Here is a 56,699-nt window from a genome sequence, read left to right as displayed (position 1 = left end):
ACAAGGGGGCAGAATCGCTTGGTTTTAGGGGGCAGCTTACACTGGATTTTCCAAACGGCTCTCTTTAAAGGAAATCCAATTTAAGAATCTGGTTCAGACAGAAGAAGAGTGCATCGAATGGCACGCCATTTACGAAGATGAGGACAGGAACACGTGGAAGTTTGACATGATTCATATTCGTAAAGGCTCAAAATATGATGGTGTGGTTGAAAAAGTAACTGCTGCCATTACGAACCGACTTACTCCTGAAATCAAGCAAACTATCCTTCAAATTAAATTCGATGTGCTGGACGGAGTACAGATTCCCGGCATAGAAATCTATCATGCTGTTTTCGTGGGTGGAGTTCGCAATTATGAAGAACTGGAACAATGGAGAAAAACAAATCCGCTGACAAATAGCTTAGATTGGCTGCCGTAATCAATAGAGAATACCGAAACTTTCTGCCCGATTAATGGCTTCGATCACATTATCAACATTCAATTTTGCCAATATATTCTTGCGGTGATTGTTCACTGTATAAATACTAAGGTTCAGTTTAGATGCAATCTCCTTGCTTAAAAAGCCTTGCCGGATTAGTAAGAGTATTTCCTTTTCCCGCTTGGTTAATTGTTGGTCTGCTGGAACAACTGCCGATGCAAGTATCTCACCTGTCTTCCGATTAATAACTGTTCGCTTGATTCGTTCCATAGGTGCTTGATCGGGTGAAAGATCCATCACTCCCATAATCATCCATGCTTTTCCGTTTTTGTCTTTCTGAATTACTTGGTGGCGACTGATTACATTCACATATTCTTGCCGGGCATTCAGCATACGAATCTGGAATATCTGCTGATAATCATTCCTTTGTTCTTGCGGAAGTGAATAGATGAACTGCCCGTGTTCAATCTGGTGTTCGATGAGTTGCGCCCGGTCGTCCGGGTGAATCCGTTCCTCCAATAAATCCCCCTGCTTGTGAATCGTCTTTATCCATGTAGGGTTATATCCGAAGATAGTAGCAAAATTATCGGATGCAAAATCGTACCGTTCTTTGAAAACATCTACCGTAAAGATGCAACTTTGGCTCATTTGTGAGAATGTCTGTATAGATGCTTTGCGTTCATTCCACAAATCATAGTCCACATCCAGCGGGCTGATCTGCTGTCTTGCCCATAATTCTTCGGGAGTTATCTTATTGGTAGTCATGCGGCAAAGATAAGCGATAAATCTTTTCGTATCTCTATTTCCATTTGACTTTCTAAGTAAATGCGTTCAAAAAACGAATATCTCATTAGTCTATTCCAATTGAATTAAGCCAGAGGTAGACAGGATATACCACTTCCAGACAGTTTTGAAAACGGCTCTTGATTCTTCTTTCATTTGCCGATGAAAATAGAATCAACACGTTTTATAAACCATTAAAAATTAAAAGCATGGAAGTAGTAACCATTGAAAAGAGAACCTTTTCGTATGTCTGCGAGCGGTTCACCGAGTTTGCCAAACGAATAGAAAGTTTGTGCAGCATTCATACGCAGAAAGTAGAAAACTGGCTGGATAGTCAGGAAGTGTGCCTGTTGTTAGGCTTTAGTAAACGAACGCTACAATATTACCGAAGTAGCGGACGGCTGGCTTATTCTCAAATCGGCAGCAAGATTTATTATAAGTCTTCCGATATTGAAAGAATTATTGCGGACAGTGAAACACAAAATCAATCAGCCAAACAAATTATGCCTTATGAGAAGAACTAAAGAAGATTACCCGTCCTTCAACCTGTTTTCTATTGTCGGCACATGGGAAAGCGTTAATCTGAATCCTACGGTTATCATCTACCGGAACGACAAAGAGTATCTTCTTTCTATTATATATGTATCGGAAACCACTAAACAGGCTTCGCCCGCTACTTATGAGATACAGCAAGATGGTAGCCAGTATTTTATTGCCATTGCATCCAAACGGCTCTATGTAGATTATGATTCGGCAAAAGATGTACTTAGCATTTCATCGCTGGGTGACTATTTGCGCAACTGACCAGCTATCTAGCCATCTTGAAATCAATATTTCAATAAAACAATCTTTCAATCATGGAACTAATAAATAAAGATACCCCACAAGTCAAAGAATTTATTTCTTCGCTCGATTCAATGCTGAACGGCATTGAATCTATTGTCAAGCACTACAAGCCCCACCTGAACGGGGAACGCTTTCTTTCTAACAATGAAGTTTCCAAGAAACTGAATGTCAGTTTGCGAACCTTACAAGAGTGGAGAGATACAGGGCTAATCCCCTTTATCCAGATAAAAGGTAAAATCATCTATCGCCAGAGCGATATTGATAAGCTGCTCCAAAAGCACTACTTTGAAAGCTGGAAAGAATAACTATCTAAAAGAGTATGATTTCCACTATCTTAAAAGGAAGCCTCTTTTATTAAGGTGGAAATTATACCTTTGCATTCCAAACAGTTGCAATTATGAAGTTTGTAATAGAATCCGGCACACCTGCCGATATTGACGAATTAGAAAAGTTGTATGATGATCTGAATGATTATCTATCAGCTACCACCAACTATCCCGGATGGATAAAAGGCATTTATCCTATTCGTGAAGATGCGGTTGTTGGCATAGAAAATAATACTCTTTTTGTTGTCAGGTATGACGGAAAGATAGCTGGCTCTATTATATTAGACCATCATCCCGATGAAGCCTATAATAGTGTAAGGTGGAAAATAGAAACTAACTACAGCCATATTTTTGTGATACGCACTTTTGTGGTGCATCCCTCATTCTTGAAAATGGGTATCGGTCGTGCTTTGATGGACTATTCGTTTAAACTGGCTCAACAATCAGGCATAAAATCTATTCGTTTGGATGTGTATGAGAATAATCTTCCGGCAATTTCTCTCTATGAGAAATGCGGTTTTGAATACATTGATACTGTAGATTTAGGTTTTGGCAACTACGGACTGAATTGGTTCAAACTGTACGAGAAACTTGTTTAAACTCTAATCAAGTGGAAGACGTTTTCATTATGTCAGCCCCGAAGACATTGTTTTTCGGAATTTAATTTGAATCATTGACTTTTCCAGTGAAGTATTTAGTCTGTGCAAGTCTTTAGATGAAAATACTCTCGAGCATAGTGAGAGGAAGATTTTCATCTAAACCGAAGGCTTGGACTTGAACAGGCTAAATACGGAACTTACCTTTGTCAATGTTTCATATTAGATTTAGAGATAAATTATATTTTGAATCAATATTGTTTAAAATCATTGAATGTTCTTTGCAGAAAAGGATTATATTTGTACATTAAACAAATTGGATTATGAAAAGGTATATATGGTTTCTAATAATTATAGGCATTCTGTTTGCTTTATCTGCTCCCATTTTATTTACTCAAAAGTGGAGTAATATTGATTTTATGGAAACTGGTCAAATTGGTGATACTATTGGAGGAACTACAGCTCCAATAATAGGACTCCTTAGCGTTTTATTACTTTTTTACACACTATGGGAACAAATAGAGTTTAATAAAAAGCAGAAAGAAATATCAATAGATGAACAGTTTAAGTCTACATTTTTTAATTTGCTACAAACTCAAAGAGATATACTTGAAAGAGTGTCTGGTAAATTTACGAAATTAGGACTCTTTGTGTATGAAGAATATCCTCAGCATAATAATGACATTAAGATTATGAAAGGGAACAAAGGATGGGCTACAGTAAAGAATAAGCCTATTGATGTTGAAAGTAGAGGGCTGGAATTTTTTAAATTAGCAAAAGAACAATTGCAGCTTATTTTCTACTCGTTAGATTCTAAAGAATATTATAAAGGTTATAATATCGAAGAAGCATATGAAGCTGAAATGGATTTGGAGGGGAAAATAATAAGAGGATGTAATATTCCTAGTGAAATAGAAAAAGAACAAGATATACTCATTAGAAACACAAGAAAACCTTTTAGAATATCTTATATAAATGATAAATACAAAATCTCTCAAAAACTGCATAGTGAGTATCAAAGCATGTCTATCGAGAAAAAAATAGCTTTAGGTTATGCTTTTTTCTTTAATAATTATGAGAATATTGGGTATTATTTCAGACACTTATATCGAATTTTAAAATTTATCAAAATGAGTGAAGATGAAAAACTTGAAATTTGGAAAGGTAAAGCTTCGGAAGCAGAAAAAGAGAACATCCATAATCAATTTAAGCAGTATGCACAGTTTATTCAAGCACAAATGTCTATAGACGAATTATTATTGCTTTTTTATAATAGCTTTTTATTTGACAAAGCTAAAGAACTGATAATATATTATGATCTATTAGAAAATTTGACTATTCAAAATCTAATTAAAAACGATCATAATTGTATTGATGATTTGAAACTTAAAGATAAAAAAAATCTCTTTTTAAATTTGTTGAAAAATACTCAATGATATATACTAGTGTAATAAAGAAGACATTAAAACACTAGTATATACTTCGCAATTTTTATATAGTTAATTCCGACAGACAACTATTTACTTTTTGCATATCCTTAAAAATATTTTGATCCAGTACCCGTGCATAGTGTTTGGTTACGCTTGTATCTGCATGACCTAACATCTTAGCAACATTCTCCATACTCACGCCATTCGCAAGGCAAATGCTTGTGGCATAGCTGTGTCTTGCTGAATGTGTGCACAGATTTTTCTGCAACCTGCATACATCGGCAATCTCTTTCAAATAACTGTTCATGCGCTGATTGCTCAATACAGGCAATAGTTTTCCGGTACATTCTGCCACATTTTTATACTTTTCAAGTATTGAAGCTGCCACAGGTAGCACAGGAATGTTACACATGATTTTTGTCTTTTGCCGGTTCTTCCTTATCCAAAGTTCCCCTTTGTTGTCTTTTACCAAGTGTTCGGGTGATAAATCTTTCACATCGCTGAACGCCAAGCCAGTAAAAATGCAAAAGACAAAAACGTCACGTACCTGTTCTACTCGTTTAATTGTAAACTCTTTGGCGAGAATGATTTTAATCTCGTCCATCGTCAGAAATTCAGGATCGGTTTCTTCCAATTTGAAACGGTAGTAAGCAAACGGATCTTTCTTTATCCAGTCGTTTTCCAAAGCAATACGGATAATCTTCTTTAAATTCTTCAATCGGGTAATAGCGGAGTTCTGCGCACAACCTTTTTCAATCTTCAAGAAAGCATCGAACTTAGAAATGAAGTTGGCTTCCAAGTTATTCAGGGCAATATCAGATAACTGATATTCTTTCTTAATGAATTCCTCCAAATATCGGGTAGTGGTTTCATACCGTTGAACGGTTTTACTAACAAAGTCTTTGCCGATCAGCTTACGACTTTGTTCGTTGTGTTCTCTGAATACTTGCAAAAGGGTTTTGCTTTCTTCATCCACACCATAATACAGTTTTCTCACAAGATCAACGGTGATAACCTTGTCGGAAGTTTCCAGTTCCCTATAAATTTGGTGTATGCGTGAGCGTGTGATTTCTAAGTAGTGGTTCAGTTCCACCGACATACGGTCTTTTCCTTTTGAATTCTCTTTTGCTTGATTCCATAGGTTTACGGGACAACTTCTTTTGATAGAAATATCTACCATACAGCCGTTTACAGTGATTCTCATGCACACAGGTGCTTCTCCGTTCTTTAATAACTTGGCTTTTTTGATAAAGAACAAAACAGAAAATGATTTTCGAGCCATTTTTACATCGTTTTTAAGTTACAAAACTATGTATTCTCTTCCAAAGTAAGTCTATGCAAAATACTATGAATCAGCGAGAACGATGCAAATTCGTGGGACTTTTTAGAACTAAATTTTAGTCCCACGATTTATCCACCGATAATATGCTTGAAACGGCTATTTTCTGCTACCTGCCAGAAAAAAGAAATCCCTGATAATGTCTGATTATCAGGGATTTGCTTGGCTTTTCTTTCGTTTTCAGTGATCCGCCTGGGGCTCGAACCCAGGACCCCAACATTAAAAGTGTTGTGCTCTACCAGCTGAGCTAGCGAATCATCCTGTGCGTTACTTTTGTAATGCGAGTGCAAAGATAGGGGGTTTTATTTTATTATACAAATTTCAAGAGGGGTAAATTTTAGTTTTTTCATGGGGAGCAAACGCAAGAAACAAGATATAAGCACTTTACATCACGTATTACATCATGCATAAACCGGTTACATATCTTCACAAGACGAAGACGAACCACAATCCTAAATCGTTAGGATCACACAACCTAAAGCCACATGATCGCACAGTCCTAACCACAACGCCGCACAACCTCTCCTACCCTTCATTTATGATAACGCTAAAACTCAACTTCCGAGGAATAGCATATCTACCGGCTTCTTGCACAAGAGAATTGAACCGAGTAATCTCCACACGCCAAACTTGGCAATCGGTAGATATCTGATACCTATGATCTTTGTTCATTTGTAAAATAAAAGATATTTACGTAGATTTGTACACCATTATTTTAAGTTAAGGAACCAATTAACACACAAAAAATTATATGGCAGACGATAAGAAGATTATTTTCTCGATGGTAGGCGTGAACAAGATCTTTCCGCCTCAAAAACAGGTTTTAAAGAATATATATCTGTCCTTTTTCTATGGGGCGAAGATCGGAATCATCGGATTGAATGGTTCCGGTAAATCTACGTTGCTGAAGATTATCGCCGGTATTGATAAGGATTATCAAGGAGAGGTGGTCTTCTCCCCCGGGTATTCCGTAGGGTATCTGGAGCAGGATCCTAAGTTGGAGCCGGGCAAGACCGTGAAGGAGATCGTGCAGGAAGGCGTGCAGGAGATCGTGGACACCTTGAAAGAATATGAGGAGGTGAACGAGCGATTCGGCGATCCGGAGGTGCTGGAAGATCCGGATAAGATGGATGCCTTGATCAACCGTCAGGCGGAGTTGCAGGACAAGATCGACGCTACGGACGCATGGAACCTCGACAGCCGTCTGGAACGTGCCATGGACGCTTTGCGTTGTCCGCCGGAGGATCAGGTGGTGGATACGTTGTCCGGAGGCGAGCGTCGCCGGGTGGCCCTTTGCCGATTGCTGCTCCAGCAGCCGGACGTATTGCTGTTGGATGAGCCGACCAACCACTTGGACGCCGAGTCGATCGACTGGCTGGAGCAACATCTGCAACAATATGCCGGTACCGTTATCTGCATCACGCACGACCGTTACTTCCTAGACCACGTGGCCGGATGGATCCTTGAGCTGGATCGTGGCGAGGGTATCCCTTGGAAGGGTAATTACTCCTCTTGGCTAGACCAGAAGACGAAGCGTATGGCTCAAGAAGAGAAGCAAGTCAGCAAGCGCCGTAAGACCTTGGAGCGTGAGCTGGAATGGATCAATATGGCGCCGAAGGCCCGTCACGCCAAGGGTAAGGCACGTCTGAACTCGTACGAGGCCCTCTTGAACGAGGACCAGAAGGAGCGTGAGGCTAAGCTGGAGATCTTCATCCCGAACGGCCCTCGCTTGGGCAATAAGGTGATCGAGGCACAGCATGTGGCGAAGGCGTTCGGCGATAAGCTGCTGTTCGATGATTTGAACTTCATGCTTCCCCCGAACGGTATCGTGGGAGTCATCGGGCCAAACGGTGCCGGTAAGACTACCTTATTTAAGATGATCATGGGCATGGAAAGCATCGACAAGGGGACCTTCGAGGTGGGCGAGACCGTACAAGTAGGTTACGCCGACCAGACCCATAAGGATATAGACCCGAAAAAGACCGTTTACCAAGTCGTATCCGGCGGACAAGAATTCATCCGTATGGGCGGCAAGGAGGTGAACGCACGCGCTTACCTGTCTAAATTCAATTTCGCGGGAGCGGATCAAGAGAAGCTATGCGGCGTACTCTCCGGAGGAGAGCGTAACCGCCTGCATCTGGCGCTGACGCTGAAAGCGGACGCAAACGTATTGCTGCTCGACGAGCCGACCAACGATATCGACGTGAACACGCTACGTGCCTTGGAGGAGGGGCTGGAGAACTTCGCCGGTTGCGCCGTCGTCGTCTCTCACGACCGTTGGTTCTTGGACCGTATCTGTACCCATATCCTGTCGTTCGAGGGCGATTCCAACGTGGTCTTCTACGAAGGGACCTATTCCGAGTACGAGGAATACAAACGTAAGACCTTGGGCGACGCCGAGCCGAAACGGGTACGCTATCGCAAACTAATCGTTGATTAATCATACTATAAATAGAGTTTAATGCCATGAAAAAAAGAATGCTATCTTTGGCTGTATTAGCCGCTTCCCTCTTCTGTTTCTCCGATGGGGCGAACGCACAGAAGACCGAGAAACTGTTCAACGGGAAAGACCTGTCTAACTGGAATTTCGTAGTCGACAAAAACTCCGTCCCCGCCGATCAGGTCTATTCCGTACGCGACGGTAAGATCTTCATCACCGGCCAGCCTTTCGGCTATATGTACACCAAGGAGAAATACAGCGACTATAAATTGCACGTGGAATGGCGTTGGCCGAATGGGGATTCCAACGCCAATAGCGGTATCTTCTTACACATCGTAGATTTCCAGAATCCCTTCCCGAACAGTATCGAATGCAACCTGCAAGCCGGGAGGGCCGGATTGTTCGTACTGCTGGGAGGCTCCGACCTTGTCGAGTACCAGCAACGCCCGGGAGAGGAACGTCCCTTCTTCCCTGTCGTAAAGAACGTGAACCCGTCCAGCGAGAAGCCCGCCGGAGAGTGGAACGAGGCGAACATCTTCGTGAAAGACGGCGTCATCACCGTTTACATCAACGGCGTATACCAGAACACCGGAACCAACAAGGTGAAGGAAGGCCATATCGGGCTACAGAGCGAGGGTAAGGAGGTTGAGTTCAGAAACGTAACCCTCACCAAGTGGTAAGCGGAGCCGTTTCCGGCGCATCTGTAATAATTAAACGGAATCTTTTAAATAGTATTAAAATAATATAGTACATTCGCGAGGATTCCTTTTCAATGAGGAACATATCATTGCAATAACCAATTTAAGAGGTAATGAAAAGAGACAACATCATTTTTGACATTATCGAGAAGGAGCACCAACGCCAATTGAAAGGCATTGAGTTGATCGCTTCCGAGAACTTTGTCAGCGACCAGGTCATGCAGGCCATGGGAAGCTGTCTGACCAACAAATACGCCGAGGGATATCCCGGCAAGCGTTATTATGGGGGTTGCGAGGTAGTAGACCAAAGTGAGACGATCGCTATCGAACGGTTGAAAAAGCTATTCAACGCCGAATGGGCCAACGTGCAGCCTCACTCCGGGGCGCAGGCCAACGCAGCCGTATTCTTCGCCGTATTGAATCCGGGCGACACGTTCCTCGGGTTGAACCTGTCGCATGGCGGACACCTGTCCCACGGTTCACCAGTAAATAGCTCCGGCGTTCTCTATCACGCTACCGAATATAATGTAAAGGAAGATACCGGACGGGTGGACTACGACCAGATGGAGGAAGTAGCCCTTCGTGAGAAACCGAAATTGATCGTTGGCGGTGGTTCCGCTTATTCCCGTGACTGGGATTACAAACGTATGCGTGAGATAGCCGACAAGGTAGGCGCCTTATTGATGATCGATATGGCTCACCCGGCAGGCCTGATCGCCGCCGGTTTACTGAACAACCCGCTGGAGTACGCTCACATCGTAACGTCTACGACGCATAAGACCCTGCGGGGTCCTCGTGGCGGTATCATCCTGCTGGGTAAGGATTTCGAGAATCCTTGGGGCAAGAAGACACCGAAAGGCGAGATCAAGAAGATGTCTCAGTTGTTGGACTCCGCCGTATTCCCGGGTATCCAGGGTGGTCCGCTGGAGCATGTGATCGCGGCCAAGGCCGTAGCCTTCGGAGAGGCTTTGGAGCCGGAATACAAGACGTACCAAGCACAGGTGAAAGCGAACGCCGCCGCTATGGCCAAGGCCTTCACGGACAAAGGGTACAAGATCATCTCCGGCGGTACGGACAACCACAGCATGCTGATCGACCTGCGCACGAAGTTCCCCGACCTGACCGGTAAGGTGGCCGAGAAAGCCTTGGTAGCCGCCGACATCACGGTGAACAAGAACATGGTTCCGTTCGACAGCCGCTCGGCCTTCCAGACCTCCGGTATCCGTGTGGGTACGCCCGCTATCACGACCCGTGGCGCTAAAGAGCCGCTTATGGGCGAGATCGTGGAACTGATCGACACCGTATTGGCCGCTCCCGAATGCGATAAGACCATCGGCGCCGTTCGTGAGAAGGTGAACGGTATCATGAAGGAATATCCTATCTTCGCATGGTAAATAGGAAATTGAGAATTGAGAATTGAAAAGGATGCCAAACGGCATCTTATCTTCAACTCTCAATTCTCTTTTTAAACTCTCAAAAACATCTAAACAATATTCAATTTTCAACTTTCAATTTTTAATTCTATGAAAAAGCTCCTTGCTACAATCTGCGCCGGCGCTGTCTTGGGCCTGATGGCCTCGTGTGATGATGCTCCCGGTAAAGCGAAAGCTTACAACCAAGGTATCAACATCATCCCGACACCGGTCAGCCTTACGCAGAACGAGGGAAACTTCAAGCTAAACAAAAACACGAAGATCTACGCTTCCACCCCGGAGGCGAAAACCGTAGCCGAGTTCTTCGCGGCTAAAATGAACACGGCGACAGGCTACCAGATAGCTACCGCCGACAAAGAGACCTCCGACGGTATCTCGTTGGTTATCGACGGCTCTCTGGACGTAAACGACGAGGGATACACGTTAGACGTAGCCGACAGCGGCGTCCGTATCAAAGCCAAGACCCCTCAAGGTCTTTTCTACGGTATGCAATCGTTCTTGCAATTGCTGCCCGCCGAGATCGAGAGTCCTTCCGCCGTGAAAGGTATCGCATGGACCGCTCCGGCCGTATCTATCAAGGACGAGCCTCGTTTCGGCTACCGTGGTATCATGCTAGACCCCTGCCGCCATTTCATCCCGGTAGAGAATATCAAGAAGCAGCTGGATGTATTGGCCTTGTTCAAGATCAACCGCATGCATTGGCACCTGACCGACGACCAAGGATGGCGTATCGAGATCAAGAAGTATCCGAAACTGACCGAGATCGGCTCTAAGCGCATCGATGGCGAGGGTACCGAGTACGGAGGCTTCTATACCCAAGAGGAGGTGAAGGATATCGTTAAATACGCGGCGGATCGTTTCATCACGATCGTTCCCGAGATAGAGCTTCCGGGACACGAGATGGCCGCTATCGCCGCCTATCCGGAGCTGTCTTGCGAGGGTAAGCAGGGTACTCCCCGTATCATCTGGGGCGTGGAAGACATCGTATTATGCGCCGGGAAGGAAGAGCCCTTCCAGTTCTTCGAGGACGTGATCGCCGAGGTAGCTCCCCTATTCCCGGGCGAGTATTTCCATATCGGAGGCGATGAGTGCCCGAAGACGAGCTGGGAGAAATGCCCGCTTTGTCAGGCCCGTATCCGTAAGGAAGGCTTGAAAGGCGACAACGAACATTCCGCCGAGGAGAAATTGCAGAGCTATTTCGTACAACGCATGGAGAAGGTCGTAAACAAGCACGGCAAGAAGATGATCGGATGGGACGAGATCCTCGAGGGAGGTCTGGCTCCATCGGCCACGGTAATGTCTTGGCGAGGTGAGGAAGGCGGTATCGCCGCCGCTAGCATGAACCACGACGTGATCATGACCCCGGGAAGCGAGGGCATGTATATCGACCAGTTCCAAGGCGACTACAAGATCAACCCGGTATCTATCGGAGGATTCACCACGGCGGAGCGGGTCTATAAGTACAACCCCGTCCCCGACACGCTGGCAGCGGCCGGTAAAGGACATTTCATCAAGGGCGTGCAATGCAACGTATGGAGTGAGTACCTTTATAACACGGACATCATGGAGTACCGTATCTATCCTCGTATCCTAGCCCTCTCCGAGATCGCTTGGAGCCCGCTGGACCGGAAGGATTACAAGGACTTCGAACGCCGTCTGGACAACGCTCAGGTTCGCCTAGACGGACACGATATCAACTACTACATCCCGCAGCCCGAGCAACCGAACGGTTCTTGCAACTTCGTGGCTTTCACGGACAAGGCTACCATGACATTCACCACGAACCGTCCGATGAAGATGGTCTACACGCTGGATGGCACCGAGCCTACCCCGGAATCTACCGTATATACGGCTCCTTTCGACATCACAGAGACTACGACCGTGAAGATCGCTTCCGTGTTGCCTTCCGGCAAGATGGGTAAGCCTCGCACGATCCTCGTGGAGAAACAAACGCTGGCTCCCGCCAAGGAGGTAGCCAAGACGACCCCGGGCCTCGACATGGAGGTATTCGATGGCATGTACCTAAGCGTAAATAATCTGGAGGCCGCTCAGAAGACCGGTAAGAAACAGGTTATCAAGACAACCCGTGAACTGACCAACCAAGTGCCCGCCCCCGAATCCATGCGAGGCGTGAAGCAATACGCCGCTATCGCTACCGGCTACGTGAATATCCCGGAGGATGGCGTTTATTACATCTCTTCGGATTTAGAGGAGGTATGGATCGACGGCAAGTTGATGGTCAATAACGGTGGCGAGGTAAAACGCTTCTCCCGTCATGACACCTCCGCGGCCTTGGCAAAAGGCTTGCACGAGATCAAGCTGGTATTCCTTGGACACATCATCGGAGGTTGGCCTTCCAACTGGAACGACGGTAGCGTACAACTCCGTAAATCGGATGCCGAGAAATTCACGCCGATCACGGCTGAGATGCTAAGTCATTAAGATCATTTCCGAAGGGGGGAAGCGAGCGATCCTCCCCCCGATATAAACCGCAGGGGCGGGATTCGTCCGCCCTCCCACGCATACACGGCACGGGAGGGCGGACAGATCCCGCCCCTACTGCATTCTTCCGGCGAATATAATTGTGTTTAATAGCGAACACTACTGGGTTCAACCATGAATACTATTGTGTTCAACCGCAAACACTACTGTTTTTTTACCCTCAGCTCATACAAGTCGTGGCGACGGTCCCGAAGGTTACGCACGCTACCATACGTATGCAACTCGTTGAGCAAATCAAGGTCCACGTCCGATACAAGGATCATCTCCGTATTCGGGGTTGCCTCCGCACGCTTGCCATCGGTAGGGAAAGCGAAATCGCAAGGCGTGAACACACCCGACTGGGCGTACTGTATATCCATATTATGCACACGAGGCAGGTTGCCCACGCTGCCCGCTATCACCACGAAGCACTCGTTCTCGATCGCCCGGGCTTGGGCACATACACGAACCCGAGAGTAACCGTTCTGCGTATCCGTAAGGAAAGGCACGAAGAGGATCTGCATCCCTTGGTCGGCCATGATACGGGAAAGCTCCGGGAATTCCACGTCATAACAGATCAGCACGCCGATCCGGGCGCAATCCGTATCAAACGTCTTCACCATCTTCCCGCCCGAGAGTCCCCAGCTCTTCTGCTCGTCCGGGGTGACATGTACCTTCTCGTACATCTCGTAGGAGCCGTCACGACGGATCAGGTATCCCACGTTATACAGCGCCCCGTCCTCCTTCAGCAAAGGCATGCTACCGGTGATGATATTGATATTGTAACTGATGGCGAGGTTCACGAATCGCTCACGGATCTCCTCGGTGTACTGTGCCAGCCCACGGATGCTCTGCGCCTCGCCCAGATGGTTGAACTTGGCCATCAGCGGAGCGTTGAAATACTCGGGGAAAAGGACGAAGTCGCTCTTGTAATCGGACACGGCGTCGACGAAGAACTCCACCTGCTCGAACACGTCGTCCAGTGTCTTATAAGGCCGCATCTGCCATTGTACCAGACCGACACGCACGGTTGTCTTCTTATCCACGTAATCCGTCGTAGGCGGCTGGTAATAGATATTATCCCATTGCAGCAGGGTAGCGCAATGCTTCGACTCCTCGTCGTTCGGCAAGTAGTTCATCATCACTTTCCGCACGTGGAAATCGTTGGAGAGCTGGAAGGTGAGCACCGGGTCGTAGATCTGGCGTGAGCGCACCTTCTCGATGTATTCCTTCGGACGCATATGATCGGCGTATTTATAATAGTTCGGGATACGTCCGCCGAACATGATCGCCTTCAGGTTCAACTTCTCGCACAGCTCCTTCCGGTACTCGTACATACGGCGGGCCAGCCGGAGGCCCCGGTAGTCCGGATGGATGAACACCTCTATACCATATAATATATTCCCGTTCGGGTTATGCGTGCTGAACGTCTCGTTGCCCGTTACCTTGGCGTAGGTATGATCCCCTTTCACCATGTCATAATCCACGATGATGGAGAGGGCGCATCCTACGATCCGGTCATCCACCAGCGTCACGACCTGTCCCTCGGGAAATATCCGTATCAACGTCTCGATCTGCTTGCGGGTCCAGAAAACATCCTTGTCGGCGTACACCCTCTTGAAAGATTGCGACAACTGCGTATAGTCCTCAAGCTGCAAGCTCCGGAGCTCTACCTTGTTTATCTTATGCATTGGTTCCATAACACATTTTTTTGTTAAAGTCGCCGCGAAGTTAGGATAAATACAGATAAAGTGTACCGGCCCTCCTGCCCTATCTGACCTACTCCATGTATAATTTCAAGATCGTCACTGAATTAGGCGGGAAATTATAGATAAACGGGCCGCTCATCGGGAATACGATAGGCTCGGTGACAGGCGTTACGGCCCCCGGGTTCTCAAACGTATTACGAGCCTCCGGCTCCCCTCTCAATTGGATCAGCTCCGCCTCGTTACGGATATTCACTCCCTCGATACGCAAAGAGGTCTTCTCCTCGTGGCGGGTCGTATTCACGACCTTCAAGTAAATCACCCGGTTCTCCTTGTCGAGGGTAGCGACGGATACCAACGACGGGATCGCACGCATATCCACCTCATGCAGCAATACGCCGTCCACATAACAACGGACACGCTCGTACTCGCACGTCATGCGAACCGTATACCACCGGTTACTCTCAAAAGGGAAGCGCACAGGAGAGACCAAGCTATCCTTCACGCCACCTACCTGATGGTACAGCTCGCTCGTTCCCGCCCCGATCGTCAGGGCGATATAATCCGCCTGCTCGCCCGTCCGCCCGTTGTCGCGGAGGCGAAGCTGTATCTGCCCGCTACCTTTCGTACGCCGGACGGTAGCCGTATATTCATAGGCGTAGCTCGTAGAGTCGCCGAACAATACCTGGTTCCACCGGTTGGCCTCCGGCACCAACATACCAGCCTCCGGGACCCTCCATCCCCCGCTCATCACGGATATATCCGATACGGGCACGCCGTCGATCCGCACGTCCTTGAACTCATAGCTATTATCAAACATCTCTACGCCCGCCCGGCCCGTACGTACCTGTGGCTTCTCGTAGGTATCCACGATCGTCTTCAGCACCTCATCCCCCCGATGGCGGGTAAACATCTTTAATAAATGGTAGGAAGGAGAGACCACCGCCTGATGGGTGTTGAAAGAGATCAACGGATGGCGCTGGTTCTCGAACCCGGCGTTGCCCAATACCGGGGCATACGCCAAGCGGCGTACCATATCCGGGTTCTCCTCCGCCCCGACCAAGAAACAGGCCTCGGCCACCGCCGCCCGGAGCGTACCGGCCAAGGGTCGCTCCGTCGTCCCGAACTCCCCGATAAACACCGCCGGCGAACGTCGGGAATACCGGTCGCTATTAAACCGGCCGGAGTTCGATAGGAAGAAATTCTCCCCGGCGTAATAATGGGAATCCACCCACTCGCTACGGCCTCGCTTCGTGAGGGGCGAACTGCTGATAACGGTAATCTCCGGATAGGCCTCCTTGATCGCCTTGCGGAAAAGCTCAAAGCGCCTGAAATACTCCCCGCCATAGTTCTCGCTGCCGATCTCGACATACTTCAAGTTGAAAGGTTCCGGATGCCCGTTCCTCGCACGCAGGGCGCCCGGCAGGGAATCCGCCGGGGCGTTCGCGTAGGCGATAGCGTCCAAGGCATCTCCCGTGAGCTTATCCATCGCCGTGATATCCTCGTAGCGGGGCCGGCGGCTTTGGCTCGTGATCCCGCTATTAATAACGTAGATAGGCTCCGCCCCCATATCCTCGCACATTTGCAAGTACTCGTGGTAGCCCATGCCGTTCGTCGTACCATAGGCCCATACGTTCCAGAAATGCTTACGCTCCGAGATATCGCCCAGCGTCTCCCTCCAGATAGGGTACGTACCCGCCGTATACCCCTCCACGAAACTGCCTCCGGGGAAACGGATAAAACGAGGGGCCAAGGAATCGACCAGCGCCGCCAAGTCCGGTCTCAGCCCGTTCTTCCGTCCCTTCCACGTATCCTCCGGGAAGAGGGATACCACATCCAGCCAAAACACGGCGGAGGTATCGGCCGTGATCGTCAAGACCGCGTTCGGCGCGTCCTCCGTAGCCGTAAACGTATGCCTGTATCGTTTCCACTCGTATAGCGGCGCTACCTGAAACACATCGCTCAAGACCGTATTAGCCATCGAGTCCTCCAAGGCCACCCGGATGGTACGGGGCACCATATTCGCCCCCTTGGCGAAAAACGAGAGATCGTATCGTTCCCCTTTCCGGATCGGTATCCCCCGGTATCCCTCGGCTATCACGCCTCCGCGCCCCGACTCCCCGGAAGTCGATACGGCCACGAGCAACGACCGCCGGTTCTTATCATTCACCAGCTCCTTCATATCCGGGTATATCTGTGTATTAGGGACGATCCGCCTCCATCCCGGTACGGAATCTCCCCGCATGAAAGGGATCGTCCAGCCATTCGGGGTAATCAAGACGTTCCGGGCGGCGTCGTAAGGGCAGTTCAAGGGTGGCACGCCATCCTCGAAGCTCCGGTTCTGGATCAGCTCGGCGTACAGCCCCCCATCGATCCCGTGGTTGATCTCCTCAATGGTCAAACCATACAGATCCGGGTTCACGGGAACCGTCAGGCCATCCGCCTCCACGGTTATCGTAGAGATCACCGGCATCTCCGGCTGGCAAGAGGACAAGCCCATCCCGACAATAGCGCCAACCAATAAATGAATAACATCAAAATCTATATATTTCCTCCAACGCATCTTCGAATACTCATCTCATTTATGTGCGTACAAACTTAATCAAAAAATCGCAGTTTCCCCTATTTTCAAAGTCCGAACTGTTTTTTCAAAAAAACAATTGAAAAACATAGATTTTTTCAATTTAATATCCTAAATTTGCATAATAGATAAAACAAAAGACGACAATATTATACGACTCTATGGAGAAATCTGTTCTTTTAGTGGATGACAAGCAAGAAATCGCAAAGATAATCATGCTTTATTTATCAAGTACTTACAAGGTATCCTATAAAGAAAATCCTTTGAAAGCGATCGCTTGGCTTCAAGAAGGCAATTTACCGGATTTGATCATCTCTGACTTGAATATGCCAGAAATGTCCGGAGAGGAATTCTTGGTTTATTTAAAAGCGAACGATATGTTCAGCCATATACCGGTCTTGATCCTATCGAGCGTAGAGAGCAGCTCAAATAGAATACGTTTGTTTGAGGAAGGGGCGGAAGACTTTATCTTGAAGCCTTTCAATCCAGAGGAATTAAGGGTAAGGGTAAAACGAATATTAAGATAATGAATTATGTCTTTTTCGGTAATAACGTGCCGTTGGCCGAACGTTTACGTAAGGCATTAGGCACCGGGGTCATAGAATGTATAACGCTTCTGCAGATGAAAAACACGCTTCTTCCTGCCGAGGAAATGGATTATTGTGTATTCATCGAGAAAACAGATCCTACGTTAAACATTCCTGCGATCATGCATTTGCATAAGACGTTTCAAAATATCTATATCGTATTAATCGCCCCGGAAATGACCCGGGAGGAGAAAATATCCTATTTGCAAGCCGGAACGGACTGTGTCATCTCCGAGTCTACCTCTAAGGAAGATTTAGTGAAGCTACTGGGTATCGCCGAGAAATGCAAGAGAATGGAAAAAGCGCGTAAGCCTCAAATAAAAGAGCCTGATCTCGCCATTTTCAAGCTGCCTTTATGGAAAAGGGTCTTCGACATCATTTTCTCATCCATGGCGCTCCTCTGCCTCTCCCCTATCTTTATCATCACGGTGATTTGGATCAAGCTGGAGGACAAAGGCCCCGCTTTCTACAAGTCGAAACGAGTAGGCAGCAATTACAAGGTTTTCGATTTTTATAAGTTCCGCTCTATGTATATGGACGCGGACAAGCGCTTGGCTGAATATAAGAAACTTAATCAGTATATGGAATCTATTGATGAAGAGGCCGTGGCCTCTTCATCAACTTCTGTGAATTCACAGAATGCGACCTCTTTTTTTAAAGAGAATAAACAAAATATCATTTTATATTCTGATAATGACGCTACTCCCGAAAACGACTATCTAAAAATAAAGCGTCACGAACGTTCCAACGCTTTCATCAAATTAGAGAATGATCCCCGTATAACAAAGATCGGCCATATTATCCGGAAATATAGCATTGACGAACTCCCCCAGCTATTCAATATATTAAATGGAGACATGTCAATAGTTGGTAACCGCCCTCTTCCCATATACGAGGCTGAGCTACTGACCAGTGACGAATACATACAACGCTTCATGGCTCCTGCCGGCCTTACAGGTCTTTGGCAAGTAGAGAAACGTGGCAATTCTGGTAGTATGTCCGCCGAGGAACGTAAACAATTAGACATCAAATATGCTCATACCTTTTCTTTCTGGCTAGACATAAAGATTATATTCAAGACGTTTACGGCGTTCGTGCAGAAAGAGGATGTATAAACTATACATAGCTGATAACAAACATAATTCACATGAAGATACTATTTATTCTATTATTCATATTAAATGCTTTTTCAATTGTCGCACAAAAAAAGAAGACATACTTCGATAAAGCGACAACAATAGAAGTAACTTCCGGCACGGATTCTATAAATGCCATGCTAGATGACTATGAACGTATTCAATTACCACCTCTATCGGTTTTTCTGGAATCCGTATATGACCATCCTTCTGTCAGAATTTATGAAGCTAAAAGAGATGAGGCTAACGCCGATATGAAGATTACAAAAAGAGAATGGTTGGACTATTTCAGGGTATACGGCCAATATCAATATGGGCGATTAGTTCAACTTTCTACAAGAGAAACCATAGAAGATCCTTCATTTCTCACCAGTATAGGCAGTAATCAGCATACTTACAGTGTAGGTATTTCCGTGTCTATCCCATTCGGAGACTTATTCAGCCGAGGCCAAAAAGTACGGATGAAGAAAGCTCGTTTCCGTCAATTGGATTATGAGTATGAAATGTCCATAGAAGAACGGAAATTAAGAATACTGGAAGCTTATAATAGTGTCTTACAAGCATTGGCTACATTAAAAGCTAAATCAGATGCTGCCGCACTTTACAACGCCCAGATGAAAATCTCCGAACAAGATTTTATTAATGGAAAAATTGATATAATCTCATTATCAATGGAACGTGGACGTCGTTCTGGTGCCGTGATTTCTTACCAAGAAGGTCGTGCGACCTTGCACAATGCCGTAACTTTATTAGAAATGCTCACAAATATTAAGATTATAAATCGATAACCCATGGATATAACACTTTATATATCGCGTTTTATATATAGAATCCGGCATCAATTAGTATTCGGAACGCTAATAATAACAGCGTTGGTTGCTTATTTCAGTCAATTCTTAGAAAAAAAATATACCGTTACCACTTCTATTTACACGGGTATCACGTCTAATACAGGATTAAATGATGAGACTCGGCCTGATTGGCAAGCTGTGAATAACACCTATGATAACTTGGTAAATCTAACCAAATCAAGAGGAACCTTAGAAAATGTCTCATTGAAATTACTAGCTCTAAACTTAATGCATGGAGATCCGGAAATAGATAATCTATATATAACAGCAAATAACTATAAAAAGTTGATAGCTTCCGTGCCAGAAGAGATCTTACTTTTAGTTGATACAACTTCTCTTGACAAAACCGTTAACTTATTCAAGGAGTATAAATACAGCGACAGTCGTAATTATTTACATGAGTTGTTTAATGGATCTAGTGCATTTTACAGTTACAATGCCTTATCCAGTATTATCATCAGAAGGCAAGGAAACAGCGACTTAATAGAGATAGCTTATACTTCTACCGATCCCGGTATTACATGGAATACGGTCAAATTGGTGAGTGAAGAATTAAAATATTCGTATAACAACTTACGATATCAAACCGCAAATGATATTGTTAAATATTATGAGGAAGAACTTAAGAAACTTCGTGTACAACTGAATAAGCAAGAAAACGAGCTTACTGATTATAATGTAAAGAATAGTGTTATTAACTATATTGAGCAAACTAAAGCTATCGCCCACTCTTTCGCAGACTTTGAGAATCGATATGAGGAGACACGGCGAAATTACGAGAGCTCATCCAGCATTATCAAAAATCTGGAGCAGTACATGGATATTCGTACTAAATTAGTTAAGTCCAATGAGGAATTCATTAATACCTTAGCCGAGGTATCCCGTATTAGTGGTAAAATAACAGAAATAGAGACTTTCACCTCCGATGAAATGCTAAGTAAAGACCAAGAGTTAGTAAAATACAGGGAAGAACTACGAGATGCCGAAAAGAAAATAGGTCTAATTACTAATAATATTAATAGTTATAAAGAAAGTAAAGAAGGTTTAGCCATTGAAGGTTTAGTTCAAGAATGGTTAAATCAAACACTTATACAAGCGAAAGCTCAAGCTGATTTGAAGGTTCTAAACGAGCGCAAGAATGATTTTGCAGATCAATACAAGAATTATTCTCCTATTGGTACACGAATAAATCAACAAGAACGTGAGATTCATGTAACCGAGCAATCTTATCTTGAAGTACTTCATGCTTTAAATATGGCAAAGATGAAGCAGAAGAATCTTCAATTAACCTCTTCAAACTTAAATACGATCTCGGATGCCTCCTATCCTTTATTCAGTGATAAAGGAAAGCGGTTTCTATTAGTTATTGCCGCATTTATTGGTAGCATTATCTTTATTATCGGATTAAACCTAGTTATCGAGTTGCTAGATCGTACGCTCCGGGATGCCGAACGGGCCAGACGTCTTACTGGCATGAATATATTAGGGGCTTTCACAGGACGTAATTCCCAATTAAAATATCGTGGATTCGTAAAAACTTGTAACCGTATCTCTGCGGCTTATGCTTGTAACCGGTTAACACCTTACATCAAAAAGGGCGATACATTTTGTATCAATATACTAAGTCTAGAGGAAAAAGAAGGAAAAACGTTTATCTCACGATATTTCCAGGAATCTTGGGAAGAGCTTGGCTTCAACGTAAAATACCTAAGAGTCGGTCAAGATATCCCAATCGATGCCTCCTTATTCATGGCTGAACATATAGACAAACATATCCAGCTTGAAAGCAGGCCGGATATATTAATCGTTGAGTATCCTTCTATCCAACAGTATGGTGTTCCATCCCATTTACTAGGGTCAAGCCAAGTCAATTTGTTAGTAGCTAACGCTTGCCGGGTTTGGAAAAATAGCGATACGGAGTTAGTTAAATATCTGCGTGACATTACAGAAGGCACGGCATTGTACTTATATCTAAACAATGCCACGAGAGAGGCCGTGGAAGATTTCACGGGGCAATTACCCCCTCAAACATCTATGCGATCTTTCGCAAACCGGATGATGTATATGGGATTAACGGCGACTAATACCGCTGTAAAATAACGAAAACACATGGAAACATCAAGATACATACAAGAGGACAATACTTCGTTCAAAATATCTCAGCTCTTTCTTGTCTTAGGGTTGGGAGGTATTGGCATATCCTTGCTGTATAACTCAATTCCAGTATTCATACTAATAACTTTGATTCCATTATTCTGTGTAGGAGGTATCCTTTTATTAAGATATCCATGGCTTATATTATTCGTTATATTCACGACCAATTACTTCATATTAGGCATCACCCGATACATTCCCATAGAAGGGATCAGTGTTATTATGGAAATCCTATATATGATAGCTTTGGTACTGATCTTTATTCAAGCTGCCCTTTTCCAAAACATAGAATGGCGTAGAGCATTTAATATCCTAAGTATCGCATTATGTATCTGGATGGGTTATTGCATTTTAGAAATAATCAATCCAACCAGCTCATTAGAAGGTTGGATATTATCAAGAGGATTAATATTCAATGGATTGATTATAGTCATTATTACATCTCTATTATGTACACGCTATTCCATACTCAAAGCTATCATATTTTGTTTATCCATATTCACGTTATTTGCGATAATTAAGACATTAATGCAAAAGTTTATTGGATTTGATAGTTTTGAGACAAAATGGCTTAATGCCGGAGGAGCCACAACGCATATTATTTGGTCTGGAATCCGCTATTTCTCATTCTTTACGGATGCCAGTAATATGGGTGCCAATATGGGTGCCGCCATCATGTTTTTCGGTATAGCCTCGCTCTACATGCGATCTGCATTATGCAAGATATATTATTCATGTATAGCGATTCTAGCACTTTATGCTTTGTTCCTTTCCGGGACAAGAGGAGCTATGATCGTACCATTAGCAGGGCTAGCACTTTACACACTGATCAGCAAACAAACTAAAATGGTCATTGGTGGAGCAAGTATGTTATTGTTTATCTATATCTTTTTCGCTTTTACGACTATAGGAGAAAGCAACTCATCTATCAGAAGAATGAGAACCGCTTTTAACCCAACCAAAGATGCCTCATATATCGTACGCAAAGAAAATCAAAAAAAATTAGCCACATATCTCAAATATAAGCCCTTTGGGGAAGGGCTTGGACTATCTGGAGATGGATTAGGAGTAAAAATATCCACTCGTTTTACCACTTCTATTCCAACTGATTCTTGGTACGTAAAAATTTGGGTAGAAACAGGCATAGTTGGATTGATTCTTTATCTTAGTATGATTTTTTTTACTATAGGATGGGGAGGGTGGATCATTGCCACACAGATCAAGGATCTTGAACTAAAAGGATTATTGTCCGGATTACTTTGTGGTATATTCGGTATGTTCATTAACGCATACGCAAACTCGTTTTGGGGTCAATTTCCAACAATGATAATCGCATTTATGGGGCTAACATTTGTGTTAAACGGTCCTTACTTTGACAAAGAGATACGAATAAAAAAATTAACTGTTTCAAATAAATAACGCTATGATTGAACAATTCTTTCAAATAGGAGAAAACTGGATTGATAAGGAACAATATGCCTTTCAATTAGGAGATGCCATCTTATTCCTTTGTTTTCTGATATTTGTACTATATTTATTCGTGTTTGCCATCTATTCAAAACGGAAACCACAGTATAATTATCCTACTGCCAAGAAGAAGTATCGTTTCGCTGTCTTGTTCCCCGCTTATCAAGAAGACGAAGTTATCATAGACTCCGTAAAAAATTTTCTCGTTCAAGAATATCCAAGAGAACGATACGACATTATCGTTATATCTAATCAAATGCGACAAGATACGATAGATAACTTAAAAGCATTATCGGCGAAAGTCGTTAAAATGGATAGTCCCCAAAGCACAAAAATCGAGGCTCTCAAAGAAGCCATACATTATATTGAGAAAGGAGATATAAAGTATGATAATGTCGTTATCCTCGATGCGGATAATATCGTAAAACCAAGTTATCTCGAGAAAATAAACGATGCCCTTTATGCGGGCTGTTCCGCATTGCAAACACACAGGGTCGCTAAAAACCGTGATAGCAATATCGCTGTGCTCGATTCTGTCAGCGAAGAAATTAACAACTCTATCTTTCGTAAAGGCCATACCCGTCTTGGATTCTCTTCCGCCCTTAGCGGCTCCGGCATGGCTTTCGAATACGAGCTTTTCAAGGATATCATACAAGAATGTCACGATATAGGAGAAGATAAATACATGGAAAGAAAGCTTTTGTTGCAAAATGTTTATATCGAGTATTTGGAAGAAGTATATACCTATGACGAGAAAGTTCGAGGTAAGAGGGATTTCTATAACCAGCGCCGTCGTTGGTTGACAACTCAAATCAGCAACTTATTCTCGGGTCTTTTCCAAATGCCGGCAGCCATATTTAATGGAAATTGGGACTATTGCGACAAATTATTTCAATGGATGATGCCTCCTCGCATATTACTGCTAGGTTTTATTATATTAATAGCCTCATTTTTGACTGTTCTCGATTTTATAACATCCATCAAGTGGTGGCTCTTATTGGTCTTGTTAGGTATTACATTCAGTATAGCGGTACCAGACTATCTTGTCGACAGGAAATTCAAGAAAGCGATAGCGAGCGTTCCTGTCTTATTCATACTTATGTTCCTCAATATTTTCCGTATAGGAGGACACAAATTTAATCCAACTAAACATTCTTTAAAACCATGAGAATAGCAATTGAGGCACAACGTATATTCCGGACCAACAAACATGGGATGGACTTTGTCGCTCTTGAGAGTATTCGAGAGTTACAAAAAATCGACAAGGAAAATGAATATTTTATATTTGTCAGTCCAGGTGAAGATCATTGCCTAGAAGAGACAGACAATGTACATATTATTGAGGTAAAATGCCCTACCTACCCTCTTTGGGAACAAGTTGCGCTTCCACGAAATGTAAGCAAGATAAAGCCAGACCTCTTGCATTGTACCAGTAATACCGCCCCACTAAATTGCCCTGTCCCGTTAGTGTTGACATTACATGATATTATTTTCCTAGAACCCCGTCAGGGAGGAAATAAATCTTGGTATCAAAACATGGGTTGGTATTATCGCCGCATGGTGGTTCCTCGCATACTCCCCCAATGTAGGAAGATCATCACAGTCTCTCGTTTTGAGTGCGATCGCATACGTGAGGTATTGCGATTACCCAAGGATAAAATCACAGCTATCTATAATGGATATAGCGAGCACTTTCATCCCCTGCCAGAGATATCATCTATTATCCATAAGTATATTAATAATGACGATTATATTTTTTTCCTAGGCAATACAGATCCTAAAAAAAACGTCGCCCGCACGTTAAAGGCATATAGCCTTTATTTGAAGCACTCAGAAAAGAAACGACCTCTACTTATCGCAGACTTAAGCGAGGATAAACTAGACGCTATCCTACGAGAGCAACGGATAGAAGAGATCAAGCCCTTTCTCTCATACCCGGGATACATCCCTAATACAGACCTAGCTTATCTATATAACGGCGCTTTCGCTTTTTTATATACTTCCCTAAGGGAAAGTTTCGGTATTCCCTTGCTAGAAGCCATGGCTTGCGGCACACCTGTAATTACGGGGAACACATCCGCAATGCCAGAGATAGCTGGAGAAGGCGGAATACTAGTTGACCCGTTGAGTGAAAAAGAAATCGCAGACAAGATACTATATTTAGAGCGAGATCAAATATTCTATCAAAATCAAATAGAATATGGTTTAAACAGAGTCAAAAGATTCTCTTGGTCACAAACAGCGGAAAATCTTTTGACCCTATATAAAACGATTTAAACCTGATAAGTCATGGATATAGGCCAAATCAAACAGAAAATCAAGCAAAATGAGTTTTTGAAGAAAATAGTATTCTATTCAATAACCTCTCCTAAAAATCCTAAACCTCGTTGTTGGGTAAAATGGTTTGTCAATCCTTGGATCCATAAGAAAGGAAAAGGAGCTATCATTCGAAGGAGAAGATCCCGTATTGATGTATTCCCTTGGAATCAGTTCACGGTAGGTAAAAATTCCCTCATTGAGGATTTCACGACCATCAACAATGGGGCAGGCGATGTTATCATAGGCGACAACGCCCGTATTGGAATCGGTTCGGTGGTGATTGGTCCCGTACGATTCGGAAATAAAGTCGGATTAGGTCAGCACGTTTTCATCTCCGGTTTTAATCATGGATATGAGGATGGAAATGTGGATTCCAATGAACAACCTTTAGTAAAGAAAACTGTAGTAATAGATGAAGACTCCCATATTGGAGCAAACTGTGTAGTCGTAGCAGGTGTCCATATTGGTAAGAGATGCCAGATCGGAGCTGGAAGCGTAGTAACTAAGGACATTCCAGATTACTCCGTTGCTATAGGTAATCCCGCTAGAGTTATCAAACGTTATGATATTAACAAACAAAAATGGATAAGAATCTAGTTAGCGTAATCATACCCCTATATAATACCGAGGAGTTCGTAGAAGAGGCGGTAAGATCTATCATGTGCCAGACTTTACGAGAAATAGAGATCATTGTTATAAATGACGGCTCAACAGATAACAGTCTATCTATCATAAAACGCCTAGCTGATGAAGATAAACGTATCCGAATTTATACACAGTATAACCAAGGGCCATCAGTCACCCGAAACAAAGGCTACGAATATACCCAAGGTAAATACGTTTATTTTATGGATAGTGATGATTATCTGGAGCCAGAAGCCTTAGAAACATGCTATATTAAATGTGAACGACAGGCTTTAGATTTCGTTTTTTTTGATGCGGACATATTAAACAAGGAAAAACATAAAAACATATCTTTAAACTATCAACGAAAAGATTGTACAAATCCGGAGTTAGTATATCAAGGCCCATATATCTTAAAACTCCTAATAGATCATAAGGCATATTCTCCATCCCCATGTCTTAATTTCATAAGAAGAGAATACCTAACAGAGATCCAACTCGATTTTCTTCCCGGAATCATCCATGAAGATCAATTATTCACATGCTTGTTATATTTACAGGCCCAAAGAGTATCCTCCATACACAAGGATTTCTTCAAACGTAGGCTACGGGAAGACTCAATCATGACCAGTAAGTTCTCAATGCGAAACATGGAAAGTTACTTTACGATAACTGCCCATTTAAGCAAATTCGCGGACTCACACCCAATGTTCCGTGAAATAATCGACTTATATTTATCAAGAATGCTCAACGCCGCAGTATGGCTATCCTATAAAATACCCTTTAAAGATCGCTTGAAAATAGCCAGACGATGTCTAAAAGAATATAGGCAATACGTGACAACAAAAAATCTAATAGTTTTATTATTCAAATCATTCCTATAAAAACAAAAGAAACTATGGCATCCATAAAAAAAGAATTAATATCAGGAGTATTATATACGGCCATATCCAAATATTCCGGAATAATTATTTCTCTGGTTGTCACCGGAATATTAGCACGCTTAATTGCCCCCGAAGAATTTGGTATAGTAGCAATAGCAACTGTAATTATTTCTTTTTTTGGTATTTTCAGTGACCTAGGTATTGCGCCCGCTATTATTCAAAATAAGGATTTAACAGGCAAAGATCTTAACAGAATATTCTCTTTTACCTTATGGTTGGGAATCATGATATCTATTCTTTTTTTCCTATGCTCTTGGCCCATTTCTTTTTTTTATAAACAAAAGACATTACTGACAATATGCCAACTACTATCCATCAATTTATTTTTTGCTTCGGCAAACATCGTTCCTAACGCACTCCTATTCAAGAATAAGGAGTTTAAGTTTATCGCATATCGTAGCTTAACTATCCAATTTATTGGAGGAAGCATAGCCATCAGTGCCGCCATCGCAGGTGCCGGACTATATGCATTAGTCATTAATCCTATTTTCTCCAGCATTCTCTTATTTATCATATCATATCGGAAAAACCCTCAAAAGTTACAATATACATTCGGTCTGGATTCGGTCCAAAAAATATTCAGTTTCTCAGCCTATCAATTTTTATTTAATGTAATTAATTATTTCAGCAGAAACCTTGATAAATTATTAATCGGAAAATACATGAATATGAATGCCCTAGGGTATTACGAAAAATCATATCGGCTAATGATGCTTCCTTTGCAAAATATAACCCATGTGATCTCTCCTGTCATGCATCCAATCTTTTCCGGTTTTCAAGATGACTTGCATAAGCTAGCGGATTCATACGAGAAGGTTATTCATATTCTAGCCTTTATTGGTTTACCCCTGTCTGCGTTATTATGGTTTTCCGCAAGGGAAATCACTCTCATTTTGTTTGGGGATCAATGGATGCCCTCCGTTCCGGTATTCCAGATATTATCTATATCTGTTGGTATACAAATAATATTATCAACATCCGGCTCTATTTTCCAAGCGGCCAACGACACTAAAAGTTTATTCATTTGCGGCGTATTCTCCACTTTATTAAACGTATCTGGCATTGTAATAGGGATATTTGTATTTAAAACGCTCGAAGCGATCGCATGGTGCATTACTATCACATTTACGATCAATTTCATCCAATGCTATATATGGATGTATAAAGTGACATTAAAGCGTAATGTGAAAATCTTTATCCGACAATTTTTATCACCTATTGTATTAACAAGTATTTTGATACTCTTACTATGGCCTATATATGAGATATCATACAAGATGACTGAGCTAGGAAGCTTATCCGTTAAGATTCTGTTAGCTATATCTTTTTCTTCCATATATATACAATTAAGTGGAACTTATGATATTATTAACCTACTTAAATCCAAGATACAGAAATGAAAGCTTTATTCCTGATATTTCACGGTCTTAATCCTGCTAATGGGATCAGCAAGAAGATCTACTACCAAGTCAATGCCTTAAGAGCATGTGGCATTGATACGAGACTCTGTTACCTAAATGAGTCTAACGGCAGGAAATTGAGAATGATAGACTCCGAGGTACTACAAGATTATGGAGCAGGGTTCAAGGGTAAAATACTGAAAAGGATAGAATATTCTTCAATCGTTGAATATGCGAAGAAAGAAAATATTAGTTTTATTTATATGCGATCTGATCATAACGCTAATCCATTCACGATTCATATGGTTCATCAAATGCGTAAAGCGGGGATAAAGGTTGTAATGGAAATACCAACTTATCCTTATGACCAAGAATATATAGGTTTCTCTCGTCGGAAATTACTATTTATAGATCAATGTTTCCGTCATTCCTTGGCCAAACAATTATGCGGGATCGTGACTTTCTCCGACTATAAGACCATATTCGGCATTCCCACTATACAAATATCGAACGGCATTGACTTCTCGCAAATTAAATTGAAACAACAGGTCAACGATACAAACAAGGAACTTCACCTAATAGGAGTAGCGGAGATTCATTACTGGCATGGATTTGACCGTCTGGTTAAAGGTCTGGCTGATTATTATGATTCACATCCCAATTACAAAGTCTTTTTCCATATTGTAGGAGATTTCTTCGGGCAACGAGAAAAAGATGATATCCTTCCAATCATCAAACAGCATAAATTAGAGAACTACGTAACCCTTCACGGCGCTAAGCACGGCGAAGAGCTTGACCGGCTTTTTGAGAAAGCAGACATGGCCATCGGTAGTCTTGCACGGCATCGTAGCGGTATCACCCATATTAAAACATTAAAGAACAGGGAATATGCCGCCCGGGGCCTTTCTTTTATTTACTCTGAGACAGATAGCGACTTTGAGAATAAACCGTATATACTTAAAGTGCCCGCAGATGAAACCGCCATCGATATAAACTCATTAATACATTTTTATGAAAAGCAATCTCTTTCTCCCCTTGAGATCAGGGAATCAATTCGATCTCTCTCATGGGAAACTCAAATGAACAAAATAATTAACTCTATAAAAATCTCATAAGAAAAAAACATGGTTATTCCTTCGCAAAAAGGTAAGACGCCTTCTTTTTCCTATGATATTTGTAGGGAGCACTTACTATACATAAATAATATTCACATGACTAGAATTCACGAGTTATAGGCCATTATCTACAAATATATTTTAGTGTCTAGAATCAGCCTCAAGGCTGCACAATCACTCATAGTTTATTAAAATATTCAATCCCTAAAAAAATATCTATTTTCCAATTAACATCACATAATAATCCTCCATAAATTTAGCTATTACTATCTAAATAAAGCGTACTATAACACATGTTTGTAAACATTTAATATCTTCGTATATATTTTGTTTTATCGCAATTTTATTCCGATCTTTGCAGAGATTTAAACAACAATTATAAATCCTCACGATCTTCATAAAAAAAGAGTGGAATATTTATTCATTCATGATTTACGGCCATTGTGAAAAAACGATCTAAATGAAATGGTTCTTCAAAAAAGACGGAAACGACACGTTTCCTATTTAAATCTTTTAATAACTCCCTTGTATATTTATATATAGCGGTGCGAAATCGTGGCGAAAAAAAGCAACGATTCCAAGCTTATCCGCTAAGGATTAAGAAGTTCAGAGTTTGATCTAGAATGCGATTCAGAGTACGATATTTATTAACACGCCCTAAAGGGGTATAATTCAAAACATTATGTATAAACTATTCAACACGGATGAGCTACGGAAGAACGGCTACATCCGCTATCCCAGAGTTTTCTTGGATATGCTCATAAGAAATTGTTGCAAGGGAAAGCGGATCCCGACGCAAATAGGGATCATGCTGTACCTGTACAGCAAAGTCGCCTATAGCCCTTACCAATGTCCATGGAAAAATGACACATACACCATCCAGAAAGGGCAATGTATCGTGAAAATACCCGAGCTGGCCACTTATCTTGGCTGCACGGTCTATGCCATACGGAAAGGATTGGAAGAGCTAGAACAAAGCAGCGTGATAACCAAGAAAAAACTAGATCACGGTATGGCGGTGGAAATTATCAATTATCAGTCGTTCATACTAAACAAAACATCTTATGGCAAATAAGAAAACGCTAACCCCTACCTCCCTCCCCGCCAGCCTCACGCTACCCGAAGAGCGGAAAGCGGAGAAAGCCCTGCTCTTCGGGCTGCTGGCCTCACGCAAGAGCCTTCCCGAGATCGCCTTCAGGATAAGGCCCGAGATGTTCACCCACCCGGATATCGCCTTGGCGATAGAGGCCTACCTCAGCCTTCACGGGAAGGGGGAAGGAACGGATATACTCTCGGTGGAGAAAGAGATACGGAGGCTCTCGCCGGAGAGGGCCGGGCAACTGCCCGACCTCTTCGAGCTGGCCCGGCAAGACGGCTACATGGAGGTAGGCGGAGAGTTCGTACGGCAGCATTGCCAGTACATAAGGGAGGCCTTCGTGGCAAGGCGGCTTATCCTGAGGTGCCACGAGCTGGCGCATAAGGCGGCGGCCGACGACCGGGATACGCAAAAGCTGATATCGGAACTGGGAACGGTGGCCGATGAACTGGGCGAGCAGCTCTCCCTCACCCACGAGATACCGGACATGCCTACCGCCACCGCCGAGGCCATGGCACGGGTACGGGAGATACGCGAGCGGGTAGCCCGGGGCGGTACGGCGGGCATACATACCGGGCTGGGGGGACTGGACAGGCTTATGGGAGGGTTGCGGACAGGCTCGCTCCACGTGTTCGCCGCCCGCCCGGGCATGGGAAAGACGGCCTTCGCCCTTTTCATGGCGGTGAACGCCGCCAAGCAAGGGGTACCGGTTTGCGTCTACAGCCTGGAGATGTCGAGGGAACAGCTGATCTTCAGGATGCTGGGACAGATAGCCGACGTGGAGCCTTCGAAGATCACCAAGGGAACCGCCACCGAGGAGGAGATGAGAGCCTTGGAGGAGGCGAGCCGGCAGCTGAAAGAATTGCCGATATGTATCAACCAACGCTCGGACATCCAAATAGACGAGATACGCTGCGACATCTCCCTCAGGAGGCGGCAAGGGAAGTGTTCCCTCGCCATCATCGATTACTTGCAGCTAGTAAACCGGGACGACAAGGGGCAGACCCCAAACGAGGCCATCTCGAACATCACCCGCAAGGCCAAGATTACGGCGATGGACGAGGAGATACCGATCGTGCTGCTCTGCCAGCTGAACCGCAATTGCGAGACGAGGGGGACCTACTCCTTCAGGCACCAGCTATCCGACCTCCGGGACTCCGGCTCTATCGAGCAGGACGCCGATACGGTGGCCTTCATCAGCCGCCTCTCCGTGGTGAACATACACGAGGACCCGGATACGCACCTGCCTACCCGGGGGAGGGGCACGATCCTGCTGGCCAAGAACCGCCAAGGCGAGCTGGGACACGTGCGCTTCATGCACAACGAGGGCGTGACCTCCTTCTGGGACGACACCCAGCCGGCATGCGTCCGCAAGGCCCGGGCGGCGGAGCCTAAACCGAAGGGAAAGGGCCTCTTCGAATGCTGACAGACGATACGCTGCGCAAGGTGCGGGAGACGGCCCGCATCGACGAGGTAGCCTCCGGTTACCTCACGCTACATCGCTCGGGGAAGGACTTCGTGGCGCTGTGCCCGTTCCACGACGAGCGGCATCCCTCCTTCCGCGTCTCCCCGGCGAGGAACATCGGGAAGTGCTTCAGTTGCGGCGAGGCGGCGGACCCGATACGGCTCGTGTGCCACATGGAGGGATGCGGCTTCGAGGAGGCGGTACGCCTACTGGCACGCAAATACAATATCGAGGTGGAAGAGACCGCTGCCGCTGGTCGTGAGCGGCGGCGGGACGAGCGGGAAGCGTTGTTGCTGGCGAACGCCTCGTTCGCTAGCGGCCTGCTACCGGGCCACCCCGTAGGTACGGCACGTACGATAGAGGATCGCCATGGGCTGGAAGAGACCTACCGCGGCTTCGGCGTGGGACTTTGCCCGCCCGACGTCCCCCAAGTGTTCCGCCCCTTCCTAGGCCGGCTCATCTTCCCGATACACACCACCGGGGGACAGGTGGCCGGGTTCGCCGGACGGAGCCTTACCCCGTCGGAGAAGGGGCGGAAATACGTCAACTCCCCCGACAGTCCCGCCTACCACAAGGGGCATATCCTCTACGGCCTGCACAAGGCGGTGAAAGCCATACGCTCCGAGGGACGCATCCTGCTTTGCGAGGGATACAAGGACGTGCTCGCCTTCCACGCCTCCGGCATACGGTACGCCGTGGGGCTATGCGGCACGGCGCTCACCGAGGAGCATATCCGGGCGATACGGAGGCTGGCCGGGCAGGTGACGCTCTCTCTCGATCCCGATCCGGCGGGACGGCAGAACACGGTCCGGTGCGCCCATATGCTCCTGTCCGAGGGATGCGCCGTCAGCCTGCTTCCCCTACCCGACGGCATGGACCCGGACGAGGTATACCGCCGGAAAGGGAGCGACGAGCTGGCACGCCTAGCACGGGAGGGTACCCTCGATTACCTCTCCTACCGCATCCGCCAAGCGGCTTCCCGCCCTCGCACGGACACCACCGCCATCAACGGGGCGTTGGGCGAGATCGGCCTCCTCTCCTCCCCGCTGGCCGTGTACCGGAGGCTTGGGGAGCTATCCGGGGCGACGGGTATACCGATGGAGGTATTACGGCAGGAAATGTCTGTCGCCACAGACCCGAAAAGCGTAGCGGCAGCGGCACCGAGGAAGAAAGTCGCAGGCCTCACGCACGCCCTGCCACGAGAAAGGGCGTTACTGCGTTTTTGCCTCACGCACCATGACCGGATGTTCTACGACCCCGACGGAAACGAGATTTCCCTGCCCGCATGGGTCTCTGGCGAACTGGCGGACAACGAGCTTCCCCTAGAGGACCCGGAACACGCCCACTTGCTCCACCTCCTATCCGAGGGCAAGCACCCGGACGGGATAGCGGACGAGCGGCTCTCCGCCCTTGTCCTCTCCCTCCGGGCCTCCGCGCCGCAAGATACCGGGCCGGTACCGGACGAACGGCTTCCCGGCGAGACCCGCTTCCAAGTGCTCCTCTACGGCGAGTCCTTCGCGCACCGGAAGCTAGCCCGGGCCTTGGAGTCCGTCCGCACGGCGGCGACACCCGAAGAGCGCCTGCGCCTACAAGCCACGCTCGAGAATCACTTCGCCCTAAGCGACCGTATCGCCAAGGAATTGCAAAGCCAAAGTATCCTGCCGGAGGGGATATAGGGGGGAGACAAAAAAAACTACCGTGTTTGGCACCGAACACTATTGTGCCGGGAAGCCAACACAGTAGTATCCGAAGCCAAACACAGTAGTGTCCGGACCGGAAATACGATAGTCCTTTTATTTCATGCTATCCAACCAACGCTTGCCGGATGGCGTGTACATCCAAACGATAAACACCACAAGTATCAATAGCATTACCCCGAAAAGAAATGTCAATGGATTCATAGCTCTTTATTATTTCAAGATTTTATTACCACAGAAAGCTAACCCGACAGAGAACAAGATCCCTACCATGAACATTCCAATCATACTTATCTCTATCTTTTCCGATTGGAATAACATAGCTATTCCACCCAGCACCAATGCCGTGAACGTCAGTTTTGACAAATCGTAAAAATATTTGCCCAACGTCTCACGCTGGCACTTCGCCCGTTCACGGGACTCACCTCTCACGTCTCGCCGCTTGTCTTTCTCTTTCATACCGTAAATTTTTCATGTCAATCGAATTTTGATTGGGCAAACATACGCTTATTTCGTTAGAAAACCAAGCGTTATTCACTCAAAATCCACCTCTTTACCCCCATTCACCCGACCTCGCCCCCCTTCGTCCCCGTTGACCGGAATCCCACCGGCGGCATGTCGTACCTTTACAACGTAATCAAAAAAACACCAGACATTATGCCGATCAAGTACCGATTAGTCTTACGAAAAGACATGACCAAGGGAGCCGCCGCCGGCTCCAAGTTGTATTACGCCGTGAACAAGTCCACCGGCACCTGCGATTTCGAGGAGCTGTGCGACCAGATCGCCGACCGCAGCACCGCCTCACGGGGCGACGTGCAGGTCGTGGTAGACGGCCTTCTCTACATCCTCAAGCAACGCCTCCAGAAAGGGGAGACCGTCCAGCTGGGCGATCTCGGCCACTTCCAAGCCGTGATCGGCAGCAAGGGCACCAAGCTGGAGTCCGACTTCAACGCCTCCCTTATCAAACGTCCCCGGATCGTCTTCCGTCCGAGCGTGACGCTAAAGAGCGTCACCGGCCTCGCCAAGTTCGAGAAGATCGTGCCCGACGCACCCGCCCCGGGAGGAGGCGACAGCGAATCCCCCGACGAAATCTGACTCAAGGCTCCCCTAGATGAGAAACGATGCACTCCCGCTGACGGGGCGATAAGATCCGTTGGCGGGGATGCCATCCGCACTCCTCCAGCCGCTCCATCAACTTTCCGCTGACACGTATCCACCGGGACAGCTTATCCGAGGCTTTCTTCTTCGACAATAAGGGAAAATAACTCATCGCTATATCACAAAAATAATAGGCGCCGACACCGGTCTCCCGCTTTTCCATACTGATGCTGTTTATTTATTAACTTATTCAAAGATAGTAATTTAAGATTAATTTTCCAAGAAAAATCAAATCATAATTCATCGTATATATCATGAAACAAGCCTATATCTCCACCCACCTTGCCGACGCCCAGTCCGCCGGCGACCGCTTCCACCTAAACCCCATCATCCTCCTTGCCCAAGCCGCCCTAGAAAGCGGCTGGGGCACCTCCCGCCTAGCCCGGGAGGCCAACAACCATTTCGGCATCACCGGCTACGGGGCGAGCAACGCCTTCTGGCACGGGGGCCGCGTCACCGCCCGATACAAGCGGGGCGAGTTGCTGTTCCGCCGCTACGACTCGGCACGCAACTCCTACCTCGACTTCGCCCGCCTCCTCGTCTGCTCCTACCCGCAGGCCGCCGCCATGAGCCGTTTCCCCGCCGACTACGCCAAGGCCATCGCCTACAGCCCCTACATCAGCGAGCTGAACGGCGACAACCGGGAGCGCTACCGGGAGACGCTGGTACAGCTCTGCCACGAGATCGAACCGATTTACTCATCCCTAAAAAACAACAATTGATATGAATAAGATACGACAAATACTTGCCTTCGTCCGCAGCCTGCTGGATTTCTTGCTAAACCTAGGATCTCACACGCCCCAAAAACAACCGCCCCATGACACGACCGACACTCCCACGGAGCCCACGCCCCCCTTTCCCCCACTTCCGCCTGCTCGCCTTGGCCAGCCTCTTCCTGCTGGCGGTACTCTCCCTCCTGCTAGACATGCGGGAGGCGGCGTTGGCGGCTATCGGGGCGATACTCTCGCTCTCGTCCACCCCTCGCCCGGCCCCTTGAACCTGCTGGGCTGGGGGCTGATACTCTCGGCGGCGCTGAGCTCGCTGGGAAAGATATGGCCCCCTTAGGTGAGAAAAAACGGCAGAATCAAACTCTTATTGAAAATTATAAGTACTTTTGTAAAAAAAAGCGAATGCACTTGTTGATCTACATAGATATCGCCCTATTCATTTTCATCGCCTTTTTCATAGGCTATGACCTATTTTTTACGTTGGCGTCCTTTTTTCGGAGGAGGTACCGGAAGCACCGGAGCATACGGCTCCAGAAGTTCGCCGTCATCTTCGCCGCCTATAAGGAAGACCAAGTCATACAGGAATCCGTGGAGCGCATCCTCCTGCAAGACTATCCGGCGGACAAATACCGGGTGATCGTGGTATCGGACCATATGCGGGAGGAAACGAACCAAGCGCTCGCCAAGCTCCCGATCGAGCTCCTCACGCCGGATTTCAAGCATAGCATGAAACATAAGTCCATCACCTACGCCTTGGAATACCTGAAAGAGGGAATCGATAAAGTCGTCATCCTCGATGCCGACAACCTCACGGATACGGATTTCCTGACCCGGGTCAACGATATCACGCAAGACAACATCGCCCTGCAAGCGCACCGTACCCTCAAGAACGACAATACGCCGATAGCGGTATGGGACGGTATCTCCGAAGAGATCAACAACACCATCTTCCGCAAGGGGCGGGTCAATGTCGGGATCTCCTCCTCCTTGATAGGCTCCGGCATGGTATTCGACTTCGGATGGCTGAAATCCCACATGCCCCAATGCGGCACTTTCGCCGAGGACAAGGAGCTGGAGATCTATCTCGCCACGGAAAATATCTTTGTCGATTACGCCGAGGACATCCTCGTGTACGACGAGAAGACCTCACGCCAAGAGGTCATGGCACGGCAAAGATCCCGCTGGTTCCACGCCCAACTGCTGGCATTCTCTTTGATCATACGGCATCTCGACCTCCGTACCCTCAACTGGAATTATATGGACAAGGCGGTCCAATGGTTCCCGCTCCCGAGAATATTAAAACTGATCATCCCGTCTCTCCTCGCCTTGGCATGGAGCCTCACAACTTTCCCGCTTGCCCTGAAATGGTATGGACTGATATTAATCAGCATCTTGACATATACGCTGGCCATTCCCCGCAAGATGCATACACGGAAACTTTACAGGAATCTGTCGAAGCTTCCCTTCCTTTTTTTCATCTTGACAAAAGGATATATAGCCTCATTCATCCGGATAAAAAACAAGGATACGAGCTTTCAGAGCACTCCACATGACATAACGATAAAAAAAGAAGAAAGCCATGATTAAAAAAGTCTCCATTATCACTATCAATTATAACGGGTTGAAAGATACCGTCGAGATGATAGAATCCTTGGCTATCCATGAGACTTATCCTCATGAGATCATTGTCGTAGACAACGCTTCTACCGACCCTCTGGAACATAAGCTTCTCCAATCCAAGTTCCCAGACATACAGGTTATACGGAGTGAGAAAAACCTTGGATTCGCCGGTGGTAATAACTTGGGAATATCATATGCCACAGGCTATTATTTATTACTTCTTAACAATGATACAATCATTACCCAACCATTCCTAAAAGCATTAGTAAATAGACTGGACAGCAATCCTCGAATAGGATGCGTCTCTCCTAAAATAGCTTGTTGGCCCGAAAAAGAACGTTTACAATACGCAGGTTCCACACCAATGAGCCACATAACGCTCCGGAACACCTCCATTGGCTATGATCAGTTAGACCAAGGACAGTTCGAAGAAGCGCATGAAACCTCATTCGCCCATGGAGCTGCCATGGCAGTCAAGGCGATTGACATACAAAAATTCGGGAAAATGCCAGAATTCTACTTCCTTTATTATGAAGAGTTAGATTGGTGTACTCAAATTCAAAAGACTGGATCCTCTATTTGGTTTGAGCCCAAAGCTATAATCTATCATAAGGAAAGCGCTAGTGTGGGTATTGAGAGTCCTTTGCGTATATATTATCACACCCGAAATCGTCTCATATTTGCCCAGCGCATTTTATCAAAAAAAAGAATTCGTATATGTTCATATATATATCAAACGACATTTGCTCTTTGCAAAAAGATTCTAATATTTACGATTCAAGCAAAATTCCATCTTATTCCATTTTTGTTTAAAGGAATAAAAGATGGTATTTATTTCATAAACAATAACTCAAAATAACAAAGTTATGTATAAAGTTTCTTTAGCAATACCTATTTATAACGTGTCTCTATTCGTAGAAAGAGCGTTACTATCCGTATTAAACCAAACATATGATAATATAGAATATTTAATAGTAGACGATAAAGGGCAAGATGATTCCATGGACATTGTCCATAGAATTATTAAAGATCATCCAAGAGGAAAGGATGTCCGTATCATCGAGCATCCGTATAATATTGGCCTTGGGGCTACAAGAAATACTGCCATCGATAATGCGCAAGGCGAGTATCTGTTTTTTATGGATAGTGACGATGAGATCATCCCTACATGCATAGAAATTCTCGTACATAAAATGCAAGAACATCCTGTTGATTTCATCGCAGCATCACACATGAAGAAAGATCTCTCAGGAAAGACCTACCCTACTTATACGTATAGCCCGATTTTAATCCAAGGAGATGATTTACCAGTCGCACAATATCGATATGCACAAAACAATGATATATATGTAATGAGCTGGAACAAACTTTATAATTTAAACTTTTTAAAATCCCATAATATACAGTGTATACCTCATCAACTGGTAGAGGATTGCTGGTTCACATATCAAGTTATTATATCCGCAAAGTCTTGCCAATTAATATCCGATCAAACCTTGTATTATACTATAAATCCAGAATCCACAACCTCAAAGATCAAGACACAAGGGTATTCGATGAAATTAAGTATCAGCTACGCAGAAATAGAAAAAACAAAAAGAGCCTATATAGCCCACTTAAGAGCACACTCAATTTATCCCTGTTTGCTCTTCGATACCATGTTCATGGGCCTATATCATGCCTACAGAATATTATGCGTAGATAACAAAATGGAAAAACAAGAAAGGAAAAAACTCGCATGCTCTTTATTAACTCGAAATTTCCAACTACCTAACCGAATTATCTGTAGTACCTCTTACCTTCGTTTTCTTGCTATATACATTTTTTACAGTTTACCTATAACTATAAAAATCAATTTGGTGAATTTAGCCATCAAATTTAAAATCAAGGATATACTTCAAAAATGGTTTCACTTCAATTAAATAGATTTTATGGAAAAGAGCTGTCAAGTCATTGAGATCCTCTTCTGGATCGGCATCGGGATCGTTTTCTATACCTATCTGGGGTATGGGATCGTATTATACCTTATGGTAAAGATCAAGGAGCTGTTCGTTAAACCCCGGCTCCCCCGCCTTCCCGAGACACTACCGGAGGCCACGTTGCTGATAGCCGCCTACAACGAGGAGGCGATCGTGGCGAGCAAGATGGTGAATTGCAGACAACTGGATTATCCGGCGGATAAGCTGAGACTGGTCTGGATCACCGATGGAAGCAATGACAACACGAATGAAAGACTGAAAGAGTACCCGGAGGTCACCGTACTGTACCAACCGCGGCGACAAGGAAAGACCGCCGCCTTGAACCGGGCCCTCCCCTACGTCAATACCCCCTACGTCATCTTCACCGACGCCAACACGATGCTGAACAAGGGCGCCATCAAGGAGATCATACGCCAGTTCAGCGACCCACGGGTAGGCTGCGTGGCCGGAGAGAAACGGGTAGAGATACAAGCCGAGCAAGGAGCCACCGCCGGAGAAGGCATATACTGGAAATACGAGTCCGCCCTCAAGCGACTGGACTACCGCCTATACTCCGCCGTCGGGGCGGCAGGCGAGCTCTTCGCCATCCGCACCTCCCTCTTCGAGCAGATGCCCCCGGATACCCTGCTGGACGATTTCATCCTCTCCCTGCGCATAGCGATGAGAGGCTACAAGATCGCCTACAGCAAAGAGGCGTACGCCCTCGAGAGCGCCTCCCTGAACATGCGGGAGGAGGAGAAACGTAAAGTACGCATATCGGCCGGAGGATTGCAATCGGTATGGCGGCTACGGGGATTATTGAATATCTTCCGGTACGGGATACTGAGCTTCCAATACATCAGCCACCGGGTACTGCGCTGGACGCTGACGCCGGTCGTGCTCTTCGCCCTCCTGCCCCTCAACCTTCTCCTAGCCTGTACCGGGCATACCCTTTACACGGTCATCCTTGCCCTGCAATTAGCGTTTTACCTGCTGGGATACTTGGGGTATAAAATGGAAAAACGGAACATCCGGAACAAGCTATTATTCATTCCTTATTACTTTTTATTCATGAATATCAATGTCATACGAGGGTATAGCTATCTCGCTAAGCATAAAGGCACAGGCGCTTGGGAAAAAGCCAAACGAGGCGCGGGATAAAAAAATAAAAAAATAGATGGATAAATAGTCGTTATATGTCGACTTTAATTAATACTTTTGCGCTATTGATACTATTTGAATATCAAGAAAACTAGAACACAATTTAGATACAATGGATAAATTGGCCTCAGAGTATAAAGTTCTTATCGTAGATGATGTCCCTACAAACGTCATGCTAGTACAAGCCATACTGAAGAAAGAGGGATATACGCTTTTGACTTGCGACAGCGGGACAAAAGTGCTACGCATAGCTAACGAGAAACACCCAAATCTGATATTACTCGATATCATGATGCCTGAGATGGACGGATATGAGGTCCTCCAGCATCTGAAAAGCAATCCCGAGACTACGGATATACCCGTGATTATCATGTCCGCCCTAAGCGATATGCAAAGCATCGTGAAAGGTTACCAATTGGGCGCCACCGAATACGTCACAAAGCCTTTCCAACGTGAGGAGCTGGTGAAGAGGGTGGCCCACCGCTACGAGCTTTACAGCATCAAGCGCATCAAGGCCGAGCTGGAGAACACGATCGAGTCTAGGGATACGCTATACTCCGTTATCGCCCATGACCTGCGTTCCCCGCTAGGCTCGTTGAAAATGATGAATAACGCCATCTTGATGATGGTGGACAAGGAGCGGGTAGGCGACGAGGTGTACGAGATGATCCAGATGATGAACAAGACCTCCGAGGAGATCTTCCTCTTGCTGGACAACCTGCTGAAATGGGCCAAGAACCGCTTGAACAAGCAGCACGTATATAAGCAACAGACCGACATAAACAGTATCATCGATAGTACCGCCGAGATGTATGTCCCGATGGCGGCGCAAAAAGGCGTGAAGATTATCCTAGAAAATCTGGATAAAGAGCTGGTAGGCTTGGTCGATATCGATATGCTCAAGACGATTATCCGTAACCTGATCTCTAACGCCATGAAGTTTAGTTTCGAGGGGGGCACGATCACCTTATCCTCACGCTCCGAGGGGGATTTCGTAACCGTTAGCGTGAAAGATACCGGCAAGGGCATCAAGAAAGAGGATCAAGACAAGCTCTTGAAACAAGACTCGCATTTCACGACCTACGGGACGAAGAACGAGAAAGGCTCCGGTCTGGGATTGATGCTTTGCAAGGACTTCGTGGAGCTTCATGGAGGAAAGCTTTGGTTCGAGTCCGAGGGCGAGGGCAAAGGAACGACCTTCCTGTTCTCGATGAAGGCGCTGAACCAAGAGGCATAGCCGATCGACGTACCGCCTGTCTCTACCGATCGTAGACAAGTGTCGTACAAACAAACTAAATATTTCGTATATTTGCATCCCGGATTAATATCCGGGATTTTTTTGTGTGCCGAGGTGACATTAGGTACATTATTATTTATCGTATAAACATTATTATCGTATGTATACCGTAATTAAACGTATGGAGATCTCCGCTTCCCATAGCTTGAGATTGTCCTACCCCAGCAAATGTGAGAATCTACATGGTCACAATTGGATGATCACGGTTTATTGCCGCTCCAAGGAATTAAACGCCGATGGCATGGTAGTCGATTTCAGTCATATCAAGAGATCGGTGAAATCCCTGTTGGACCACCAGAACTTGAACGATATCTTACCTTTCAACCCGACGGCGGAGAACATAGCCTTTTGGGTATACGAGCAGATCCCGTCTTGTTTCAAGGTAGAGGTAAAAGAGTCTGAGGGTAACACGGCGATCTATGAGGAAGATTAACGAGATATTCTACAGCTTGCAAGGCGAAGGGTTCCATACGGGGACTCCCGCCGTATTCGTCCGCTTCTCCGGTTGCAACCTGAGATGTAGCTTCTGCGACACCCGCCACGAGGAGGGCGTAATGATGACGGACGAGGAGATCGTGGAGAAGGTATCTTCCTTTCCCGCACGGATGGTAATCCTGACGGGAGGAGAACCTAGCCTGTGGATCGACAAGGCGCTTATATCCCGCTTACGTGAGGCGGGGAAACAGATCTGTATCGAGACCAACGGCACACGCCCCTTGCCCGACGGCATCGACTGGGTGACTTGCTCGCCCAAGGAGAACGCCCCGGTGGTATTGGAAAGAGTCGACGAGATAAAGGTGGTTTATACCGGGCAAGACCTGTCCGCATACGCCGAAATCCCCGCACGGTACCATTTCCTGCAACCCTGCTCCTGCCAAAATACGAAAGAGGTAGTGGATTACATCCTCCGGCATCCCCGGTGGAGACTAAGTCTGCAAACCCATAAATTGATCGATATCCAATAGATAGGATGAGACGGGGGCATGCCCCGTCTCTACTGCTATAGATAACGGACTTCTTTACCTCTCACGGCGTCATTCACCTCTCCATCGCCATAGGCCAACTCGCCATTCACGAAAGTCTTCCATACGCCATGGTGGAACGTATAGCCCTCGAAAGGAGACCAGCCGCATTTGTACAAGATATTCTCCTTCGATACCGTCCAAGTCTGCTCCGGATCGATCAATACGATATCGGCGTAGTATCCGGGACGAATGTATCCCCTCCTATCGATACGAAACAGCTCCGCCGGCATATGCGCCATCTTTTCGACCACCTTCTCGTACGTGAAACGGCCTTCCATCGCCAGCTCCAACATCGTGATCAAGGAGTGCTGGATAAGCGGTCCTCCGGAAGCCGCCTTCAAGCAAGAGCCTTGCTTCTCCTCCGGTAGATGCGGGGCATGGTCGGTAGCCACGATATCGATCGTATTGTTATTGACCGCCTCACGCAGCGCCGTGCGATCCTCGATCGTCTTGATAGAAGGATTCCACTTGATACGATTACCGAATTGGGCGTAGTCGCCGTCATGAAACCACAGATGGTGCACGCAGACCTCGCCGGTTATCTTTTTCTCGCTCAAGGGAAGACGGTTGCCGAGCAACGATAATTCCTTCTCCGTGGAGAGATGCAGGATATGCAAACGGGAACCCAAGCGGGTAGCCAGTTCAACCGCCTCGGCCGAGCATTGGTAGCAGGCCTCCTCGCTACGGATCTTGCTATGGAAAGAGATATCCAGATCCTCGCCATGCAGGTTCGTGTAATACTGGATATTACGCCGGATCACCTCCTCTTTCTCCGCATGGATGGCGATCAGCATACCGGCCTCGCCGAAGATACGCTCCAACGAGTCTTTCTTGTCCACCAGCATATTTCCCGTAGACGAGCCGAGGAAGAGTTTCAGTCCCGGCACACGGCTACGATCCAGCCTGCGGATCTCGTCCATATTATCGTTTGTCCCACCGAAGAAGAAGGAGTAATTCGCACGGGAGACCTCGGCGGCACGGTTGAATTTCCATTCCAGATCGGCGATCGTCGTGGTCTGTGGCTTCGTGTTCGGCATGTCCATGAAGGTCGTCACGCCACCGGCCACGGCCGCACAGCTCTCGGTCCCGATATCCCCCTTATGGGTAAGCCCGGGGTCCCGGAAATGCACCTGATCATCGATGACGCCCGGTATCAACCATTTCCCCGTAGCGTCGATCACTTGGTTCGCCTCGGCACGCACGTTCCCGGGAACCTCCCCCTCGAACACCGCCGCGATCTTATCTCCCTCCACCAACACCGAGCCGATAAAAGAACGGCCCTCGTTGATGATTCTCGGATTTTGGATTAATATTTTATTCATCTTTCTTATCCTATTATAAATTGTCAAACTCTGTTTTCATTAGGCATGGCTCGCATGTTTCCTCGGATACTTCCTGAAGAAACTCCACCATTTCAATTGAAGGACGCCGAATAAAGCCTCCCCGAATATCGAAGAGTTCATCTTGGAGACACCCAAGGCACGGTTGATAAAGATGATCGGCACCTCCACGAGCTTGAAGCCGCACTTATAAGCCGTAAACTTCATCTCCACCTGAAAGGCGTATCCCTTGAAATGGACACGGTCCAGATCGATCGTCTCCAGCACCTCACGGCGGTAACATTTAAAACCCGCCGTCGTATCCTGTATCTTCATACCCGTGACGATACGGACATACACCGAGGCGAAATAAGACATCAACACACGGCCCAACGGCCAGTTCACCACATTCACCCCGTTGCAATACCTCGACCCGATGGCTACGTCGGCACCCTGCCCGGTACAAGCGGCGTATAGCTTCGGCAGGTCATTGGGATTATGACTGAAATCGGCGTCCATCTCGAAAATAAAATCATATTTATGCTCGATAGCCCATTTAAAACCCCGGATATAAGCGGTACCCAATCCCAGCTTCCCCTTACGCTCCACGATAAAAAGACGCTCCGGGAACTCCTTCTGCAAGCCCTTCACGATAGCCGCCGTCCCATCCGGAGAGCCATCATCGATCACCAAGATATGAAACACTTTCTCCAGCCCGAACACGGCACGAATGATATTCTCAATATTCTCCTTCTCGTTGTATGTAGGAATAATGACGATACTGTCTGACATATACTTTAATCAATTAATTTTTAGCTCATTATATATACGACTGTAAACCATTTGTAAATTACTCTCCAAAGTTACATATTTTTTCTGTGTAAATCTATCATCCAGTTAGCCCATTCGTCTGTTCCATGATAAGCAAATGTATTTTGGCTTTTCACCCAACTTCCCCGATTTCCCCCTAAATGCCTAATACTCAAATTAAGTTGCTTTATTCTTCCACTTTTATTCGATTATTCCAGCGTTTTTCCGTAAGTTTGTCTTCATTAATTTCTAACGCTTGTAAAATTAAGTACTATGAATATACAGCAACTCGAATATATCCTAGCGGTGGATACTTATCGTCATTTCGCAAAGGCAGCAGAGCATTGTAGGGTGACACAACCGACATTGAGTATGATGATCCAAAAGCTGGAAGACGAACTAGGTATTAAATTGTTCGATCGAAACCTGCAGCCCGTTCGCCCCACACCTGCCGGACGTAAGGTTATTGAGCAAGCGAGAAATGTCCTCTATCAAGCTTCTCTTATCAAAGATATCGTGAACGAGGAGGAACAGTCATTGAAAGGTACGTTCCGCTTAGCGGTGCTACCGACTATCGCCCCTTATTTGCTACCTCGCTTTTTCCAGCAATTATCGGAAAAGCATACGGATCTTGACATCCGTATGCTGGAAATGAAAACCGCTCCCACTATGGCCGCCCTGCAAAACGGGGAAATCGATGCCGCTATCATAGCGAACCAACCCACAGAATCCTATTTACAAGGAGACATATTATATTATGAGCAATTCTTCGGATACGTGGCTCATAATGAATCTATCTTCAAAAAGGATTTGATCCGTACCGCCGATATCAACGACGAGCGGTTGTGGCTGCTGGACGAGGGACATTGCTTCCGTGACCAGCTGATGCGTTTCTGCCAGATGGAAAAGGTAAAGGTTCGCCAAGCCGCTTACCGTTTAGGTAGCCTAGAGACATTTATGCGTATGGTGGAAAGCGGTAACGGTATTACGTTCATCCCGGAATTGGCTACCCTGCAATTAAGTAAAGAGCAGAAAGAATTGGTACGTCCGTTCGCCATTCCCAAGCCGACACGGGAGATCGTCTTTGTCACCCGTAAAGATTTTATCCGGCATACCGTAGCGGGTATTTTAATAGAGAGCATCAAGAAAGCGGTACCTAAAGAAATGTTGACTTTGCAGCCCGGACAAAAGGTTGTGTGATTTTTTCGATAAATCCCATAGGGTATTTCTTTTCTGAGCGATCCTATAAGTACAAAGTGATTATTTACCATTAAAACAATACAAATATGAAAGCGCTCTGTAAACAAACTATGGGATTTATCCTGATGATACTGTTGGCTTGCGGTGTAACCTCTATAAAGGCACAGGATAGCGCAGACGATGAGTTTATCACTGTCAGCGGTGTAGTAAAAGACAAGCAAACACGAAAAAAACTGGAATACGTAAATATCTCTATTCCGGGAACCAACGTGGGAACGATCACCAATAATGACGGTGAGTTCTCTATCAAAGTGAAAAACGGCCTCCATGCCAGACAAGTAGAAGTATCGCATATCGGATATTTGAATGGCTTGATCCCCGTGAACGATAAGGACATATTAGAATGTACGGTATTACTCGAACCGAACATGAATACGCTTAGCGAAGTCATTATCCGGGCCGGAGATCCTCGATATATCGTAGAGGAGGCGATTGAGAAAGTAAATAAGAATTACATCGCCACAGGTAGCATGCTTACCGGGTTCTACCGGGAGACCGCACAAAAAGGCCGTCGTTACATCAATATCTCGGAAGCGGTTATCGATGTTTACAAAACTCCCTATAAGGACAGGAACGTGGAACGGGATCGGGTACAGATCTATAAAGGACGTAAATTATTGAGCGAGAAGGCTAGCGACACATTAGCCGTGAAATTATTGGGAGGCCCTAACCTATCCGTTTACGTGGATGTGGTGAAGAATCCGGATTTATTGCTCGACCCGAATATCTTACCTTATTACGCCTTCCGTATGGAAGAAAGCGTGATGTTAAACGACCGACCGCATTACGTAATCAGTTTCCAACCTCAAGCGATCTTGCCTTACGCTTTATATTACGGCAAATTGTATATCGATAAGGAACGGCTTTCCTTCAGCCGTGCGGAATTCGCCCTCAGCATGGATGACCGGAATAAGGCTACCGAGGCCATCCTCCGCAAAAAGCCTTTTGGCTTGCGATTTAAACCCGTGGAGGTAGCTTTCCTCGTAACTTACAAAGAACGTGACGGCATGAGCTATCTGAGTTATATCCGCAATGAGGTTCGCTTTAAATGCGACTGGAAACGAAAACTTTTCTCTACCAACTACACGATCGTATCCGAGATGGTCGTTACCGATGGTAAAGAACAAAATAACTCCATCCCCTACCGGATGTCTTTTAAAGCGGATCAGTCTCTATCCGACAAGGTATCGGACTTCGCCGACGAGAACTTCTGGGGAGCTTACAACATTATCGAGCCTACCGAGTCTTTGGAGAATGCGGTATATAAATTAAAGAAGCAACATAAAAATTGACCGTGTAAATATACTATCGACAATGATATGGACAAATCATTATCTTTGTCCATTATCAATTATCTGTTGAAACCAAATTATTATGGATTTGTTCGTACTCAAAAAGATCAAGGAAGGGGATATTAAAGCATTCGAAAGTATTTTCAGGCTTTATTATACCCCTCTTTGCCTGTACGCAACCAGTATAACAGGAGAGCAGGAAGTTGCGGAGGAGATCGTTCAGGACTTGTTTTATGTATTCTGGAAAGAAAGAGAATCTCTTCCAATCTTACGTTCCATCAAGAACTACCTTTATGGAGCTACCCGGAACCGGTCCTTACAATATCTGGAGCATCGGGAAGTACGATACCGATACCGGAATACGGTTTTAGTCGGAGAGAATCCGGAATCCGAATCGTATACCCCGCAAGATCAACTTGAGTACAAAGAATTGCAATCCTTGGTCAACCGGGCATTAGGTAAATTGCCCGAACGCCGCCTCCGGATCTTTCGGATGCACCGTTTCGAAGGAATGAAATATGCGGAGATAGCCTCCAGCCTCTCATTGTCCATAAAGACAGTAGAAGCGGAAATGACCAAGGCACTACAAACACTAAGAAAAGAAATCGAGAATTATACCTAACAGTTATGAATCAAATAGAAAAAAATAAATTGAAGACAGACCAAGCATGGGAACAATTATACACTCGCTTGGAGCAAGACGGGCTGCTGGATAAGCCAATTTCCGGTACACAAATCCCATACCGGATCGGACTTATGAAATGGGCCGCCGCTATCGTTATACTCTGTGTATCGGTAGCTACGGCTATTTTCCTTGGACGAGAACGGACACCGGAAACCACTCTGCTCACCCTGCATAATAACGAGGCTTCCACCACCTTGGTCACGACTTTGGAAGACGGGTCTATCGTTTATCTGGCCGATAACAGTCAGTTAAGCTATCCGAAACATTTCCAAAGAGAAAAAAGAGAGGTGTCTCTACTAGGAAACGCCCTTTTTGATGTAAGCGGGAATAAGGAACGTCCTTTCCTAATCGAGACAGAGCAGGCCCGGATCGAGGTATTGGGAACCTCATTCAATATCAAAAGCTCGGATAAAAGCGCCTTTGAATTGGCCGTTCGCCGGGGATTAGTGAAAGTGACACTCAAGAAGAACGGAGAACAAACGCTGGTAAAGGCCGGCCAAACCGTATCCTTATTCTCCAACCGTTTACAAGTAGCTCCGACTCAAGATAACGAACAATTTTCCGATTACACCCGCCGTATCCAGTTTAAGGATGAGCGCTTAGGAGATATCTTGCATGTAATTAATCTGGAGTATCCGATGATGCCATTGAAGACAACGGCTGATTTAGAGAATAGACGGCTGACCGTTAGTTTCTATAATAACTCACCCGCGACGATGGCTGAACTGATCTGCGCGGCGTTAAAACTAAAATGTACGCAACAAAATAATATATGGATGATTTCCGAACCTTGAGACAGCTGATCGTAGGATGGTTGCTGTTACTCGTAGCTCTCATCCCTATGAATGCCCAGAATGGTAACGTACTGGGACAGGTCATACGATTGCCTAAATCAAAAGGAAATATCTACCAATTGCTGGGACTCGTCACGGAACGTTCCGGCTATCTTTTTATATACGACAGTAAGATTATCGATAATGAACAAACAACATCGATAAAAGGTGGAGATTATACGATACAAGAAGCTATATACGCTATTACCGGTAATAAAAATCTGGCGATCCGTACGATAGAGAACCATCTCTTGCTTTATCTGCCAGAGAGTCCCTCCGCTCCTAAAAGCGCATCCGTAACTCCCGATTCCATACAAACCTATTTCTCGATAGAAGGTTCTTTACAGGATCAATATACCCATGAGCCAATCGCATTCGGATCGGTAGGAATCGGCGAGGCCGCTATCGGCACCATCACCAACCAGAATGGAGAGTTCCGATTGAAATTACCGGACTCACTCCGATTATCCAAGGTACGTTTCTCTCATATCGGCTATCTTCCCCAAGAGATAGATGGTCGGGAGTTAATAGATAAACATACCGTCTTATCCCTAGAGCCTAAAGTAATCTCCATCCAAGAAGTTATCGTGCGTCTAACCAATCCGAAACGCTTATTACAGGAGATGCTGGACGAGAGGAGAAGCAATTATTCCCAGCACCCGATTTACCTTACCACATTTTACAGAGAAGGCGTTGAACGTAAAAAAGGACTCGTAGGACTGACCGAGGCTGTTTTTAAGGTATATAAGGCATCTTACCACAGCAATGCCTTGGCCGATCAAGTGAAACTACTAAAGATGCGCCGCATCAGTAACGAGCAGGAAAAGGACACGTTGATCACAAAAATGAAGTCGGGTATCTACTCCTGCCTTGTCTTGGATTTGATGAAACAGTTACCGGAGTTTCTGGATCCTAGCCCGGATTCACCCTATACATACGCCCATACCGACATCACGGTAGTGGATGATCGACTTGCTAACGTCATCTCTTTCGAGCAACGAAAGAGTATCAATGAACCGCTTTATCGGGGACAGATATATATCGACATGGAAAATAATGCCTTATTAAGGGTGGACTTTGAGGTCAATCCCCAATATATCGAGCAAGCGGCCGGCATGTTCGTCGAGAGAAAAAGCCGGAATTTACGGATCACGCCCCAGAAAGTAGCCTATACGGTATCTTACAAGCAATGGAATGGCACCTACTACATTAACCATATCCGGGGAGATCTGCATTTTAAAATTAAAAAAAGAAGACAACTTTTTAACACAAATATTTTACATACTTGGTTCGAAATGGTTACCTGTAAGATAGATACAGCCAATGTGAACCGCTTCTCACGCATTGAATCCCTTCCCACCCGCACGGTTTTCTCGGATACTCACTTCAACTATGACGAGGGTTTCTGGGGAGATTTTAACGTAATATTACCCGAAGACAAACTGAATGAGGCTATTAGCAGAATCACCTCAAAGATAGAGGAAACGAACTACTAATCCCCTGAAAATCATAAAGGGAGCCTTTTCGCAAAGGCTCCCTTTATAGGTTTTTAATAGGTATTAGTCTTTAAGGCAAAAAGATTGTTTAGGTTATCTGCATGCAAAGATGGGCTAATTAATATAATTGAGCAAATAAAAAAAGATATTGTACAACACATTTTTTTAAGTTTATCGAAATTTCTTTGCAGCTTGTGTTACTTTTTAACAATTACAGACTCCAATAGATCATCTGATGGATGCTACCTCGATAGACTCCTTTCACGTCCGCCAACACGGCATGTTCGTTCGTGATCGACATGAAGTAGGACTCATCCAGCTTCAAATAAGTCGTATGAGCGACAGCTACCACTACCGCGTCATATTTCTTCCCGGGCCTCTCTACTAACCGGATACCGTACTCTTGCAATACTTCCAAAGGGGAAGCGAACGGATCCATCACATCGACCTCGGCTCCGAAGTCCTTAAACTCATTGATAATATCGGCTACTTTCGAGTTACGTATATCCGATACGTTTTCCTTAAAAGTCATACCCATCACCAACACATGCGCTCCTAGGATATTTTTCCCCTGCGAGATAATCTTTTTCACGACCTTCTTTCCGATATACCGTCCCATGGAATCGTTCACGTAGCGACCGGAGTTGATCATCTTCGTGTGATATTGCAATTCTTTGGCTTTATGCACCAGATAGTAAGGATCTACCCCTATACAATGCCCACCTACCAATCCGGGAGAGAAAGGCAGGAAATTCCATTTCGTTCCGGCGGCTTTCAAGACATCAAACGTATTTACCCCCATTCGATCGAAAATAATGGAAAGCTCGTTCATAAGGGCTATATTCACGTCACGCTGGGTATTCTCGATAATCTTGGCGGCTTCGGCTACCTTGATACTAGGCGCACGGTGCAACCCCGCTTGAACGACCAGCTTATAGACGTCCGATATCGTTTCCAAAGCTTCGGCATCGCAGCCGGAAACGATCTTCACGGTATTTATCAAGGTATGTACCTTATCACCCGGATTGATTCGTTCCGGTGAATATCCAACCTTAAAGTCCTCTCCTACTCTCAACCCTGAAACCTCCTCCAAGATCGGGATGCAATCCTCTTCCGTACATCCCGGATATACGGTAGATTCGTATACTACATAATCGCCTCGTTTAAGGACTTTGCCTACCGTGCGAGTCGCACCCAACAAAGGGGATAGATCCGGCTCGTTATGGCTGTCTATCGGGGTAGGAACAGCTATCACGTAAAAAGAAGCCTCACTTAGCTTCTCTATAGAAGAAGTAAATGTGATGTCCTTATGTTCAAATACCTCAGAGGAAAGCTCACCACACGGATCTATACCGTTCCGAAGCTTGTCCAAGCGATCCTCGTTGATATCAAATCCGATAACGGAAACATGTTTAGCGAATTCTATCGCGATAGGAAGCCCGACATATCCTAGTCCGATTAGGGCAAGTTTTGTTTGTTTATCTAGTAACTTTGTATACATCTTATTATTTCATCATTCTACTTAAAAAGTCCGGATTCCGACGAGTATCCCAAACAGACAAGATTGTATGCAAATGTAGCAATCTTCAGTTTACCTAACGGAATAAAGGACGTTTTATTTCATAAAGAAGGTCCCTTATCTCGTTTCCAAAATAAGGGACCTTGTCTTCTAAGTATAAATATGTTTCTTTTACTGCAAACGGCGAATACCTATAGCCTTGTTATATTGGGCTAAAGAAGCCTTTTGCTGATACCAAGTCTGGATCAAGCTACTGTAAGACTGAATCCATGACAATTGGGCGGAGAGCACATCCAAGATCGGTAGTTTACCCTCGTTGTAGCTGAAGGTATTCAAATCAAGGTTCTCCTCGGCAATCTTACAAGCCTCTTCCGCGACGGTAATTTGTTTCGTATACTCGGTTAGGCTTGTCCATGCGTTCGCTACCTCTTGAGCGATCTTATCACGCGTATTGTCCAAGGCGTATTCCTTACTACGAAGGATGGCCTTCTGGGAATTTACCTCCTTGAAACGGGCTCCCCAACGGAACAAAGGTATCTTCAAGGAAGCGAAGACGGCCGGAGTCCACAACTGGTCCGAACCTTTCACGTTCAACATCGGCGTACCCCAAGTACCTTGAAAACCGATCGCCAAAGACGGGTTATATTTCGCCTTCGACAAATTGATCTGTCTCTTTTGATACTCTATGTTCAACTCGGAAATAGCGTAGTCCGGACGATTCCGAAGAGCTACATCCTCTCCTACTTGCAACGGCAAGGCCAGATAGGTCGTAATGGAATCTTCCACCTCGATCGGGTCTAACGGAGACACACCCATCAATGAGTTCAAGTTCTGTAACGCGATCTGATATTCCTTATAAGCCGAGCTTTTATTCAATTCCGCTTCTTTCAAGCGGGACTCCACTTGCAATAAATCGGTCTTGCTGATCTGGCCGTCATTGAAACGGATCGTCAACACGTTCGCCAACTCCCCGACAATGTCTACATACTGGCACATCACATCGTACATACCTTTACGTGCGGCGGCCGTCCAATAGTTCAAATCGGCGGAATAAACGATATTATCCGTTGTCAATTCTTCCGCTTGCTCGGTGATCTTGCCTTGTACCTGAGCTGCCTTATAGTTATTATAGATCTGTCCGCCGGCATAGATGGGCTGGCTCACCGTAGCGCCTAGGCTATACGTATTATGGTCCATCTCTACGGACATGCCCGGTCCGAAATCCAAATCATATTTATTGATACGGTACTGATAACTGCCGGAGAAGTCCACAGAAGGGAAGAAACCGGTCTTAGCGGCCTTGATCGCATGCTGCATAGCGATACGCTCCTCAGAGCTTTGCTTGATCTGACGGCTGTATTCAAGGACCCGTTCCTTATATTCCACAGCCGATAGCCGGGCGTCTTGCGCTTTAGCGGACAAGGCACCCAACAATAAACAACCTATGATTATTTTATTTCTCATACCTTTTACTCTGATTTAATCTTAAAGAAAACACAATAAGTAACCGGAAGCACGAAGATCGTCAAGATCGTAGATACGAACAGACCACCCATGATGGTAGCCGCCATACCGGCGAACATAGCGTCACCCAACAACGGCAACATACCTAAGATCGTCGTACCGGAAGCCATCGTCACCGGAACGATACGGGTTTTCGTTGCCTCTATCACGGCATTCACCGGAGACAAGCCCGCGTTCAATTGCAAACCGATCTCGTCCACCAGCACGATCGCATTCTTGATATTCATACCGATCAAGCCCAACAGACCCAGCATAGCAAAGAAGTCGAGAGACTTACCGAACACCAACAATCCCAATACCACACCAATGAAGATCAACGGCAGCATCGCCATGATCAATACCGGTTTCCGGTAATATTTCGGGAATAAGAATAACAAGGTGACATAAATCAAACCGAACATCAACGGGATATTAGCGGCGATCGCCTTATTACCTTTATCTTGCTCGGATTGCTCACCGAAATACGTCATCTTATATCCTTCCGGCACCTGAATCTTCTCCTGTACCTCTTTCCACAAATGACTGAAAGCAGCCATCGTATTGGCACCACGCTTCGGCTCACACTGCATAAGCATACACGGCTCACGGTTGAATCGTCTCACTACGTTAAACTCATAATCCAGCGAGAAATCATCGATCACCTGCTCCACTTTTACCGAACGGCCTTTAGCGCTATAAACCGGCAAAGTCTTTATATCATTCAGACTGATAGAATCCTTATCCGCATCTTTCAGTAAGATCGGCATAAACACGTCGCCCTCACGATACTCACCCAAAGGTACGCCATTCGTAGCCGAACGCAAGGAATAAGCCACCTGCTGACGGGTAATACCCAGACGCAAACCTTTCTCTTGGGAATATAGCGGCTTCCATACCGGAACCTTGTTACCCCAACTATTGCGAACCTCCATCACCTGATCATAATTCCGGGCGATCTCCTGCGCCCTTTGCGTCAAGGCAACCAACGTATCTACGTTATCGCCGATAAAACCGATCTCGATCGCCGCATCCGGAACCGGAGACAAGGCGAACAAAGCCGAACGGGTCAATATATTCGGATAGTTAGCGACCATATAATCGTAGAACTTACCCTCTTCCGCTTGCGCATCCTCCGGATCTTGTGTCTCGATCAACACATTGGCGAAGTTTGGCTTCGGACCGATAGAAGAACTGGCCAAGTAATAACGCACCGGCGAACCTCCCAAGGTAAACGAGTATGATTTGATATTCTCATTCTTGCTGAGATATTCCTCCTCTATCTTCTTCACGTTCGTCTCCACGTCGTAGATGCTATATCCTTCCGGGAAGATCAAGTCCGCACGGAAATAAGGCTTGCTCATGATCGGGAAGAAACTCTGCGGCATGATGCTCATCACGAACAAGGAAAGGAATAACGTAGCTACCACGGTAGAGATCGTTACATATCTACGCTTGATCAAACGGCCCAATACCGACTCAAATTTATGATACAGCTTCGTATCGTACGGGTCTTTGCTCTCACCCGGTTTCGCCTCTTTCAAGATAAAATTACCGAAGGTAGTCGTTTGCGTCAAGGCCAAGACCCAGCTTAATCCCAAGGATACCGCCAATACGATAAACAACGGTTTCACGATCTCGGCCACGGATGCCGGTGCCAAGTACATCGGCAAGAAAGAACATACGGCGATAAAGGTAGCGCCCAACAACGCCCACTGCGGTTTCGTCGCGCCATCGATCAACGCCTGATAACGGGAAAGTCCCCGCTTGATACCGACTTGGGCATTATCCGTCACCACGATAGCGTTATCCACCAACATACCCATAGCGATAATAAAGGCCGCCAACGAGGTTCGGTTCAAGCCGACACCCCAGATCAACATGATCAATAAGGTACCACCTACCGAGAACAACAACGAACTACCGACCAACATACCAGCACGGGACCCCATCACGATAAAGATAATCACGATAACGATCAATAACGACTCGATCAAGTTCAAGATAAAACCGTTGTTCGCCTCATCCGCAATCTTGTTCTCCGGATAGATCGTTTTCAGGTCCATACCCACCGGGAACAGCTGCTCCATCTCCGCTAAATGATCCGCCACGGCGTTACCCACGGCAACCACATCGTCTTTCGAACCGGTAGCGACACCGATACCGATGGCACGCTTACCGTCCACACGCATCAGGTTCGAGGGAGGGTCCATATAACCACGCTCTACCGTAGCGATATCTCCCAAACGAACCTCACCGCCACTTTTCGTCACGATCAATTGGTCCCGGATATCTTGTATATCCTTATACGTACCTTCCGCACGCAAACGCAATTGATAATTACCGGTATTGATATCTCCCGTATTCACCAACAAGTTCTGCGTTTGCATCACCTGCTGGATAGCGTTCGGGTCGATACCTAGGTTAGCCAGTTTCGGGATAGAGATCTTTACGTTGACAACTTGTGTCTGTTCACCGAATAGGTAGACCTTCTGTACACCCGGTACAGGAGATAGCTCCGTCTTGATCTTTTGCGCCCAATTACGCAGGTCGTCGTAAGTATATCCCTCATCGGCCGTCAAGGCATAATAAATTCCGAATACGTCACCGAAGTCATCACTAACGGATATCGAGGAGGCGCCAGACGGAAGGCGGGGCTGTATATTCGCCACCTTACGACGCAACTCGTCCCACTTGACCGGCATATAATCCGGAGACAAGGTAGGCTGCAACTCAATAGAAATCTTGGACATACCGAAATAAGACTCAGATTTGATCTGGAACACATCCGACATAGCCTGAATCTCCCGTTCGATCGGCTCAGTCACCAGCTTCTCCACCTCCTGAGGTGTCGCTCCCGGATATTGGGTAACCAAAACCGCTTGCTTGATTACGAAGGGAGAATCTTCCTTCTTCGGCAATTTAAAGAAAGAATATATACCTCCTATCAGCATGACCGCTAGGAAAAAGTATATAATCTTCTGATTCTCTAAGGAATATTTTGGAATATTCATTGTTTATCTCTTAATCTGTTAATACTTTTACCTGTTGTCCATCCACCAAACGAGTGGCTCCGGCTGAGACAACCTGTTCGCCGGGTCGC

Annotated in this window: 49 protein-coding genes, 1 tRNA gene and 1 pseudogene (1 of these 51 only partly in view); 38 read left to right on the top strand and 13 right to left on the bottom strand. The window is 45.8% G+C overall.

Annotated features, from left to right (window positions below):
- Window positions 1–49 precede the first annotated feature (49 nt).
- Window positions 50–418, top strand: a pseudogene (locus DWY79_RS16825) (phosphoglycerate mutase family protein); the annotation flags it as partial.
- On the opposite strand, the gene DWY79_RS16820 reads toward DWY79_RS16825, so the two are convergent.
- Entirely contained in the window at window positions 419–1,183 is a 765-nt protein-coding gene (locus DWY79_RS16820; protein ID WP_122369855.1) for a LuxR C-terminal-related transcriptional regulator, read from the bottom strand.
- A 227-nt stretch (window positions 1,184–1,410) separates the two neighbouring features.
- Between DWY79_RS16820 and DWY79_RS16815 the strand changes: the two genes are divergently transcribed.
- From DWY79_RS16815 to DWY79_RS16795, 5 genes are all read left to right on the top strand, one after another.
- Entirely contained in the window at window positions 1,411–1,725 is a 315-nt protein-coding gene (locus tag DWY79_RS16815) for a helix-turn-helix domain-containing protein (protein WP_122369853.1), read from the top strand.
- Window positions 1,712–2,005 (top strand): DUF3876 domain-containing protein, encoded by a 294-nt coding sequence (locus tag DWY79_RS16810; protein ID WP_122369851.1) that lies wholly within the window; start codon window positions 1,712–1,714, stop codon window positions 2,003–2,005. The genes DWY79_RS16815 and DWY79_RS16810 overlap by 14 nt, the downstream gene beginning before the upstream one ends.
- Before the next feature lie 53 nt (window positions 2,006–2,058).
- Window positions 2,059–2,352 carry a helix-turn-helix domain-containing protein gene (locus DWY79_RS16805; RefSeq protein WP_004293696.1) on the top strand — a complete coding sequence of 98 codons (294 nt, stop codon included), beginning with the start codon at window positions 2,059–2,061 and terminating at the stop codon, window positions 2,350–2,352.
- Between the two features lie 92 nt (window positions 2,353–2,444).
- Window positions 2,445–2,972, top strand: coding sequence for a GNAT family N-acetyltransferase (locus tag DWY79_RS16800; RefSeq protein ID WP_122369849.1), 528 nt, complete (start codon window positions 2,445–2,447; stop codon window positions 2,970–2,972).
- A 320-nt stretch (window positions 2,973–3,292) separates the two neighbouring features.
- Window positions 3,293–4,405 carry a putative phage abortive infection protein gene (locus DWY79_RS16795; protein WP_122369847.1) on the top strand — a complete coding sequence of 371 codons (1,113 nt, stop codon included), beginning with the start codon at window positions 3,293–3,295 and terminating at the stop codon, window positions 4,403–4,405.
- A 55-nt stretch (window positions 4,406–4,460) separates the two neighbouring features.
- Here the strand turns inward: DWY79_RS16795 and DWY79_RS16790 are convergent, their stop codons facing one another.
- Window positions 4,461–5,681: a site-specific integrase gene (locus DWY79_RS16790; protein WP_122369845.1), complete on the bottom strand. Its 1,221-nt coding sequence runs from the start codon at window positions 5,679–5,681 to the stop codon at window positions 4,461–4,463.
- A 241-nt stretch (window positions 5,682–5,922) separates the two neighbouring features.
- Window positions 5,923–5,995, bottom strand: a tRNA-Lys gene (locus tag DWY79_RS16785).
- Window positions 5,996–6,489: 494 nt separating this feature from the next.
- Between DWY79_RS16785 and ettA the strand changes: the two genes are divergently transcribed.
- From ettA to DWY79_RS16765, 4 genes are all read left to right on the top strand, one after another.
- Complete coding sequence (gene ettA / locus DWY79_RS16780; RefSeq protein WP_005856590.1) at window positions 6,490–8,178, top strand: energy-dependent translational throttle protein EttA; 1,689 nt, start codon at window positions 6,490–6,492, stop codon at window positions 8,176–8,178.
- A gap of 26 nt (window positions 8,179–8,204) precedes the next feature.
- Window positions 8,205–8,858, top strand: a complete 654-nt coding sequence (locus tag DWY79_RS16775) for a DUF1080 domain-containing protein (protein WP_121960926.1) — start codon at window positions 8,205–8,207, stop codon at window positions 8,856–8,858.
- Window positions 8,859–8,989: 131 nt separating this feature from the next.
- On the top strand, window positions 8,990–10,270 hold the full coding sequence (gene glyA, locus DWY79_RS16770) for a serine hydroxymethyltransferase (protein ID WP_005856586.1): 1,281 nt from the start codon (window positions 8,990–8,992) through the stop codon (window positions 10,268–10,270).
- A 129-nt stretch (window positions 10,271–10,399) separates the two neighbouring features.
- Window positions 10,400–12,751: a family 20 glycosylhydrolase gene (locus DWY79_RS16765; RefSeq protein WP_122369843.1), complete on the top strand. Its 2,352-nt coding sequence runs from the start codon at window positions 10,400–10,402 to the stop codon at window positions 12,749–12,751.
- Window positions 12,752–12,954: 203 nt separating this feature from the next.
- Here DWY79_RS16765 and DWY79_RS16760 read toward each other — a convergent pair whose 3' ends face one another.
- On the bottom strand, window positions 12,955–14,490 hold the full coding sequence (locus DWY79_RS16760; protein WP_005868392.1) for a carbon-nitrogen hydrolase family protein: 1,536 nt from the start codon (window positions 14,488–14,490) through the stop codon (window positions 12,955–12,957).
- Window positions 14,491–14,569: 79 nt separating this feature from the next.
- Window positions 14,570–17,059, bottom strand: coding sequence for an alpha-L-arabinofuranosidase C-terminal domain-containing protein (locus tag DWY79_RS16755; RefSeq protein ID WP_122369841.1), 2,490 nt, complete (start codon window positions 17,057–17,059; stop codon window positions 14,570–14,572).
- A 179-nt stretch (window positions 17,060–17,238) separates the two neighbouring features.
- Between DWY79_RS16755 and DWY79_RS16750 the strand changes: the two genes are divergently transcribed.
- The 14 genes from DWY79_RS16750 (at window position 17,239) to DWY79_RS16685 (ending at window position 33,911) form a co-directional block, all read left to right on the top strand.
- A complete protein-coding gene (locus DWY79_RS16750) occupies window positions 17,239–17,604 on the top strand; it encodes a PleD family two-component system response regulator (protein WP_005856577.1) in 366 nt (121 codons plus the stop codon).
- Window positions 17,604–18,779 carry a sugar transferase gene (locus DWY79_RS23090; protein WP_005868390.1) on the top strand — a complete coding sequence of 392 codons (1,176 nt, stop codon included), beginning with the start codon at window positions 17,604–17,606 and terminating at the stop codon, window positions 18,777–18,779. Before DWY79_RS16750 ends, DWY79_RS23090 begins: the two co-directional genes overlap by 1 nt.
- A 32-nt stretch (window positions 18,780–18,811) precedes the next feature.
- A complete protein-coding gene (locus DWY79_RS16740) occupies window positions 18,812–19,588 on the top strand; it encodes a TolC family protein (protein ID WP_122115038.1) in 777 nt (258 codons plus the stop codon).
- A 3-nt stretch (window positions 19,589–19,591) separates the two neighbouring features.
- A complete protein-coding gene (locus tag DWY79_RS16735; RefSeq protein ID WP_122369839.1) occupies window positions 19,592–21,751 on the top strand; it encodes a hypothetical protein in 2,160 nt (719 codons plus the stop codon).
- A gap of 276 nt (window positions 21,752–22,027) precedes the next feature.
- Window positions 22,028–23,224: an O-antigen ligase gene (locus tag DWY79_RS16730; RefSeq protein ID WP_233564001.1), complete on the top strand. Its 1,197-nt coding sequence runs from the start codon at window positions 22,028–22,030 to the stop codon at window positions 23,222–23,224.
- 4 nt (window positions 23,225–23,228) lie between these two features.
- On the top strand, window positions 23,229–24,440 hold the full coding sequence (locus DWY79_RS16725) for a glycosyltransferase family 2 protein (protein WP_057327207.1): 1,212 nt from the start codon (window positions 23,229–23,231) through the stop codon (window positions 24,438–24,440).
- Window positions 24,437–25,549 carry a glycosyltransferase family 1 protein gene (locus DWY79_RS16720; RefSeq protein ID WP_057327206.1) on the top strand — a complete coding sequence of 371 codons (1,113 nt, stop codon included), beginning with the start codon at window positions 24,437–24,439 and terminating at the stop codon, window positions 25,547–25,549. The genes DWY79_RS16725 and DWY79_RS16720 overlap by 4 nt, the downstream gene beginning before the upstream one ends.
- 12 nt (window positions 25,550–25,561) lie before the next feature.
- Window positions 25,562–26,188: a DapH/DapD/GlmU-related protein gene (locus tag DWY79_RS16715; protein WP_005868379.1), complete on the top strand. Its 627-nt coding sequence runs from the start codon at window positions 25,562–25,564 to the stop codon at window positions 26,186–26,188.
- Window positions 26,173–27,099, top strand: coding sequence for a glycosyltransferase (locus DWY79_RS16710; protein ID WP_005868377.1), 927 nt, complete (start codon window positions 26,173–26,175; stop codon window positions 27,097–27,099). The genes DWY79_RS16715 and DWY79_RS16710 overlap by 16 nt, the downstream gene beginning before the upstream one ends.
- Window positions 27,100–27,113: 14 nt before the next feature.
- Window positions 27,114–28,559, top strand: coding sequence for a lipopolysaccharide biosynthesis protein (locus DWY79_RS16705; protein ID WP_005868375.1), 1,446 nt, complete (start codon window positions 27,114–27,116; stop codon window positions 28,557–28,559).
- Window positions 28,556–29,674, top strand: a complete 1,119-nt coding sequence (locus DWY79_RS16700) for a glycosyltransferase family 1 protein (RefSeq protein WP_005868374.1) — start codon at window positions 28,556–28,558, stop codon at window positions 29,672–29,674. The genes DWY79_RS16705 and DWY79_RS16700 overlap by 4 nt, the downstream gene beginning before the upstream one ends.
- A 682-nt stretch (window positions 29,675–30,356) precedes the next feature.
- On the top strand, window positions 30,357–30,749 hold the full coding sequence (locus DWY79_RS16695; RefSeq protein ID WP_005868373.1) for a hypothetical protein: 393 nt from the start codon (window positions 30,357–30,359) through the stop codon (window positions 30,747–30,749).
- The gene (locus tag DWY79_RS16690) at window positions 30,739–32,196 is read left to right on the top strand and encodes a DnaB-like helicase C-terminal domain-containing protein (protein ID WP_005868371.1); all 1,458 of its coding nucleotides are present in this window, start codon (window positions 30,739–30,741) and stop codon (window positions 32,194–32,196) included. The genes DWY79_RS16695 and DWY79_RS16690 overlap by 11 nt, the downstream gene beginning before the upstream one ends.
- Window positions 32,190–33,911, top strand: coding sequence for a DNA primase (locus DWY79_RS16685; RefSeq protein ID WP_122369835.1), 1,722 nt, complete (start codon window positions 32,190–32,192; stop codon window positions 33,909–33,911). Before DWY79_RS16690 ends, DWY79_RS16685 begins: the two co-directional genes overlap by 7 nt.
- Window positions 33,912–34,145: 234 nt before the next feature.
- On the opposite strand, the gene DWY79_RS16680 is transcribed toward DWY79_RS16685, so the two are convergent.
- Window positions 34,146–34,391, bottom strand: a complete 246-nt coding sequence (locus DWY79_RS16680; RefSeq protein ID WP_005868368.1) for a DUF6722 family protein — start codon at window positions 34,389–34,391, stop codon at window positions 34,146–34,148.
- Between the two features lie 198 nt (window positions 34,392–34,589).
- Between DWY79_RS16680 and DWY79_RS16675 the strand changes: the two genes are divergently transcribed.
- A complete protein-coding gene (locus DWY79_RS16675; RefSeq protein ID WP_005868367.1) occupies window positions 34,590–35,030 on the top strand; it encodes an HU family DNA-binding protein in 441 nt (146 codons plus the stop codon).
- Between the two features lies 1 nt (window position 35,031).
- Here the strand turns inward: DWY79_RS16675 and DWY79_RS16670 are convergent, their stop codons facing one another.
- Complete coding sequence (locus tag DWY79_RS16670) at window positions 35,032–35,256, bottom strand: DUF4248 domain-containing protein (protein ID WP_005856539.1); 225 nt, start codon at window positions 35,254–35,256, stop codon at window positions 35,032–35,034.
- A 91-nt stretch (window positions 35,257–35,347) separates the two neighbouring features.
- Here DWY79_RS16670 and DWY79_RS16665 point away from each other — a divergent pair, with 91 nt between their 5' ends.
- From DWY79_RS16665 to DWY79_RS16625, 8 genes are all read left to right on the top strand, one after another.
- On the top strand, window positions 35,348–35,815 hold the full coding sequence (locus DWY79_RS16665) for a glucosaminidase domain-containing protein (protein ID WP_009017926.1): 468 nt from the start codon (window positions 35,348–35,350) through the stop codon (window positions 35,813–35,815).
- Window positions 35,816–36,223: 408 nt separating this feature from the next.
- Window positions 36,224–37,408, top strand: coding sequence for a glycosyltransferase family 2 protein (locus DWY79_RS16655; protein WP_122369833.1), 1,185 nt, complete (start codon window positions 36,224–36,226; stop codon window positions 37,406–37,408).
- Window positions 37,401–38,300 carry a glycosyltransferase family 2 protein gene (locus DWY79_RS16650; RefSeq protein WP_005868358.1) on the top strand — a complete coding sequence of 300 codons (900 nt, stop codon included), beginning with the start codon at window positions 37,401–37,403 and terminating at the stop codon, window positions 38,298–38,300. The genes DWY79_RS16655 and DWY79_RS16650 overlap by 8 nt, the downstream gene beginning before the upstream one ends.
- Before the next feature lie 7 nt (window positions 38,301–38,307).
- Window positions 38,308–39,363, top strand: coding sequence for a glycosyltransferase family 2 protein (locus tag DWY79_RS16645; RefSeq protein ID WP_005868357.1), 1,056 nt, complete (start codon window positions 38,308–38,310; stop codon window positions 39,361–39,363).
- Window positions 39,364–39,372: 9 nt separating this feature from the next.
- On the top strand, window positions 39,373–40,560 hold the full coding sequence (locus DWY79_RS16640; RefSeq protein WP_005868356.1) for a glycosyltransferase family 2 protein: 1,188 nt from the start codon (window positions 39,373–39,375) through the stop codon (window positions 40,558–40,560).
- 112 nt (window positions 40,561–40,672) lie between these two features.
- A complete protein-coding gene (locus DWY79_RS16635; protein WP_122369831.1) occupies window positions 40,673–41,797 on the top strand; it encodes a hybrid sensor histidine kinase/response regulator in 1,125 nt (374 codons plus the stop codon).
- A 160-nt stretch (window positions 41,798–41,957) separates the two neighbouring features.
- A complete protein-coding gene (locus tag DWY79_RS16630) occupies window positions 41,958–42,290 on the top strand; it encodes a 6-carboxytetrahydropterin synthase (RefSeq protein ID WP_005856525.1) in 333 nt (110 codons plus the stop codon).
- The gene (locus DWY79_RS16625) at window positions 42,277–42,822 is read left to right on the top strand and encodes a radical SAM protein (protein ID WP_005868354.1); all 546 of its coding nucleotides are present in this window, start codon (window positions 42,277–42,279) and stop codon (window positions 42,820–42,822) included. Before DWY79_RS16630 ends, DWY79_RS16625 begins: the two co-directional genes overlap by 14 nt.
- Before the next feature lie 35 nt (window positions 42,823–42,857).
- Here the strand turns inward: DWY79_RS16625 and DWY79_RS16620 are convergent, their stop codons facing one another.
- Together DWY79_RS16620 and DWY79_RS16615 are read right to left on the bottom strand one after the other, a co-directional pair.
- A complete protein-coding gene (locus tag DWY79_RS16620) occupies window positions 42,858–44,204 on the bottom strand; it encodes a dihydroorotase (protein ID WP_122369829.1) in 1,347 nt (448 codons plus the stop codon).
- A gap of 39 nt (window positions 44,205–44,243) precedes the next feature.
- Complete coding sequence (locus DWY79_RS16615) at window positions 44,244–44,993, bottom strand: polyprenol monophosphomannose synthase (protein ID WP_005856519.1); 750 nt, start codon at window positions 44,991–44,993, stop codon at window positions 44,244–44,246.
- A 291-nt stretch (window positions 44,994–45,284) separates the two neighbouring features.
- Here DWY79_RS16615 and DWY79_RS16610 point away from each other — a divergent pair, with 291 nt between their 5' ends.
- From DWY79_RS16610 to DWY79_RS16590, 5 genes are all read left to right on the top strand, one after another.
- The gene (locus tag DWY79_RS16610; RefSeq protein WP_005868349.1) at window positions 45,285–46,211 is read left to right on the top strand and encodes a hydrogen peroxide-inducible genes activator; all 927 of its coding nucleotides are present in this window, start codon (window positions 45,285–45,287) and stop codon (window positions 46,209–46,211) included.
- Between the two features lie 86 nt (window positions 46,212–46,297).
- Window positions 46,298–47,563, top strand: coding sequence for a carboxypeptidase-like regulatory domain-containing protein (locus DWY79_RS16605; RefSeq protein WP_005868347.1), 1,266 nt, complete (start codon window positions 46,298–46,300; stop codon window positions 47,561–47,563).
- 82 nt (window positions 47,564–47,645) lie between these two features.
- Window positions 47,646–48,185, top strand: coding sequence for an RNA polymerase sigma-70 factor (locus DWY79_RS16600; protein ID WP_122115046.1), 540 nt, complete (start codon window positions 47,646–47,648; stop codon window positions 48,183–48,185).
- A 5-nt stretch (window positions 48,186–48,190) separates the two neighbouring features.
- On the top strand, window positions 48,191–49,042 hold the full coding sequence (locus DWY79_RS16595) for a FecR family protein (protein ID WP_122369827.1): 852 nt from the start codon (window positions 48,191–48,193) through the stop codon (window positions 49,040–49,042).
- A complete protein-coding gene (locus tag DWY79_RS16590) occupies window positions 49,021–50,577 on the top strand; it encodes an STN and carboxypeptidase regulatory-like domain-containing protein (RefSeq protein ID WP_005856509.1) in 1,557 nt (518 codons plus the stop codon). The genes DWY79_RS16595 and DWY79_RS16590 overlap by 22 nt, the downstream gene beginning before the upstream one ends.
- A gap of 211 nt (window positions 50,578–50,788) precedes the next feature.
- On the opposite strand, the gene DWY79_RS16585 is transcribed toward DWY79_RS16590, so the two are convergent.
- The 4 genes from DWY79_RS16585 to DWY79_RS16570 form a co-directional block, all read right to left on the bottom strand.
- Window positions 50,789–52,078 (bottom strand): nucleotide sugar dehydrogenase, encoded by a 1,290-nt coding sequence (locus tag DWY79_RS16585; protein ID WP_122369825.1) that lies wholly within the window; start codon window positions 52,076–52,078, stop codon window positions 50,789–50,791.
- Window positions 52,079–52,267: 189 nt separating this feature from the next.
- The gene (locus DWY79_RS16580) at window positions 52,268–53,560 is read right to left on the bottom strand and encodes a TolC family protein (RefSeq protein WP_009276023.1); all 1,293 of its coding nucleotides are present in this window, start codon (window positions 53,558–53,560) and stop codon (window positions 52,268–52,270) included.
- A gap of 5 nt (window positions 53,561–53,565) precedes the next feature.
- On the bottom strand, window positions 53,566–56,610 hold the full coding sequence (locus DWY79_RS16575; protein WP_005868335.1) for an efflux RND transporter permease subunit: 3,045 nt from the start codon (window positions 56,608–56,610) through the stop codon (window positions 53,566–53,568).
- A gap of 10 nt (window positions 56,611–56,620) precedes the next feature.
- On the bottom strand, window positions 56,621–56,699 hold the end of the coding sequence (locus DWY79_RS16570; RefSeq protein ID WP_008778321.1) for an efflux RND transporter periplasmic adaptor subunit. 971 nt of this gene lie beyond the right edge of the window; the window shows 79 of its 1,050 coding nt (coding positions 972–1,050); its start codon lies beyond the right edge, outside the window; the stop codon is at window positions 56,621–56,623.

Origin of the sequence: Parabacteroides sp. AF27-14 (assembly GCF_003635425.1) — a bacterium.
GTDB lineage: Bacteria > Bacteroidota > Bacteroidia > Bacteroidales > Tannerellaceae > Parabacteroides > Parabacteroides distasonis.
This window is presented reverse-complemented; position numbering and strand designations above follow the sequence as displayed.

Coding starts and splice junctions, on each gene's coding strand:
- DWY79_RS16775 (WP_121960926.1), top strand. CDS start 8,205: ATGAAAAAAAGAATGCTATCTTTGGCTGTATTAGCCGCTTCCCTCTTC.
- DWY79_RS16760 (WP_005868392.1), bottom strand. CDS start 14,490: ATGGAACCAATGCATAAGATAAACAAGGTAGAGCTCCGGAGCTTGCAG.
- DWY79_RS16740 (WP_122115038.1), top strand. CDS start 18,812: ATGAAGATACTATTTATTCTATTATTCATATTAAATGCTTTTTCAATT.
- DWY79_RS16685 (WP_122369835.1), top strand. CDS start 32,190: ATGCTGACAGACGATACGCTGCGCAAGGTGCGGGAGACGGCCCGCATC.
- DWY79_RS16605 (WP_005868347.1), top strand. CDS start 46,298: ATGAAAGCGCTCTGTAAACAAACTATGGGATTTATCCTGATGATACTG.
- DWY79_RS16610 (WP_005868349.1), top strand. CDS start 45,285: ATGAATATACAGCAACTCGAATATATCCTAGCGGTGGATACTTATCGT.
- DWY79_RS16755 (WP_122369841.1), bottom strand. CDS start 17,059: ATGCGTTGGAGGAAATATATAGATTTTGATGTTATTCATTTATTGGTT.
- DWY79_RS16720 (WP_057327206.1), top strand. CDS start 24,437: ATGAGAATAGCAATTGAGGCACAACGTATATTCCGGACCAACAAACAT.
- DWY79_RS16595 (WP_122369827.1), top strand. CDS start 48,191: ATGAATCAAATAGAAAAAAATAAATTGAAGACAGACCAAGCATGGGAA.
- DWY79_RS16800 (WP_122369849.1), top strand. CDS start 2,445: ATGAAGTTTGTAATAGAATCCGGCACACCTGCCGATATTGACGAATTA.
- DWY79_RS23090 (WP_005868390.1), top strand. CDS start 17,604: ATGAATTATGTCTTTTTCGGTAATAACGTGCCGTTGGCCGAACGTTTA.
- DWY79_RS16710 (WP_005868377.1), top strand. CDS start 26,173: ATGGATAAGAATCTAGTTAGCGTAATCATACCCCTATATAATACCGAG.
- DWY79_RS16645 (WP_005868357.1), top strand. CDS start 38,308: ATGTATAAAGTTTCTTTAGCAATACCTATTTATAACGTGTCTCTATTC.
- DWY79_RS16675 (WP_005868367.1), top strand. CDS start 34,590: ATGCCGATCAAGTACCGATTAGTCTTACGAAAAGACATGACCAAGGGA.
- DWY79_RS16615 (WP_005856519.1), bottom strand. CDS start 44,993: ATGTCAGACAGTATCGTCATTATTCCTACATACAACGAGAAGGAGAAT.
- DWY79_RS16700 (WP_005868374.1), top strand. CDS start 28,556: ATGAAAGCTTTATTCCTGATATTTCACGGTCTTAATCCTGCTAATGGG.
- DWY79_RS16695 (WP_005868373.1), top strand. CDS start 30,357: ATGTATAAACTATTCAACACGGATGAGCTACGGAAGAACGGCTACATC.
- DWY79_RS16590 (WP_005856509.1), top strand. CDS start 49,021: ATGGATGATTTCCGAACCTTGAGACAGCTGATCGTAGGATGGTTGCTG.
- DWY79_RS16650 (WP_005868358.1), top strand. CDS start 37,401: ATGATTAAAAAAGTCTCCATTATCACTATCAATTATAACGGGTTGAAA.
- DWY79_RS16730 (WP_233564001.1), top strand. CDS start 22,028: ATGGAAATCCTATATATGATAGCTTTGGTACTGATCTTTATTCAAGCT.
- ettA (WP_005856590.1), top strand. CDS start 6,490: ATGGCAGACGATAAGAAGATTATTTTCTCGATGGTAGGCGTGAACAAG.
- DWY79_RS16690 (WP_005868371.1), top strand. CDS start 30,739: ATGGCAAATAAGAAAACGCTAACCCCTACCTCCCTCCCCGCCAGCCTC.
- DWY79_RS16820 (WP_122369855.1), bottom strand. CDS start 1,183: ATGACTACCAATAAGATAACTCCCGAAGAATTATGGGCAAGACAGCAG.
- DWY79_RS16680 (WP_005868368.1), bottom strand. CDS start 34,391: ATGAAAGAGAAAGACAAGCGGCGAGACGTGAGAGGTGAGTCCCGTGAA.
- DWY79_RS16735 (WP_122369839.1), top strand. CDS start 19,592: ATGGATATAACACTTTATATATCGCGTTTTATATATAGAATCCGGCAT.
- DWY79_RS16815 (WP_122369853.1), top strand. CDS start 1,411: ATGGAAGTAGTAACCATTGAAAAGAGAACCTTTTCGTATGTCTGCGAG.
- DWY79_RS16635 (WP_122369831.1), top strand. CDS start 40,673: ATGGATAAATTGGCCTCAGAGTATAAAGTTCTTATCGTAGATGATGTC.
- DWY79_RS16665 (WP_009017926.1), top strand. CDS start 35,348: ATGAAACAAGCCTATATCTCCACCCACCTTGCCGACGCCCAGTCCGCC.
- DWY79_RS16620 (WP_122369829.1), bottom strand. CDS start 44,204: ATGAATAAAATATTAATCCAAAATCCGAGAATCATCAACGAGGGCCGT.
- DWY79_RS16805 (WP_004293696.1), top strand. CDS start 2,059: ATGGAACTAATAAATAAAGATACCCCACAAGTCAAAGAATTTATTTCT.
- DWY79_RS16790 (WP_122369845.1), bottom strand. CDS start 5,681: ATGGCTCGAAAATCATTTTCTGTTTTGTTCTTTATCAAAAAAGCCAAG.
- DWY79_RS16655 (WP_122369833.1), top strand. CDS start 36,224: ATGCACTTGTTGATCTACATAGATATCGCCCTATTCATTTTCATCGCC.
- DWY79_RS16765 (WP_122369843.1), top strand. CDS start 10,400: ATGAAAAAGCTCCTTGCTACAATCTGCGCCGGCGCTGTCTTGGGCCTG.
- DWY79_RS16715 (WP_005868379.1), top strand. CDS start 25,562: ATGGATATAGGCCAAATCAAACAGAAAATCAAGCAAAATGAGTTTTTG.
- DWY79_RS16600 (WP_122115046.1), top strand. CDS start 47,646: ATGGATTTGTTCGTACTCAAAAAGATCAAGGAAGGGGATATTAAAGCA.
- DWY79_RS16810 (WP_122369851.1), top strand. CDS start 1,712: ATGAGAAGAACTAAAGAAGATTACCCGTCCTTCAACCTGTTTTCTATT.
- DWY79_RS16750 (WP_005856577.1), top strand. CDS start 17,239: ATGGAGAAATCTGTTCTTTTAGTGGATGACAAGCAAGAAATCGCAAAG.
- DWY79_RS16580 (WP_009276023.1), bottom strand. CDS start 53,560: ATGAGAAATAAAATAATCATAGGTTGTTTATTGTTGGGTGCCTTGTCC.
- glyA (WP_005856586.1), top strand. CDS start 8,990: ATGAAAAGAGACAACATCATTTTTGACATTATCGAGAAGGAGCACCAA.
- DWY79_RS16625 (WP_005868354.1), top strand. CDS start 42,277: ATGAGGAAGATTAACGAGATATTCTACAGCTTGCAAGGCGAAGGGTTC.
- DWY79_RS16670 (WP_005856539.1), bottom strand. CDS start 35,256: ATGGAAAAGCGGGAGACCGGTGTCGGCGCCTATTATTTTTGTGATATA.
- DWY79_RS16705 (WP_005868375.1), top strand. CDS start 27,114: ATGGCATCCATAAAAAAAGAATTAATATCAGGAGTATTATATACGGCC.
- DWY79_RS16585 (WP_122369825.1), bottom strand. CDS start 52,078: ATGTATACAAAGTTACTAGATAAACAAACAAAACTTGCCCTAATCGGA.
- DWY79_RS16725 (WP_057327207.1), top strand. CDS start 23,229: ATGATTGAACAATTCTTTCAAATAGGAGAAAACTGGATTGATAAGGAA.
- DWY79_RS16640 (WP_005868356.1), top strand. CDS start 39,373: ATGGAAAAGAGCTGTCAAGTCATTGAGATCCTCTTCTGGATCGGCATC.
- DWY79_RS16795 (WP_122369847.1), top strand. CDS start 3,293: ATGAAAAGGTATATATGGTTTCTAATAATTATAGGCATTCTGTTTGCT.
- DWY79_RS16630 (WP_005856525.1), top strand. CDS start 41,958: ATGTATACCGTAATTAAACGTATGGAGATCTCCGCTTCCCATAGCTTG.
- DWY79_RS16575 (WP_005868335.1), bottom strand. CDS start 56,610: ATGAATATTCCAAAATATTCCTTAGAGAATCAGAAGATTATATACTTT.